The organism is Pseudomonas sp. C9-3 (genome assembly GCF_032392015.1).
Lineage (GTDB): Bacteria > Pseudomonadota > Gammaproteobacteria > Pseudomonadales > Pseudomonadaceae > Pseudomonas > Pseudomonas nitroreducens.
The window spans coordinates 5455395-5511556 of the sequence record NZ_CP135919.1 but is presented as its reverse complement, the minus strand read 5'-3'; the positions used below and the strand labels follow the sequence as shown (position 1 = coordinate 5511556).

Below are 56162 nucleotides of genomic sequence, written 5' to 3'. Positions count from 1 at the left end.
GTGCCTATCACGCCACAGGTGCTGCAGCGCCAGGAGGCCTCGTTTGCCGCCAGGCCCGGTGTGCCTGCGGAACTGCTGAACTACCGCCCGCCGCAACAGGACTACGTGATCGGCGGCGGCGACGTGCTGCTGGTGACCGTATGGGACCACCCGGAACTGACCAGCCCCGGCTCGACCCAGCAGATGGAAGCCAATGGCCGCGTGGTCGGCGCCGACGGCAACATCTTCTTCCCCTACGCCGGCGTGGTGCGAGCCGAAGGGCAGACCCCGGCACAATTGCGTTCGAGCCTGGCCCGCCGGCTGGCGAACAAGGGCATCGTCGACCCGCAGGTGGATGTCACCGTGCTGCGCTATGCCAGCCAGCACGTGGTGTTCTCCGGCGCCTTCCAGAACGGCGGCCAGGTCGAGCTGAACAACACGCCCACGACCCTGGTGCAGGCGGTCAGCAAGGCGGGAGTGATTGCCGGCGAGGCGGACCTGTCCGGACTGACGCTCAAGCGTGACGGCCGCGAATACGTGATCGATGTCGACGCGCTGAACCGCTCCGGCTCGACGCTCAGCGGCATCTACCTGAAGAACGGCGACCAGGTCCACCTGCCCTACAACGACCGCAAGAAAGTCTATGTGGTCGGCGAGGTAGAGCGCCCGCAGGTCGTGACCTACCGCACCACTGGTCTGTCGCTGCTGGAAGTGCTGGGCAACGCCGGCGGCCTGGCCCCGGAAACCTCCGATGGCGATTCGGTCTACGTGATCCGCGGCAACCCGCAGCAGGCTGACGGCAAGGGGCAGGGCACCTTCCAGGCGCAGGTCTTCCATCTGGAAGCCAAGCGTCCGACCGCCTACGCCCTGGCCAAGGACTTCGCCATGCAGCCGCAGGACGTGGTGTTCATCGGCCCGGCCAACATCACCCGCTGGAACCGCTTCATCAGCCAGCTGCTGCCGTCGGCCTCGATCGTCGCCACCAGCGCGGCCGTGGGCAACTGACCCCCAGGCCTGACATCAACGGGAAAGCCCAGGCTCCGCCCGCAGCAGTCGCGAATATTCCTACGGCTGCGGGCGGTTCTTTGGAATCGACTCATCAACGCCGGCTGGTCATCATCGCTGCCATCCGGTGCCAAGCCGCACCACTCCAACTGGCGGAAGCGATTCCGCCCCTCTCCTTTGGGGTCTTCCCCTAGCACAAGGCCCCGAACCCGCCAGCGTTGCAGCGTCGGCGGGTTTTTTTTTGCCCGGCGTTTCACGATGTAGGGATTCCTACGCCTGAGTTGCCTTTGGAGGTACCTCCAGCGATGAGCAGTCGAACGCCGTTGAGAGGCGTATCATATATTCCATAAAGAAATTACATATTAAGAATTAATTCTTTTTGGATTTATGACGGTTCTTTTATCGTTGCCCTGCGCTGCCGCGAGCTGTTTCGGACAGAGCGGAAGAGGGTGGCGGTTTACCGCCAGCCAGAGATAGTGGGATGGCGGTTTTCCGCTGATCCGGCCCTGGGGAGTGGCTCGACGAACGAGCTGGAGGCCGGAAAGACGGGGGTGTCGGACAGGGCAGGCCGGTTGGCCTGGGGATTGCCTTGTCAGGTGGCGAATGCCCAGTGCATCGCCACAACAACAAGACACGAGAATCGATCCATGCCCTTCCCATCTTCTGCCGTATCCCTGTCCGCCTGCCTGCGCTTCGCTCCCGCCTAGCGGGGCGTCGAAACAACCAACGAATCCTGCATGCCCGTCGTGCTCGTCACGCCGTGGCCGCTGCCTGCCATTCGGTCGGACTCCCGGGGGAGCCAGTCGTTGTTGCGAATGGCGTGTTTCCAAGATCAATAAAATGGGGAAATTCCAATGAAAAGCCGCACTCTCACGCAATCGAGCCTCGCGCTCGCCATCGCCGCCGCGGGCCTGGCCCAGTCGGCCTTCGCCGGTGGTTTCGTCGAAGACAGCAAGGCCAGCCTGACCCTGCGCAACTTCTACATCAACACGGACAACCGCAACGGCACCGCCGAGCCGAGCAAGCAGGAAGAGTGGGGCCAGGGCTTCCTGCTCAACTACACCTCCGGCTTCACCGAAGGTACCGTGGGCTTCGGCGTCGACGCCCTGGGCCTGCTGGGCGTCCGTCTGGACAGCGGTAAAGGCACACACTACAACCCGACCAGCTCGAACTTTTCCGGTACTGTCTTCCCCACCGATGGTGACGGCCGCGCGGTCGACGATTTCTCCCACCTGGGCGCCACCGGCAAGGTGAAGGTTTCCAACACCCTGCTGCAGTACGGCACCCTGCTGCCCAAGCTGCCGGTGGTGACCTACAACGATGGTCGCCTGCTGCCGCAGACCTTCGAAGGTGGCCAGGTCACCTCCAACGAGTTCAAGGACCTGACCCTGCTCGGTGGCCAGCTCGAGCACATGAAGGGCCGTAGCTCCAGCAACAACGAAGGCCTGTCGATCGCCGGCGCCAATAACGCGCGCACCGGCGAATTCGTCAACAAGTTCTACTACGGCGGCGCCGACTACAAGCTGACCAAGGACCTGACGCTGCAGTACTACTACGGCAACCTGCAGGACTTCTACAAGCAGCACTTCCTCGGCCTGCAGCACAACTGGGCGATCGGCCCGGGCGTGCTGAAGAGCGACCTGCGCTACTTCCACAGCAGCGACGACGGCAAGAACGGCCACGACAAGAACTTCTACACCAGCGGTTACTACGGCAACGGCGTAACCAAGGGTGAAGTCGACAACCGCGCCTGGAGCGGCCTGTTCACCTACACCGTCAGCGGCCACAGCTTCGGTGCCGGCTACCAGCAGCTCAGCGGCGACAGTGACTTCCCGTTCATCAACAACGGCGACGGCGCCACGGCCTACCTGATCACCGACGTGCAGATCGGCAAGTTCCTGCGCGCCGGCGAGCGCACCTGGCAGGTGCGCTACGGCTACGACTTCGCCCAGGCGGGCCTGCCGGGCCTGACCTTCCAGACCCTGTACCTGCACGGCGATAACATCGACACCAAGTACGGCGACAAGAGCGAGTGGGAGCGTGATATCTCCCTGGCTTATGTCATCCCGGACGGCACCCTCAAGGGCCTGGGCTTCACCTGGAAGAACGCTGCCCTGCGCAGTGGCCTGCCAGTCAGCGGCTCGGGCACTGCGACCCAGCGCGACCAGGACGAAAACCGCCTGATCGTCAGCTACACCATCCCGCTGCTGTAATTCTCGTGGGATAACGAAAAAGCCGCCGACCTAGCAAGAGGCGGCGGCTTTTTCATGGGTGCGCACGAGGGCTCGCTCCTACGGACTCATCCCTCTGCCAATGAAAAAGGCCGTCGCTCCGTTAGGGGCGACGGCCTTTTCATTACTCAGCGAATCAGCGCTTCTGCGGCGCCGGCTGCTGCTGGGTGATGCAGTGGATGTTGCCGCCACCCAGGAGGATCTCGCGGCCCGGCACCATCACCACTTCGTGTTCGGGGAAGATGCGCTTAAGGGTGGCCTCGGCCTCGGCATCCGCCGGATCGTCGAAGCGCGGCGCAATGATGCCGCCGTTGACGATCAGGAAGTTGACGTAGGAGCCGGCCAGGCGGATCGACGGATCGCGCGGCTGGGTGCCGATCACCAGGTCGATGCCTTCGCACTCGGCTTCGGTCGCATGGATCGGGCCGGGGATGACGATCTTGTGCACGGTGAGCTGGCGGCCCTTGGCGTCGCGGGCGGTTTCCAGCACGCGCATGGCGGCCTGGCAGCGCTCGTAGTTCGGGTCGTTCTGATCGTCGGTCCAGGCCAGCAGGACTTCGCCGGGGCGCACGTAGCAGCAGAAGTTATCGACGTGGCCGTCGGTCTCGTCGTTGAACAGACCGTCCGGCAGCCAGATCACGGTGTCGATGGCCAGGTGCTCGCGCAGCACAGCCTCGATCTCTTCGCGGCTCATGTGCGGGTTGCGGTTGTGGTTGAGCAGGCACTCTTCGGTGGTGATCACCGTGCCTTCGCCGTCCACATGGATCGAGCCGCCTTCCAGCACGAAGCCTTCGGTGCGGTAGCCGTCACTGCGCTCGATGCCGAGGATCTTGCTTGCCACCTGGTCGTCGCGGTGCCACGGGAAGTACAGGCCGCCTTCCAGGCCGCCCCAGGCATTGAAGGTCCAGTCCACACCGCGTACTTCGCCGTCGTTATTGGTGACGAAGGTCGGGCCGGTGTCGCGCACCCAGGCGTCGTCGTTGCTGATTTCCACCACGCGGATGTTGGCCGCGTCGGCCAACTGCGCGCGGGCGTTTTCGTACTGGCCGGCGGAGACCCCGATGGTCACCGCCTCGAAGCGGGCGATGGCGCGGGCCACGGCGCTGAAGGCGGCCTGCGCCGGCTTGCCGCCCAGGCGCCAGTTGTCCGGCCGCTCGGGCCAGACCATCCAGGTCTGGGTGTGGGGTTCCCATTCCGCCGGCATGCGGAAGCCATCGGCGCGGGGAGTGCTGGTCAACGTAGTCATGGGGCGATCCTGGGGGCTGCTCAGTCGGGGGACTTAGGGCGCTATGCGCGTCGCCCCATCCTGCACTTTGGGTTGTGTCATTCGAGAGTGCGTCACGAGCGGCCAGTATAGGTCGCCGCGGGCAGTGTCTGATTTTATATCCGATAAAAATCGATTTATGAAGTGAATTATTCTCAGGAAATGCCCGTATATCCGGATATTAATCGGATATAAATCGATTTATTTAAAGGGTGAGGGGCGCTTCGGCAGGCAGGGCGGCAGGTACAGCGAGAGGTAGGCATCGATCACCCGCATGCCTTCTTCGGCCAGGCGTTCGGTAATCAGCCCGTGACGCTGCACGGAGAGGGCGTAAACGCGATCACCCAGTTCGATGGCGAGGCTGAATACCTCGATATCCTGCGGCAACGGTGGCAGCTCGAAATGCCGCTCGAACAGGGCGCGCATGGCCTGGCCGAGTTGCACGTCATGCTGGCTGTCGGCCTGGGTGACTTCGGCAAGGCCGTGGCTGGCGAGGATAAGCTGGCGTGCGGCGGCGTCTTCGGCGTACACGGCCAGGGTACGTTGTTCGACCAGTCGGGCGAGGTCGCGCCAGTCGCGCAGGGCAGCGTGATCGACGGGTTGTTCCAGGCAGGCGCGGAAGGCGGCGTGGACGTCATTGGTCAGGCCCTGCAGCAACGCCGGGACGCTGGGGAAAAAGTGATAGACGGAAGAGGGGGGAATGTCCGCGCGTTCGGCCACCGCGTAGATCGACAGCCCCGCTGCGCCGCTTTCGGCCAGCAGGGCGCGGGCCGCGTCGAGGATCACGGCGATTCTTGCCTGGCTGCTGGCGCGAGGTTTGCGGGTGGGAGCGGGCATGACTGTCTCCGGAGCTGGGCGGCTATTGGACGCCAGCTCCGGTGCGCTCGGCAAGTCAGCTGCCGCCGTCGCGCAGCTTGGCCCAGACTTCGGTTATCACCGGGGCGGTCTTCTCCGGCGCGGTTTCCAGGGCAAACAGACGGCGCTTGGTTTCCTGGTCCGGGTACAGGCCCGGCTGGTCGCGCAGGGCGGCATCGAGGAACTGCGCGGAGTCCTTGTTGCCGTTGGGGTAGAGGGTGGCGGCGGTGATCTGCGCGGCGACCTTGGGTTGCATCAGGTAGTCGATGAACTTCAGGGCCAGGTCCGGATGCTCGGAGGCGCTGGGGATCACCAGGTTGTCGATGAACAGCACCGAGCCTTCCTGCGGCACCACGAAGCGCACCGGCTGGCCGGCGTTGGCGGCGCCCAGGGCATCGCCGACCCAGGCCATGGCGACGCACAGCTTGCCGGCGTTGAGGTCCTGGATGTAGCGCTCGCTGTCGATGTAGCGCAGGTTCGGGCGCAGCTGTGCGAGCACCTCGCCGGCACGGCGGATCTGCGACGGCGCGCTGCGGGCGAAGTTGCGGCCCTGGTAGTTCATCAGCACCGAGAAGGCCTCGTCCGGAGCGTCCAGCAGGCTCATGCCGCAGGCCTTCAGGCGTTGGCTCTGCTGCGGGTCGAACATCACGCTCCAGCTGTCGGGCAGCTTGCCGCCGTAGGCCTTCTCCGCTTCGGGTTCGTTGATTGCCAGGCCCACGGCACCCCACAGATAAGGTATGGCGTGCTGGTTGTTGGGGTCGACGGCGGCCAGCTTGCTCAGCAACTGGGTGTCGAGGTGGCTGCGGTTGGGCAGCTTGCTGAAGTCCAGGGCCTGGATGCGCTTGTCGCGGATCAGCGCCGGCAGGTCGTTGTGCGAAGGCACGGCGACGTCGATCTTCTCACCGCTCTCCAGGGCCTTCTTGACCTCTTCGGCGGTGCTGTAGGTCTTGTAGTCGACACGGATGCCGGTGTCCTTCTCGAAGTCCTTGAGCACTTCGGGAGCGATGTAGTCGTTCCAGTTGTAGACATGGATGACTTGCTCCGCCCAGGCGGAAAGCGGACACAACAGCATCAGAATCAAGGCGTACAGGCGTGGCATTGGCGATCTCCCTGAATGAACCACGTAATCAGCGGATGCGGCATTCGCCGCTCGATAGCGCGACAGCAAAGACACGACAGACGCGATGGCGCCCGGGCGGGCGGATGGAGACATCGCGAGCAGGAAGGAACGACGGATGTGACTCGCCCTGGCGCCCCTCCTCGCCGTTGCGATGTCGCAGTTCCCCGGGTGTGCCAGAGGCACAAGGAAACGCCGGCACGAGGGCCGGCGTTTCGTTTACCACTTATACGGTGTGCAAGTACCAGTTGTACTCGAGATCGGAAATCGAATACTCGAACTCCTGCATCTCATGCTCCTTGCACGCGACGAAGATGTCGATGTACTCGGGGCTGATGTACTTGTTCATCACGTCGCTGTCGTCCAGCTCGCGCAGGGCATCGCGCAAGTTGTTCGGCAGGCTCTGTTCCAGCTGCTCGTAGGCGTTGCCTTCGATCGGCGCGCCCGGTTCGACCTTGTTGGTCAGGCCGTGGTGGACGCCAGCCAGTACAGCCGAGAGCAGCAGGTACGGGTTGGCGTCGGCACCGGCGACGCGATGTTCCAGGCGCACCGCTTCCGGTGCTCCGGTCGGTACGCGCAGGGCGACGGTACGGTTGTCCAGGCCCCAGCTCGGCGCGTTCGGCACGAAGAAGGCCGAACCGAAACGGCGGTACGAGTTGACGTTCGGGCAGAGGAACGCCATCGACGCCGGCAGGGTCTCGAGCACACCGCCGATCGCGTGGCGCAACGCGGCGTTCTGCTCGGGATCCTCGCTGGTGAAGATGTTCCTGCCGTCCTTGTCGAGCAGCGAGACGTGGACGTGCAGACCGTTGCCAGCCTGACCCGGGTAGGGCTTGGCCATGAAGGTCGAGTCCATCTCGTGGTCGTAGGCGACGTTCTTGATCAGGCGCTTGAGCAGGACTGCGTAATCGCAGGCCTTCAGGGCGTCGTCAACGTGGTGCATGTTGACTTCGAACTGCGCCGGGGCGCTTTCCTTGACGATGGCGTCGGCCGGGATGCCCTGGGCGCGGGCGCCGTCGATGATGTCCTGTAGGCAATCGGCGTATTCGTCGAGGTCATCGATGGAGTAGACCTGAACGGACTGCGGACGCTTGCCGGAGATCGGCGAGCGCGGCGGTTGCGGACGGCCGTTCACGTTCTCCTGGTCGATCAGGTAGAACTCGAGTTCGAAGGCCGCGACGATGGTGAGGCCGATATCGGTGAATTTCTGTACGACCTGACGCAGTACTTCACGAGGGTCGGCGAAGAACGGCTGGCGCTCTTCCATTTCGTGCATGGTCATCAGCAGCTGCGCGGTCGGGCGCTTCTGCCAGGGTTCCATGGAGAGAGTGTTGGGGATCGGGAAACAGACGCGGTCCGCGTCGCCAATGTCCAGGCCGAGGCCTGTGCTTTCCACGGTGGAGCCGGTGATGTCGAGAGCGAAGAGAGAGGCGGGGAGGTTGATGCCCTTCTCATAGACTTTGGGCAGGTTGGTGCGTTCGATGCGCTTGCCGCGGACCACACCATTCATGTCTGCAATAAGGAGGTCGACGAACTGGACCTCGGGGTGTTCCTTCAGGAACTCACTCGCTTCTTCGAGCGACACGGCACTCTGGGGTACCGACATGATGTCACACCTTTATTGTTAAAAATTTCAATCATTCGAAAGCTGAGGTGTGAGTCAATCCGAATTGGCAAGGGTTGTCAATGTCGCACCAAAGTGGGGTGCATCAGTCCTGATGGGCCGTTTTTGGGGCGTTTCGAGCCGCTTTTGATTCGCGGAGAGCCTTTGCTGGCGGGCTGTTCAGTGGGGCGTGTTTGATTTTTTACATGGCTATTGTGTAAAAAAATGAACAAGGCTAAGCTCGGCCTCAAGCCCATAACACTTACAAACACGGGTGTCCCATGTCTCGCCTGCCGTTAATCGGCGTGTCCGCCTGCATCAAGCAGATCGGTTCCAAACCCTACCATGTTGCTGGCGACAAATACCTCAGAGCGCTGATCTCCGGGGCCTCGGGCATTCCTTTGATCATTCCCTCCCTGGGCGATGCCATCGACCAGGAAGACATGTTGACCGCGTTCGACGGCCTGCTCTTCACAGGCTCGGCGTCGAACGTCGAGCCCCATCATTATAGTGGCTCCGCCAGCATTGCAGGCACCCCTCATGATCCCGAGCGCGACAGTACGACGCTGCCGCTGATCCGCCGCGCCGTCGCGGCCGGGATTCCGGTGCTGGGCATCTGCCGCGGCTTCCAGGAAATGAACGTCGCCTTCGGCGGTTCGCTGCACCAGAAGGTGCACGAGGCCCCGGGCTTCATGGATCACCGCGAACCTGCCGGTGAGCCGATCGAAATCCAATATGGTCTGCGGCACGTCGTCGACGTGCAGCCGGGCGGCGTTTTCGCCGGTATCGGGCTACCCTCGCAGTTCCAGGTCAACTCTATTCACGGCCAGGGCGTTGATCGTCTGGCGCCCGGCCTTCGTGTAGAAGCTCTGGCGCCTGACGGGTTGGTTGAAGCCTTCTCCGTCGAAGGTGCGGCCTTCGCCGTCGGGGTGCAGTGGCACCCGGAATGGCAGGTCGAAACGAACCCCAACTATCTCGCTATCTTCCAGGCATTCGGCAAAGCCTGCAGCAAGAGGGCGGGGAACCGCTGAGTCCGGCGTTGGGGCCGGGCTCTCAAACCCTGAGGTCTTTATGACTAGCAAGTTAGACCAGCTCAGTGGCTGGTTGAAGGAACGCAAGATCACTGAAGTGGAATGCATGATCGCCGACCTGACCGGGATCGCCCGGGGCAAGATCGCGCCGACTGCGAAATTCCTCAACGAGAAGGGCATGCGCCTGCCGGAGAGCGTTCTCCTGCAGACCGTGACCGGTGACTACGTCGAGGATGACATCTATTACGACCTGCTGGACCCGGCTGACATCGATATGGTCTGCCGCCCGGACGAGAATGCCGTGTTCCTCGTCCCCTGGGCCATCGAGCCGACCGCGATGGTCATCCACGATACCTACGACAAGCTGGGCAACCCCATCGAGCTGTCGCCGCGCAACGTCCTCAAGCGCGTCCTCCAGCTTTACGCCGAAAAGGGCTGGAGGCCGATCGTGGCCCCGGAGATGGAGTTCTACCTGACCAAGCGCAGCGACGACCCCGACTACCCGCTGCAGGCTCCGGTGGGCCGTTCCGGCCGCCAGGAGACAGGTCGCCAGTCCTTCTCCATCGACGCGGCGAACGAATTCGACCCGCTGTTCGAAGATATGTACGACTGGTGCGAACTGCAGGGCCTGGATCTGGACACCCTGATCCATGAAGAAGGCACCGCGCAGATGGAGATCAACTTCCGTCACGGCGATGCCCTGGACCTGGCCGACCAGATCGTGGTGTTCAAGCGCACCATGCGCGAGGCCGCCCTCAAGCACAACGTGGCCGCGACCTTCATGGCCAAGCCGATGACCGGCGAGCCGGGCAGTGCCATGCACCTGCACCAGAGCATCGTCGACATCAAGACCGGCAAGAACATCTTCTCCAACGCCGACGGCAGCATGAGCGAGCTGTTCCTGCACCACATCGGCGGCCTGCAGAAGCTGATCCCCGAGGCGCTGCCGCTGTTCGCGCCGAACGTCAACTCGTTCCGCCGCTTCCTGCCCGACACCTCGGCGCCGGTGAACGTGGAATGGGGCGAAGAGAACCGCACCGTGGGCCTGCGCGTACCGGATTCCACCCCGGACAACCGTCGCGTGGAAAACCGCCTGGCCGGCGCCGATGCCAACCCCTACCTGGCCCTCGCCGCCAGCCTGCTGTGTGGCTACATCGGCATGGTCGAAGGCCTCAAACCCAGTGCGCAGGTCAAGGGCCGCGGCTATGAACGGCGTAACCTGCGCCTGCCGCTGACCATCGAGGCTGCACTGGAGTGCATGGAAGGCAGTAAGACCCTGGAGAAATACCTGGGTGACAAGTTCATTCGAGGCTACGTCGCGGTGAAGCGCGCCGAGCACGAGAACTTCAAGCGAGTAATCAGTTCCTGGGAGCGCGAGTTCCTCCTGCTTTCTGTCTGATCGGCGTGGGGTCCGGCGCGTGGCCGGGCCCCGTGTTTCTTAGAGAAGAGGTTTTATCAAGATGACTAACCAGACCAGCGCCAACACCCAACACTGGCAGGCGCTCAGCCGCGATCACCACCTGGCTCCGTTCACCGATTACAAGCAGCTGAACGAGAAGGGTGCGCGCATCATCACCAAGGCCGAAGGCGTGTACCTGTGGGACAGCGAGGGCAACAAGATCCTCGACGGCATGGCTGGCCTGTGGTGCGTGAACGTCGGTTACGGTCGCAAGGAACTTGCTGAAGCCGCCTACAAGCAGATGCAGGAACTGCCCTACTACAACCTGTTCTTCCAGACCGCACACCCGCCGGTACTGGAGCTGTCCAAGGCCATCGCCGACATCGCTCCCGAAGGCATGAACCACGTGTTCTTCACCGGCTCGGGCTCGGAGTCCAACGACACCGTGCTGCGCATGGTCCGCCACTACTGGTCGATCAAGGGTCAGCCGCAGAAGAAAGTGGTCATCGGCCGCTGGAACGGCTACCACGGCTCCACCGTCGCCGGCGTCAGCCTGGGCGGTATGAAGGCGCTGCACGAGCAGGGTGACCTGCCGATCCCGGGTATCGAGCACATCGCCCAGCCTTACTGGTTCGGCGAAGGCGGCGACATGGACCCGGAAGAGTTCGGCGTCTGGGCTGCCGAGCAGCTGGAGAAGAAGATCCTCGAAGTCGGCGAAGACAAGGTCGCTGCCTTCATCGCCGAGCCCCTGCAGGGCGCGGGTGGCGTGATCGTTCCGCCGAAAACCTACTGGCCGAAGATCCGCGAGATCCTCGCCAAGTACGACATTCTGTTCATCGCTGACGAAGTGATCTGTGGTTTCGGCCGTACCGGCGAATGGTTCGGCAGCCAGTACTTCGGCAACGCCCCGGACCTGATGCCGATCGCCAAGGGCCTGACCAGCGGTTACATCCCCATGGGCGGTGTGATCGTTCGCGACGAGATCGTCCATACCCTGAATGAGGGTGGCGAGTTCTACCACGGCTTCACTTACTCTGGTCACCCGGTAGCCGCTGCGGTGGCGCTGGAAAACATCCGCATCCTGCGCGAAGAGAAGATCGTCGAGCGTGTGAAGAACGAAACGGCACCGTATTTGCAGCAACGCTGGCAAGAGCTGGCCGACCATCCCCTGGTAGGCGAAGCCCGTGGGGTAGGCCTGGTGGCAGCACTGGAGCTGGTGAAAAACAAGAAGACCCGCGAGCGCTTCGAAGGCAAGGGTGTCGGGATGCTGTGCCGCGAGCACTGCTTCCGCAACGGTCTGATCATGCGCGCGGTGGGAGACACTATGATTATCTCGCCGCCGCTGGTGATCGAGAAATCGCAGATCGATGACCTGATCACCCTGGCGCGCAAGTGCCTCGATCAAACCGCCGCAGCCGTTCTGTCTTGAGTCTTTCACCAGACCTTTGACAGACTGCGCCTGTGCGTTGGCCAGGCTCACCGGGTGGTGACGGAAGGAGATGTCCACGCCACCCGGAACATCAAAAAAACAAACGGAGCTACCCGCATGTTCAAGACCTTCGGCAAATCCCTGCTCGCTGTAACGCTGGCAGGCGCTGTGGCTGGTATGGCGCAGGCTGATGACAAGGTGCTGCACGTCTACAACTGGTCGGACTACATCGCGCCGGATACGGTCGACAAGTTCACCAAGGAAACCGGTATCAAGGTCGTCTACGACGTCTACGACAGCAACGAAGTGCTGGAAGCCAAGCTGCTGGCCGGCAAGTCGGGCTACGACATCGTGGTGCCGTCCAACTCCTTCCTGGCCAAGCAGATCAAGGCGGGCGTCTACCAGCCGCTGGACAAGTCCAAGCTGCCGAACTGGAAGAACCTGAATCCGGACATCATGAAGACCCTGGAGATCAGCGACCCGGGCAACCAGTACGCGATCCCCTACATGTGGGGCACCATCGGCATCGGCTACAACCCGGACAAGGTCAAGGCCGCGCTGGGCGACAACGCCCCGGTGGACTCCTGGGACCTGGTGTTCAAGCCGGAAAACATCCAGAAGCTGAAGGCCTGCGGCGTGAGCTTCCTCGACTCGCCGACCGAAATGCTCCCGGCGGCCCTGCACTACCTGGGCTACAAGCCGGATAGCCAGGACCCGAAAGAGCTGAAGGAAGCCGAAGCGCTGTTCCTGAAGATTCGTCCGTACATCTCCTACTTCCACTCCTCCAAGTACATTTCCGATATCGCCAACGGCAACATCTGCGTGGCCATCGGTTACTCGGGTGACGTGTACCAGGCCAAGTCCCGCGCTGAAGAAGCCAAGAACAAGGTCACTGTGAAGTACAACATTCCGAAGGAAGGTGCTGGCGCGTTCTTCGACACCGTCGCCATTCCGAAGGATGCCGAGAACCAGGAAGCCGCGCTGAAGTGGATCAACTTCCTGCTTGAGCCGGCGGTCATGTCCGAGATCACCAACGTCGTGCAGTTCCCGAACGGCAACGCCGCGGCCACTCCGATGGTGAACGATGCGATCCGCAACGACCCGGGCGTGTATCCGACTCCGGAAACCATGAAGAAGCTGTACGCCTTCCCGGATCTGCCGGCGAAGACCCAGCGTCTGATGACCCGCAGCTGGACCACCATCAAGTCCGGCAAGTAATCGGGTAGTCGCTGCCGCCTGAAGCGGCAGCGGATGGTCCGGGACTGCGGCGGGGGAGTGCCCTCCCTCGCCGCTACCGGCAGCAACAAACAGCTTCCATCGGTGGAATGGCTGCGCAAGCCCTGGCGCTCTCGTGCTGATGAAGGGTTCGGCGCTACCCACGGACCGGCCGTCGAAACCCCGGCAGCAACCGACTGAAGTAGTAAAAAACAACGAGAGGACTCACGTGTGCGCATTCCCTTCCGCAGAACCCTGATCGCTGCAGTCTCCCTCCTCGGCCTGACTTCGCTGGCCCAGGCGGAACAGACCGTCCACATCTACAACTGGTCGGACTACATCGGTGAAACCACCCTCGCCGATTTCGAGAAGGAAACCGGTATCAAGCCGGTGTACGACGTCTTCGACTCCAACGAAACCCTGGAAGGCAAACTCCTGGCCGGTCGCACCGGTTATGACGTGGTCGTGCCCTCCAACCACTTCCTCGGTCGCCAGATCAAGGCCGGTGCGTTCCAGAAGCTGGACAAGAGCCAGTTGCCGAACTGGTCGAACCTCGACCCGCACCTGATGAAACAGCTCGAGGCCAACGACCCGGGCAACGAGTACGGCGTGCCGTACCTGTGGGGCACCAACGGCATCGGCTACAACGTCGACAAGGTCAAGGCCGTGCTGGGTGTCGACAAGATCGATTCGTGGGCCATGCTGTTCGAGCCCGAGAACATGAAGAAGCTCAGCCAGTGTGGCGTCGCCTTCCTCGATTCGGGCGACGAGATGATGCCGGCTGTGCTCAAGTACATGGGGCTGGACCCCAACAGCACCAACCCGGACGACTACAAGAAGGTGGAAGAGAAGCTGATGGCGGTGCGTCCGTACGTCACCTACTTCCACTCCTCCAAGTACATTTCCGACCTGGCCAACGGCAACATCTGCGTCGCGGCCGGTTTCTCCGGTGACGTATTCCAGGCCGCCAACCGCGCCAAGGAAGCCGGCAAGGGCGTGAACATCGCCTACGCCATTCCCAAGGAAGGCGCCAACCTCTGGTTCGACATCCTCGCCATTCCGAAGGATGCCTCCAACCCGAAGGCGGCCCACGCGTTCATCAACTACCTGCTCAAACCCGAAGTGATCGCCAAGGTCAGCGATTACGTCGGCTACGCCAACCCGAACCCCAAGGCTGGCGAATTCATGGATGAGTCCGTGCGCAACAATCCTGAGGTGTACCCATCCCAGGAGGTTCTCGACAAACTCTTCGTGCAGCATGAGCTGCCGCCGAAGATCCTGCGCCTCATGACCCGTTCCTGGACCAAGATCAAGTCGGGCAAGTAAAACGGTTCCTACGGAATTCGTCCGCGCGGGCACGGAGCGTCGGAGGGCCTCTCGAAAGGTTTTCCGACGCACGTAAACTGCGCCAGCCCTGAGTAATACCAAGCATGCCCGGCCGCGGGGGCCGGGCCTCTATGATTTGGGAGTTGTGGTAATGGCAATAGCCTCCGGTGCCTACAAGAAAGCCTTGAGTGGCGACCAGAAACCCAAAGAGGTTCTGGTAAAAATCGACCGGGTCAGCAAGCAGTTCGATGAAACGCTGGCTGTGGACAGCGTGTCCCTGGACATCAAGAAGGGTGAGATCTTCGCCCTGCTGGGTGGCTCGGGTTCGGGCAAGTCGACCCTGCTGCGTATGCTGGCTGGTTTCGAGCGTCCCACTGAAGGTCGCATCTTCCTCGATGGCCAGGACATTACCGACCTGCCGCCCTATGAGCGGCCGATCAACATGATGTTCCAGTCGTACGCCCTGTTCCCCCATATGAGCGTGGCGCAGAACATCGCTTTCGGCCTCAAGCAGGACGGCCTGCCCAAGGCAGAGATCGACAAGATCGTCGACGAGATGCTCAAGCTCGTACAGATGACCCAGTACGCCAAGCGCAAGCCGCACCAGCTCTCCGGTGGCCAGCGCCAGCGCGTGGCCTTGGCCCGCTCCCTGGCCAAGCGTCCGAAGCTGCTGCTGCTCGACGAGCCCATGGGCGCGCTGGACAAGAAGCTGCGTTCGCAGATGCAGCTGGAACTGGTGGAGATCATCGAGCGCGTGGGCGTGACCTGCGTGATGGTGACCCACGACCAGGAAGAGGCCATGACCATGGCCCAGCGCATCGCCATCATGCACCTGGGCTGCATCGAGCAGATCGGCAGCCCGATGGACATCTACGAGACCCCGGCCAGCCGCCTGATCTGCGAGTTCATCGGCAACGTCAACATGTTTGATGGCGAGCTGGTAGAGGACCTGCAGGATCACGCCGTGATCGCCTGCCCGCACCTGGAAAACCCGATCTACATCGGCCACGGCATCAGTACCCGTGCCGAGAACAAGCGCATCACCTATGCGCTGCGTCCGGAAAAGGTCATGGTCAGCGCGCAGAAGCCGGAAAACCTCGAGCACGAAGGCTTCAACGTTGCCCAGGGCACCGTGCATGACATCGCCTACCTGGGCGGCCACTCGGTGTACTACATCAAGCTGGCTTCGGGCTTCATCGTCCAGGCCTTCATGGCCAACGCCGAGCGCCACGTGGCGCGCCCGACCTGGGACCAGCCGGTTTACATCAGCTGGTACGACGACAGCGGTGTGGTACTGCAATCATGAACATCAGCAAATCGCTCATGAAACGCCTGCCGAACGGCCGGCATGCCGTGATCGGTGTGCCGTTCTTCTGGCTGTTCCTGTTCTTCCTGCTGCCCTTCGCCATCGTGCTGAAGATCAGTCTGGCGGCAGCGGACGTGGCCATTCCGCCGTACACCGAAGTATTCCAGTACGCCGACCAGACCCTTCAGGTCGTGCTGAACCTGGGCAACTACCTGATGCTGACGGACGACCCGCTCTACATCGACGCCTACCTGGGCTCGCTGAAGATGGCGGCGATCAGCACGTTCCTCTGCCTTGTGATCGGTTATCCGATGGCCTACGCCATCGCCCGCGCCAGCAAGGAAATGCAGACCGTCCTGCTGCTGCTGATCATGATGCCGACCTGGACGGCGATCCTGATCCGCGTGTACGCCTGGATGGGCATCCTGTCCAACAACGGCCTGCTCAACAGCTTCCTGATGTGGCTGGGCATCATCAACGAGCCGCTGACGATCCTGAACACCAACTTCGCGGTGTACATCGGCATCGTCTACTCGTACCTGCCCTTCATGGTCATGCCGCTCTACGCCAACCTGGTGAAGCACGACATGAGCCTGCTCGAAGCCGCGTCCGACCTCGGCGCGCGCAGCTTCACCAGCTTCTGGAAGATCACCGTGCCGCTGTCCAAGAACGGCATCATCGCCGGCTGCATGCTGGTGTTCATCCCGGCGGTGGGCGAATTCGTGATCCCGGAACTGCTGGGCGGCCCCGAGACGCTGATGATCGGCAAGGTGCTGTGGCAGGAGTTCTTCAACAACCGTGACTGGCCGGTGGCTTCCGCCCTCGCCGTCGTGATGCTGGCGATCCTGATCATTCCCATCATCCTCTTTAACAAGAACCAGGCTAAAGAGCTGGAGGGCAAGGTATGAACAAGCGTTGGTCGTTCTCCAACATCATGCTGGTGTTGGGCCTGCTCTTCATCTACGTGCCGATGATCATCCTGGTCATCTACTCGTTCAACGGCTCCAAGCTGGTGACCGTGTGGGGTGGCTGGTCGGTGAAGTGGTACGTCGGCCTGCTGGACAACCAGCAGCTCGTTGGCTCGGTGTTCCGCTCGCTGGAGATCGCCTGCTACACCGCGATCTCCTCGGTAGCCCTGGGTACCCTGGCCGCCTTCGTGCTGACCCGCATCCCGCGCTTCCGTGGCCGTACGCTGTTCGGCGGCATGGTCACTGCGCCGCTGGTCATGCCCGAGGTAATCACCGGTCTGTCGCTGCTGCTGCTGTTCGTTGCCATGGCCCAGCTGATCGGCTGGCCACAGGAACGCGGCATCGTGACCATCTGGATCGCCCACACCAGCTTCTGCTCGTCCTACGTAGCGGTCGTGGTGTCGGCGCGCCTGCGCGAGCTGGACCTGTCCATCGAGGAAGCGGCCATGGACCTGGGCGCCAAGCCCTGGAAAGTGTTCATGCTGATCACCATCCCGATGATCGCGCCGTCGCTGGCGGCGGGCGGCATGATGTCCTTCGCCTTGTCGCTGGATGACCTGGTACTGGCCAGCTTCGTGTCCGGCCCTGGCTCCACCACCCTGCCGATGGAAGTGTTCTCCGCCGTGCGCCTGGGCGTGAAGCCGGAGATCAACGCCGTAGCCAGCCTGATCCTGCTGACCGTTTCGCTGTTCACCTTCTTCGCCTGGTACTTCACCCGCCAGGCCGAGGAGCGTCGCAAGCGCGCGATCCAGGAAGCCATGGAGTCCAACGCGACCGATTGGCAGAAGGGTTCGACAGCCACCGCCTGACGCCGTCTTGTCGGCCGGTAGTATCCGGCGATTGTCGAACCACGGGCCACCTTCGGGTGGCCCGTGTTTTTTTGCTCACACGTTATTCCGAAGTGCTTGGAAAATCGGGATTTATCGGAAAAATCCGTGGGTCGCAAAGGCTCGCTCCCGGCCGATTGCCAACTACGCTTGAAGTGTTCGGATGCGTTGTCCGGTCACCCCCCGAACCAGGACCGGGCCGCGTAGCCGGCAAACTTCCAGTGACGCCTTATGGCACTCCGTGCGGGAGACGGCGCCCAATACAACACCCCGATCGTTATCCCTTGGGGAAATAACGCGCCAGGGAGCTTCGGCATCTCCCGCAACACTCTCTACCATGCACCCATGAAAAACCCCGCAGGAGCGGGGTTTTTCATTTCCGGCAGGGCTATTCAGCGACGGACGGGGATCAGCCGCAGAATGCCCTTGGTGTTGGCCTTCACCTCGTTGTCATCGTAGTGCTGCGGCAGGTACTGGCCTTCGATGTAGGCTTCGGCCTGGTCGTCGTAGTGCTTGTCGAAGGGCACGCCGCTCTGGCCCACCGGGTTGATGCCCAGGCTGTGGGCGGGGTCGGCGAAGTCGATCAGGCGGCGCGTGGACGGGCCGTAGACCACCTGCCACGGCGCAGGGCCGACGCGAGCGGAGAGGTTGTTCGGCACTTCGTGGCCGCCGGGCGCGGCGAACGGGCCGACGTTGAAGATGCGGTCCAGCGGCTTCTGCATACCCAGCGGGTGGCCGTGTGTCAGGGTGTGCACCTTGCCCCACTGCCATTGCTTCGAGTCCTGGCCGAGGATGGCGCGCAGGTGTGCCAGGCTGTCCTTCCAGGCCGCCTTGACGATATCCGCGCGGGTTTCCTTCTGCGGCGTCTTGCGATTGTCCCACCAGGGCGAGTTCTCGTCGGCGGCCAGGCGTGGCAGGGCCACGTCGAGCACACGGGTGGACAGCAGGTTGTCGAAGAAGGCGTCGCCCATCTCGTCGCGCATGGCGCCGTCTGCCACCTGGTAGATCAGCTGGTTGAATACCGTGGCTGTCACCGAATCCAGCGGATGGTCGCCCTGCCAGTTGGCCAGGTTTTCCACCAGTGCCTTTTCTTCGTCGGTTGCGGCGGCTTCGCGCAGGATTGGCAGCAACGGCTTGAGGAAGCGTGGGCCGTAGCCGGTGGCGGTATCCAGTTGCAGCGCCTGGCTGTTCTGCAGGTCCCATTTCACCGAATCGTCGGACAGGCGCTTGTTCAGTTGCTGACCGCGATCGGGCAGGTTGTAGTAGCCCGGCACCGGGCGACCGTTGGTCGGCACCGGCTGGAAGTTGGCGGAGACGATGTAGCCGCGCGCCGGGTTTTCTTCCTGCGGGTTCTCGCTGAAGGGGTAGAAGCCGGTCTTGTCGGCCTGGCCGCTGGCGCCGTCGAGCAGGAAGTTCGGGTTGACCCCGTCCGGGCGTACCGGCAATTGCGCCGAGGCCCACCAGCCGATGTCGCCGCGGGCGTTGGCCCATACCACGTTGAGGCCCGGCGACTGGATCTTCGAAGCCGCGGTGCGCGCCTTGGCCAGGGTGTCGGCGCGGTTCAGCTCGTAGAAGGCATCGAGGATCGGGTTCTGGGTTTCCAGGAAGGCCCACCACATGGCCACGGGCGTCTTGCCCGCGGCGGTGCCCAGCGCGTCGTTGACCAGCGGACCGTGGGGCGAGCTGCGCAGGGTGATCTTCACCGGCGCCTCGCCCTTCACGGCGATGCTCTGCTCCTCGTTCTTCAGGTCCACCCACTGGCCGTGGTACCAGACCTGGTTGGGGTTGTCCGGGTTGACCTTTTCGGCGACCAGATCGACGTCGTCGTTCTGGAACATGGTCAGGCTCCAGCCGAACTGCAGGTTGTGGCCCAGCGAGGCGAACGGGTTGAGCGCCTGGTAGTGGCCGTACAGCTCGAAGCCCGGCGCGCTGGCCTGCATCTCGTACCACACTGCCGGCACGGCGAAGCGGATGTGCGGGTCACCCGCCAGCAGCGGCTTGCCGCTCTTGGTGCGGCTGCCGGAAACGGCCCAGGCGTTGCTGCCTTCGAACTGCGGCAGGCCGGCCTTCTCCAGGGCCGCGTGGCTGAGCTGGGCGATGGCGCTCATGTCCTGCCAGTCGGCGGCGGCCAACGGGGACGGCGTGAGTACGCCGTTGGGGTGCCAGTCGAGGTCGAAGACTTTCAGGTAATCCGTGCCCAGTTGGTCGCGCACGTAGGTCAGCACCGGTTCGGTACGGAAGGCGGCGGCGAAGCTGTAGGCCATGTAGCCGGCGACGCTGACGGTGTCCTCGGGCGTGAAGGGGCGCTTGGGTATGCCGAGGATGTCGAATTCCACTGGGCGCGGGTGGCTGTCCTGGAACTGGTTGACGCCATCGAGGTAGGCGACCAGGGCCTTCCAGGCCGGGGAATTCTTGTCCTGCGTCTTCACATACTCCGCCGCGTGGTCGCGGATGCGCAGGCTGCGGAACATGCGGTCGGTGTCCACCAGCTTGGGCCCGAGCACTTCGGCCAGCTCGCCGCGGGACAGGCGCCGGAGCATTTCCATCTGGAACAGCCGGTCCTGGGCATGCACGTAACCGATCGCCCGGTACATATCCTCCTCGCTGCCGGCCTTGATGTGCGGCACGCCACGCTCGTCGTAGCGAACCGTGACTTCGCTGGCGAGGCCGGCCAGCGGCAGTTGTCCGTCGCGTACCGGCTGCTTGCCGTGCAGGTACCAGCCAGCGCCCGCCGAGGCAGCGGCGACAACGACAGCGAGGACAGTCAAAGTGCGTTTCATGGGGCAACTCCTTGTTGTTATGCGGCGATTCTGCAAAGGAAGTTGCGTTGCGTTCATTGACCAAATACCTCATGGCTGGAACTCTTTGGTCAATTCCAGGAGGAAGCATGTCCGCCCCAGAGCTGAATTTCCCGGCAGCGCCAGCCATGACCCAGTCCGCCACCTTGCGCCGCCAGTTGTACGAGGCGCTGTCCGTGCTGGGCTTCGACCCGACCGACATCTATCGCCAGGCCTTGCAGAAGGTCCGCCTGCCGCCGCCGGCGCAGAGTGGCCGGCTGGTACATGACGATGCCCCGCTGTTCTGGACGACCCTCGACGACATCACCGGCGATCCCGACATCGGCCTGCACCTGGGGGAGGCGATGAAGCCGCGTCTGCTCGATGTGGTCGGCTACCTGCAGATGGCCAGCAGCGACCTGCGCGAGGCGCTGCACAGCTTCCTGCGTTTCCAGCACATCCTCTCCGGTGGCTTCGCCGCACAGATGCATGAAGAAGGCGACCGGGTACGGCTGATCCTCGACCTCAACTACCTGGGTATCAGCAACCTGCGGCAGCAGATGGAATGCCTGATGCTGCTGTTTCTCAAGCAGCTGGCGCTGATCACCGACGATGAGTTCCGCGTCCAGGCCGTGGAGTTCCGCCACCCCCAGCCGCGCCGCCTGAGCGAGCACCGGCGGCTGTTCGGTCTGACGCCCAGCTTCGGCAAGCCCAATGACGCACTGCTCTTCGACCGGGCCCTGCTGGCGAGGCCATCGCGTACCGGCAACCCGGTGCTGCACCGCCTGCTCACCGAGCATGCGCGCGAACAACTGGGCACTCTGGACGAGAACGACCTGCTCAATCGCCTGCGCTACCTGATCGGCATCCGCCTGGGGGAGGGGGAGTGCACACTGCAAAGTTGTGCTCGCGAACTGGGCGTGCGCGCAGGGCTGCTGCAACGCAACCTGGCGAGCCGGGCGCAGACGTTCAGGGAGGTGCGAGAGGAGGTGCGTCGGCAGCGTGCGGCGCAGTTGCTGGAGCAGGGCGTGGCGATTCGCGAGGTGGCGCGGGCCTGTGGGTTTGCCGAGGTGTCGCCGTTCTATCGTGCCTTCAGGCGCTGGTATTCGGTGCCGCCCGAGCGCTATCGCCAGCGCCTGCGAGGCGGCACCGAAGGCTGAAGGCTACTCGGCCAGCGGGATTTCGCGGCTGACTTCCAGCAGCGCCATGGCGTCCAACTGGTCTTCGATCTGCAGGAAGCGCAGCGCGCGCTGCGGCGAGACTTCCTTGGCGATGCGCTTGAGGTATTTCTCCTTGAGATCCTGGCGGTCGTCCTGCAGCTCCAGCACCTGTTTCTGCAGTTTCGCTGCCTCGTCGTTGCTCACCGAGCCGGTGTTATAGCTGTTGGCGTAGTCGATGATGATCGCCAGCGTCTGCTTGCTCAGCTTGTCCGCCTCGGTGCGGTAGCTGTTGTAGATCGGCCAGAACTTCTCGGTCTCCTGCGGGGTGAGCTTCATGTTGGCTTCGACGATGCGCTTGCGCTTGTAGTCGATGTCGGCGATGCGGTTGTTGATGGCCTGCTTGTGTTGCTCCATGACCTGGCTGCTGCTGGGGGTATCTTCGGCGTGGGCGGCCAGGGGCAGGACGAACCCGGTGGAGAGAGCGGCGCAGAAGGCGAGGGCGGAATGAAGACGCATGCGAAAAGCTCCTTGGTGACGATCAGCCCTTCATGGGCCGGCGAACCAAGTGTAGTCACGGATTGGCCATCGTCTTCGTTGATGCGGCTCAGTGCTTCGTTTCGTCCCACGGGCAATAGCAACCCACGGCCAGGGTGTGGGTCGCATTCACCTGGCGCCCCTGCACCAGCGCGTCGAGGATCGGCTCGATGAAGCTGTTGCCCGAGGTACACACTGCACCCTCGCTGTAGGGGCCGAAGTAGGCCAGCTTGCCCTGGGCGTTCCAGATCGCCACGGCAGGGCTCGCCGGCAATTGCCCGGCGCCGGGCAGTGAGTCCAGCGCGCGCATGGCGCTGAGCGTGTCGGGCAGGTGGCCGCGGGTGCCGGGCTTCTGCACGGCGAAGAACTCCACGCCCTGCGGGCCGAAGCGCTGGATCAGCTCGGCGAGGTGCTGCTGGTTGCCGACGTTACAGGGGCAGGCCGGGTCCCAGAAATGCACCAGGCGGATCTTCCCGGGACCGGCCAGTTGCGCGGGCAGCATCAAGTGGTCGCCGGAGAACAGCTGCGGCTGATGGCTGAATGGGCGGATGAAGCGGTTCTCGTACCACCAGTAGGTGGCGAGCAGCGCGCCCAGGCAGAGCGCGGCAATCAGCCAGGTGAGCAGCGACTTTTGGCGTGAGGACATGGCAGCGACCAGTGACAGAGTCGGTAAGATAGCCGACAAGCTTGCCACGGGGGCGGGCGCGGCAGAATATCCCGCTGCTCCGTGCGCTCCTTCCGTTACCTGCCTGCCAGAAGCGAAACGCCCATGCCTGAAGCCTTCCAGCCCGATCTGCTGCGTACCCTGCTGCGACCACTGACCGCAGAGGCGAACGAGGTCGGCATCGCGCTGTACCAGCATTTCTATGGCCTGGACCTGCATGGGCGCCACCCGGGGCTGCAGAGCCGCCTGGGCACCTTCGAGGCCGGGGGCTACCAGATCGCCGCGCAGTACTGGCGGCCGGTGCTGGCGCGCGGGACGGTGGTGCTGCTGCATGGCTATTACGATCACATGGGGCTGTACCGCCATGTGATCGACTGGGCGCTGGGCATGGGTTTCGCAGTGCTGGCCTGCGACCTGCCGGGCCACGGCCTGTCCGGCGGCGCCGCTGCCAGCATCGGCGACTTCGCTGAGTACCAGATAGTGCTGGGCGCACTGCTCAATCAGGCGCAGGCGCTGGACCTGCCGCAACCCTGGCACCTCTGTGGGCAGAGCACCGGCGGGGCGATCCTGCTGGATTACCTGCTCACTGGCGCGCCCCGTCCGGAGCTCGGACGAACCATCCTGCTGGCGCCACTGGTGCGGCCACGGGCCTGGGGCTGGTCGAAATTCAGCTATCAGTTGCTGCGACCGTTCGTGGACTCGATTCCGCGACGGTTCAGCGAGAACTCCAGCGACGCCGAATTCCTCGCCTTCCTGCGTGATCGCGACCCGCTGCAGCCGAAGATCCTGCCGACGGCCTGGGTGGGCGCACTGTCGCGCTGGATTCCACGCATCGAGGCCGCCGGCCACGGCGCGCAGAGCTTGCTGGTGGTGCAGGGCGACGCCGACGAGACGGTGGACTGGCGCTACAACCTGAAGGTACTGGAGGAGAAGTTCGAGAAGATCGAATGCCTGCTGTTGACCGGCGCGCGCCACCATCTGGCGAACGAGAGCGAGGCGCTGCGCAGACGTTACTTCGATTTTCTCAGTGAGCGGATGGCATAGCAGGGGGGGATGCGGGGATGGGAGCCGCTGTAGTCGAGGGTGTGTCCTTCACTCCATGCGCCATGATCCTCAGGCGCCACCCTCTGTACAGCGGGCGCAATTCTAGGGTGAGGGTCTCTCGGAGTGGTCCGCTAGGACGGTAAGGTTATTCCTATCATTGCCCGCTGGAGGAAACACTTAATCCGGCTTTAAGGGCGGCCAGCGCGGCGCGGTAATAATCGCGCCCGGCTGGCGACTCGCTGAAATCGGCGAACTGGCCCAGCTCGGCATCGCTCAGGCCGCGATAGACGTACAGCAGAGTGTTGTCGAGATCGGCGCCGATCTGTCCCATCAGCTTCTGTCGCTGGCCTTCGAGCATGCCTTGGGTAGTGCCGCCGCCGAGCAGGCCGGGGAGCATCTGGCTGAGGCTGTCGGCGGCGACGCTGGCCAGCGCCAGGCTCACTTCGGCGCCGGCTTCGCGGGCCGGCAGCACCTGGCTCAGGCGATGGACGATCTGCTTGCGCGCATCGCTGGCCTGCTGGCGCGGCAGGCCGTTGGCGTATTTCTGCAACTGGTCGCTGCGGGTAGCCAGGGTCTCGGCGCCGGCCACCTTGCGGCCCAGCGGGGATTCGAAGAAGTTCACCGCCGCCGCGCTGTTCGGCAGGTTCTGGCGCAGGCCATTCAGGGCGCGCTGGTCGATATCGGCAGGGGCGAAGCGCTGGTTGCTGTTGTCGACCAGCGTCTGGTACAGCGCCGGCGGCAGATTGCCCTGGTAGCGCTTCTGCGCGGCGTGCAGGGCGTCATTGAAGTGCGCTCGCTGCTCCGGCCAGCCCGCAGCCTGGTACAGGCGCTGGTAGTCGTCGGCCAGGGCAGGCATGCCCAGTACAAGAAGGGTGAGGGCCAGCAGTACGCGCATTGCAACTCCTTTTGGGCGGCAGGGTTCGCTCGCCGGGGGCTATTGTCGGCAAGGCTTGCCCTGCTTGTCGAGACACTGGCGCCGGACGTTACAATACGCCATGCATTTCGACGCCCCTTCGCCATTCATGCAAGGCCCCCTTCTGCAAAGCATCGTTGACGGCCTCGCCGACAAGGGCTGGTCGCAGCAGGACGCCTTCCTTCCCGATGCCCTGATCGCCCAGCTGGCGGCGGAATGCCGTTCCCGTGACGCGGCCGGCAAGCTGGCCGCCGCGGCCATCGGGCGGCGAGAGGGGCAGGCCGTGCGCGAAGCTATCCGCGGCGACCGCATCCAGTGGCTCGAGCCCGGCCAGTCCGAGGCCTGCGACCTGTACCTGGGCGCGTTGGATGCGCTGCGCCGGCAGATCAACCGCGCGCTTTTCCTCGGTCTGGAAGACTTCGAAGGGCACTTCGCGCTCTACCCGCCAGGGGCTTTCTACCAGAAACACCTGGACCGCTTCCGCGACGATGATCGCCGCACCGTCTCGGTGGTTTTCTACCTCAATCGCGACTGGCCAGTGGCGCAGGGCGGCGAACTACGGATGTACTTCCCCGACGAACGGACACTGGACCTGCCGCCGCTGGCCGGCCGGCTGGTGGTGTTCCTCTCCGGCGACTTCCCTCACGAAGTGCTGCCGGCCAGCCACGAGCGCCTGTCGCTCACCGGCTGGTTCCGCCGCCGTGGTGACGCGCTGCTCTGAGCCCGTAAGGCGTCAATGCCCCCAGATCTTCAGGGTGCCGCTGATGTCCTGAATGTCACGCACTTCGATGCTCCCCAGTTTTCCGCCGCCCACGTAGAGATCGCCGGCCACGCGCAGGCGGATGGTCTGCGACGGCAGCCCGCTGGCGTTCAGCTGCTGGTTGATGGTGGTGAGGTCGGGCAGGGTCAGCGCCAATTGCTGCTGGCCGCCGGCGCCTTGCACCACATCCACCTGCAGGGTCGGCTGCTCGACGCCGAAGATCGGCAGGCTCAGGCCCAGCTGCGCGGCCCCGTACGGCAGGCTGCCGCCGCGGCCATCGGGGCAGTCGCCGGCATTCACGCAACCGTTGTCGATGAACACGTTGCGCAGCGAGACGCTGCCGCCGTCGTCCTTCCACGCCACGCTGTCCATGTGCGCCAGCACGTCGGCGCGGATGCTGATGCCGTCCTGGCCGGTGACGGCGCCCAGGTGTTCATTATCCAGCGCCTGGAGCTCGGCGAAGGCCAAGGGCAGGTAGGACAGCGCGGCGAAGGTGGCGGTGCAGAGCAAGAGGCGAGGCATGAGGGAGGCTCCATGGCGATTGGCCGATGCGCGAGTCTGGGCGGCGCCCTGCCGGGCAGCCAGTGCCGGGCGGCTGTTCCCGTCGAAGGTTGTGTTTCAGCGCTGTGCCGACGGCCGGCGAGCCGCTCAAGGACCCGACTTTCGGCGGGGCGGAAACCTGTTGCGACATACGGCCCGATGAAAGTTGCGTTACCCGGCGTGACCGCCAAACGGCGAGCGGCTAGTCTGTCCCCTTCCAAAAGGGAGTGATTCGCCCATGCAGAAGGTTCTCGTCAGCCGCTGCCTGCTTGGCCATCGCGTCCGCTACGACGGCGGCGCGCACGGGCCGTTCGACCTGCTATCGCGCTGGCTGGACCAGGGGCGGGTGGTGGCGCTGTGCCCGGAAGTCGCCGGCGGCCTGCCGACGCCCCGTGCCCCGGCGGAGATCCCTGGAGGCCAGGGCATGGCCGTGCTGGAGCGGGTGCGCCCAGTGATGACGGTGGAAGGCGAGGACGTCAGTGACGCCTTCCTGCTCGGCGCCGAGGAAGCCATGGCGCTGGTGCGTCGCCACGATATCCGCCTGGCGGTGCTCAAGGCGCGCAGCCCTTCCTGTGGCAACCGCGAGAACTACGACGGCAGCTTCAGCGGGCAGAAGGTCGCCGGCGAAGGTGTGACCGCCGCCGCGCTCAAGCGCATGGGCGTGCTGGTGTTCAGCGAGGAAGAACTGGATGCCGCGGCCGTCTGCCTGGCCGGGCTGGAAGCCGGAGGCTAGAGCGCCCGGCGACACTCGAAGACGCACTATTTTCCTTGAGCCTCGCGCCTGGGCGCCTATGCTTGTGCGTTCCATGCGGGAGGCGAAGGCGGCCTGAGCGGTCCTTCGCCTTTTCGTCATCCAAGTAGAAGGAGAAGAACATGAGAACCCTGCTGTCTTGCCTGGGCCTTGCCGCGCTGCTCGCCGGCACTTCCGCAGTCGCCGCCGATATCCCGCGCACCCCGGCTCCGGAAGGTGCCAAGGTGTACTTCATCGAGCCGGCCGACGGCGCCACGGTGGACAAGACCTTCACCGTCAAATTCGGCCTCAAGGGCATGGGCGTCGCGCCCGCTGGTGTGGACTCGCCGGCCACCGGCCACCACCATCTGCTGATCGACCTCAAGGAGCAGCCGGCGATGAACCTGCCGCTGCCCATGACCGACAACATCAAGCACTTCGGCAAGGGCCAGACCGAAACCCAGGTGACCCTGCCACCGGGCAAGCACACCCTGCAACTGCTGGTGGGCGACAAGAACCACGTGCCGTTCGACCCGCCGGTGGAGTCGCAGCAGATCACCGTCAATGTGAAGTGATGGCTGGGCTCGGGCGTGGGGGCTTGCCCTCACCCTAACCCTCTTCCGGGGGGAGAGGGGACTGTCCCGAGTGCGCTGATTGTTTGGAGCTTGCCGGCTAACGCTGAACTCATTCCCATGCTCCAATCGGCCCCCTCTCCCTCTGGGAGAGGGCTGGGGTGAGGGGCATTCAGCCGCGCCGATATTCCAAACCGCAGAAACAAAAAAGGAGGCCCGAAGGCCTCCTTTTTCTTTACCGCAATCAGCGCTTAGAACAGAACGCGGCTGCGGATGGTGCCGTTGACGTGCTGCAGCTTCTCCAGCGCCAGGTCCGAGTACTCGGCGTCGACGTCGATCACCACGTAGCCGACCTTGTCGTTGGTCTGCAGGTACTGGCCGGAGATGTTGATGCCGTTGTCGGCGAACACCTTGTTGATCTCGCTCATCACACCCGGAATGTTCTCGTGGATGTGCAGCAGGCGGTGCTTGCCCGGGTGCGACGGCAGGGCGACTTCCGGGAAGTTGACGGAAGATACCGAGGTACCGTTGTCGCTGTATTTGACCAGCTTCTCGGCCACTTCCAGGCCGATGTTGGCCTGGGCTTCGGCGGTGGAACCGCCGATGTGCGGGGTCAGGATCACGCGATCCAGGCCGCGCAGCGGGCTTTCGAACTCGTCGTCGTTGGACTTGGGTTCGACCGGGAACACGTCGATGGCGGCGCCGATCAGGTGCTCGTCCTTGATCGCGGCGGCCAGGTGGTCCAGCTCGACCACGGTGCCACGGGCGGCGTTGATCAGGATGCCGCCTTTCTTGATGGCGCGGATTTCCTTCTCGCCGATCATCCACTGGGTGGACGGCAGCTCCGGCACGTGCAGCGAGACGATGTCGGACATGCCGAGCAGCTCGTGCAGGTTGCCCACCTGCTGGGCGTTACCCAGCGGCAGCTTGGTCACGGTGTCGTAGAAGAACACCTGCATGCCCAGGGCTTCGGCCAGGACCGAGAGCTGGGTGCCGATCGAGCCGTAGCCGACGATGCCCAGCTTCTTGCCGCGGATCTCGAAGGAGTTGGCTGCGGACTTGATCCAGCCGCCACGGTGGCAGGAGGCGTTCTTCTCCGGAATGCCGCGCAGCAGCAGGATGGCTTCGGCCAGCACCAGTTCGGCGACCGAGCGGGTGTTGGAGTAGGGCGCGTTGAACACTGCGATGCCGCGCTCGCGGGCTGCGTTCAGGTCGACCTGGTTGGTGCCGATGCAGAAGCAGCCAACGGCGATCAGCTTCTTGGCAGCGTCGAAGACTTCTTCGGTCAGCTGGGTGCGGGAGCGGATACCGATGAAGTGTGCATCGGCAATCTTTTCCTTCAGCTCGTCACCGGACAGTGCGGTCTTGAGGTACTCGATGTTGGAGTAGCCGGCCGCCTTGAGGGTGTCGACGGCGTTCTGGTGCACGCCTTCAAGGAGAAGGAATTTGATCTTGCTCTTGTCGAGAGAAGTCTTGCTCATCTGCTTTGAACCTGTAGTCCCGGGATGTGGCGAGAAATTGAACAGCTCAGGCCGGACCGGCCGGTGCCAAGCTTGGCGCCAGGTGGCGATCTGCGTGGGGTGCGTATGCTAGCATGTTCTCCCTTTTCCTTGCCCGGTTGCGACCTGAGCTGTTCTCAGGACGACCATGAACCATTTGAGAGTTCCTCCAATGACCCGCGACGCCCTGATCGAATCGCTCAAGCCCCTGCTGGATGCCGGGAAGCTGCTGACAGACGCCGATTCCCTCGACACCTATGGCAAGGACTGGACCAAGCATTTCGCCCCGGCACCCCTGGCGATCGCCTTCCCCAAGAGCACCGAGCAGGTCCAGGCCGTCGTCCGCTGGGCTAACGAGCACAAGGTCGCGCTGGTCCCCTCGGGCGGCCGTACCGGGCTCTCCGCCGCCGCCGTCGCCGCCAATGGCGAAGTGGTCGTGGCCTTCGACTACATGAACAAGATCGTCGAGTTCAACGAATTCGACCGTACCGCGGTCTGCCAGCCGGGCGTGATCACCAAGCAGCTGCAGACCTTCGCCGAAGAGCATGGCCTCTATTACCCGGTGGACTTCGCTTCGTCGGGTTCCAGCCAGATCGGCGGCAACATCGGCACCAATGCCGGCGGGATCAAGGTCATTCGCTACGGCATGACCCGCAACTGGGTGGCCGGCATGAAGGTCGTCACCGGCAAGGGCGACCTGCTGGAGCTGAACAAGGACCTGATCAAGAACGCCACCGGCTACGACCTTCGCCAGCTGTTCATCGGCGCCGAAGGCACCCTGGGCTTCGTGGTCGAGGCCACCATGCGCCTGGAGCGCCAGCCGAAGAACCTCACCGCGATGGTCCTCGGCACCCCGGACTTCGATTCGATCATGCCGGTGCTGCATGCCTTCCAGAGCAAGCTGGACCTGACCGCCTTCGAGTTCTTCTCCGACAAGGCCCTGGCCAAGATCATGGCCCGCGGCGACGTGCCGCCGGCCTTCGAGACCGATTGCCCGTTCTACGCGCTGCTGGAATTCGAAGCGACTACCGAGGAAGTGGCCAACGAGGCGCTGGCGACTTTCGAACATTGTGTAGAGCAGGGCTGGGTGCTGGACGGCGTGATGAGCCAGAGCGAGCAGCAGCTGCAGAACCTGTGGAAGCTGCGCGAGTACATCTCCGAGACCATCTCCCACTGGACGCCATACAAGAACGATATCTCGGTCACCGTGAGCAAGGTCCCGGCATTCCTCAAGGACATCGATACCATCGTCGAAGCCAACTACCCCGACTTCGAAGTGGTGTGGTTCGGCCACATCGGCGACGGCAATCTGCACCTGAACATCCTCAAGCCCGAGAACCTGAGCAAGGACGAGTTCTTCGCCAAGTGCGCGACCGTCAACAAGTGGGTGTTCGAGACCGTGCAGAAGTACAACGGCTCGATCTCGGCCGAACACGGCGTGGGCATGACCAAGCGCGATTACCTGGGTTACTCTCGCTCCGAGGCTGAAATCGGCTACATGAAGGCGGTCAAGGCGGTGTTCGACCCGAACGGGATCATGAACCCCGGCAAGATCTTCGCCGAATAAGCTGCGGTATCCAGAAGGGCCGGTTCTTTGGGATAGAGGGGCCGGCCCTTTGCACGTCAGCGTCACGGGAAGTGGCGCGTACGCCGGCAGGATGCGGGCAACTGTGCGGGATCACGAGCCCCGCGCGGATCATCTCTTCCATCCGTTGCAGGAGTCGGTCATGAGTTACCAGCATCAGTATGTCGATGGCACCCCGATCCATTTCACCCTGGGCAAGGTGGTGTGCGTCGGCCGCAATTACGCGGAGCACGCCAAGGAGCTGAACAACCCGGTGCCGACCGAGCCGCTGCTGTTCATCAAGCCCGGTTCCTGCACGGTTTCCCAGGCTGGCGGTTTCTCCATTCCCGAAGATCGCGGCTCGGTGCATTACGAGGCAGAAATCGCCGTGCTGATCGGCAAGCCGCTATCGCGCAAGCCGAGTGCCGAGGAAGTGCTGGACGCCATTTCCGGCTACGCTCCGGCCCTGGACCTGACCCTGCGCGACGTGCAGGCGAAGCTGAAGGAAAAGGGCCTGCCGTGGGAACTGGCCAAGTCCTTCGACGGCGCCTTCGTGCTGGCGCCCTTCGTCAGCGCTGACCACTTCCCGGACCCGGCCGACATCGGCATCCGCCTGACCATCGACGGCGAAGTCCGCCAGGATGGCAACAGCCGCGACATGCTCAACCCCATCGTGCCGCTGATCCAGCACATCTGCGGGCATTTCTCGCTGCAGCCGGGCGACGTGGTGTCCACCGGCACGCCGGTCGGCGTCGGTCCGCTCACGAGCGGTAGCGAGGTGGTGCTGGAACTTCCCGGTGCCAGTCGCTTCGAAAGCCGCGTGCTTTAACACCGTTGTCCCGCCGAAGGCCGCCGATTGTGCGGCCTTCGCTTGTTGCGGGATGCCTTGCCCGTGCTGATCAACAAGAGTCGCCATGACCATGTCCGTCCTTCGTCCTCGCTGGCTGCTGCTGGCCTTGCTGTTTATCCTGATTGTGCTCGGCTACCTGACATCCCGCTTCCACTGGGATGACCGTGCGCGTCTCTGGTTGCGCGAGCAGGACACCAGCACTCAGGCGCGCTCGGAAAGCATCTGGTTGCCCGGTTACCGGGCGGTCATCCAGGCCAAGCCGCTCAAGGGCGGCATCGAGGGGCAGGAGACCTCCGACCTGGCCTACAACCCGGTGACCCGCACCCTGTTCACCGTGACCGGCAAGAAGCCGCTGCTGGCCGAACTGTCGCTCACCGGCGATGTGCTGCGGGTGATTCCGTTGCTGGGCATGTCGAACCCGGAAGGCGTGGCGGTGCTGGAGAACGGCAATATTGCCGTGACTGACGAGCGCAAGAATTCCCTGACTATCTTCCACGTCGATCCGCAAACCCGCGAGCTGAGCACCGCGAAGCTGTCCAGCTTCGACCTCGGGCCGCGCGGCAAGAAGAACAAGGGCATCGAGGGCATCGCCTGGGATCCCCGCCAGCATCGCCTGGTGCTGGGGCAGGAGCGTGACCCGATGGCGCTGTTCAGCCTGGCCAGCGATGGCGGGGCGAGCCTGAGTGGCGCACTCCAGCCCATGTCCAGCGACCTTCTGATGACCAACGTCTCGGCACTGAGCATCGACCCGCGCACCGGTCATACCCTGGTGTTGTCGGCGGAGTCTCACCTGCTGCTGGAACTGGACGAGAAGGGCGAGCCGGTCAGCTTCATCAGCCTGCTCGGTGGCCTGAACGGCTTGCACGACCGGATTCCGCGCGCCGAAGGCGTGGCCATCGACGAGCAGGGCACCATCTACATGGTCAGCGAGCCGGACCTGTTCTACGTGTTCAAGCGTGAGGCGCAGCCGGCCAAGGATTGATTCAGCTCGGAGTAAATGGCGGTTCTGGGGTCTTAAGCTTGGGTTAAGTCCTGATTCAGGCTGGTTTCAGCCGTGGACACTAAGCTGAATCCATCGAAAACGCCCAAGGAGGCACTTCCATGAAACTCCGTCATCTCCCCCTGATCGCTGCTGTTGGCCTGTTCTCCACCGTTACCCTGGCTGCTGGTGGCTACACCGGCCCGGGCAGCGATGCCCAACCCGCCGCCGCTGCCGGCCAGATCACTACGGTGAAGCAGGCCCAGGCCGCCGCCGATGACACCAAGGTCGTGCTTGAAGGCACCATCACCAAGCGCATCAGCAGCGAGCACTACGAGTTCAAGGACGCCACCGGCAGCATCCAGGTCGAGATCGACCACGACGATTGGCCGGCGGGTACTTCGGTCTCCGAGAACACCAAAGTGCGCCTGACCGGTGAGGTTGACCACCACAAGCAGAAGCCCACGGACATCGATGTGGATCGCGTGGAAATCCTCCAGTAATCCACTCTCGATAAAAAAGCCGCGCCGGGAACCCCATCCCCGGCGCGGCTTTTTTGTGGCTCTACTGTAGGAGCGAGCTTGCTCGCGAACCCTGGCGTTTCGCCGATTTTCCCGGCGTGCTCGGTCGGATTTTCGCGAGCAAGCTCGCTCCTACAGAACAGCCCTCAACCGATGCTTTCGAAGCCCTGCAGCACGTTGATCGCATTGATGCCGATTTCTTCCACCGCGTAACCCCCTTCCATGACGAACAGGGTCGGCAGGCCGAGCTTGCCGATGGCCTCGCCCATGCGCAGGTAGTCCGGGCTGTCCAGCTTGAACTGGGAGATCGGGTCTTCCTTGTAGGTGTCCACGCCCAGCGACACGATCAGCACGTCCGGCTTGTACGCCGAGATCTGCCGGATCGCCGCCTGTAGCGCCAGGCTCCACACCGACCAGTCGCTGCCCGAGGCCAGCGGGTAGTTGAAGTTGAAGCCTTCGCCCACACCCTGGCCCTTCTCGTCGGCGTAGCCGAGGAAGTAGGGATACTCGAAGCGCGGGTCGCCGTGGATCGAGGTGAACAGCACGTCGGCACGGTCGTAGAAGATGTCCTGGGTACCGTTGCCGTGGTGGTAGTCGACGTCGAGGATGGCCACGCGGTTGGCGCCCTGGTCGAGGATCGACTGGGCAGCAATGGCCGCGTTGTTGAAGAAGCAGTAGCCACCCATGAAGTCCGCCGAGGCGTGGTGGCCTGGCGGACGGCAGAGCGAGAACACCGAGCGCGCGCCCTTGGCCAGTTCGGCCTGGCCAGTCATCGCCACGTTCACCGAGCTGAGTACCGCCTGCCAGGTGCCGGCGGTGATCGGTGCGCCCGCGTCCAGGCTGTAGTAGCCCAGGCGGCCGTCGATGCTGTCCGGCTCCTTCTGCCGCAGGCGGCGGGTCGGCCAGCAGATCGGTAGCATGTCGTGGGTCCGGCCGGTGGCCAGCCAGTCACGCCAGGCGTGTTGCAGGAACCGCACGAAGCCTTCGCTGTGCACCCTCAGGATGGGGTCCAGGCCGAAATCACGCGGGGCCTGGATATCGCCCAGTTTCACCGCCTTGGCCCGGTCCAGCACCATGTCGGCGCGGCTGGGCTTTTCGAAGCAGGGGGTGAACTGGCCGCCGATCAGCTCGTGCTGACCGTGGTGCAAGCGATGGTCGTCGGTGTAGATCGTCAACATCACGCGCTCCTGAGGGCGCACAAGGCGCCCGGTTAGGTTCCGGTTATCTCAGCCTGTCTACGGTCTGCTGCGCGTCGGCATAACTGCGTTGAAATCGGTCTCGGGATGCTCATTTACTGCGTGTAAATTCCGCTCCCTCGACCGATTTCGCCTTGTTCTGCTCTAGCTCGCGAGATCGTCAACGGGCTTTCAGGCGTTTTCCTCGAAATTCACACTCGGTGCCTTGCGGCGGAAGCCGCCGGTATGCACCGCCAGGTAGGCGAAGCCGACGGCAAACCAGCTCAGGCCCACGATCAGGGTCATCTGCGACAGGCTGGTCCACAGCCACAGCGTCAGGCACAGGCCGATGAAGGGGATGGCGCCGTACAGCAGGACGTTCTTCGCGCCGCGGCGGCGCTCCACGCCCAGGTAGGTGCGGATCACCGCCAGGTTGACCACGGAGAAGGCCACCAGCGCACCGAAGCTGATCATCGAGGCGAGGGTGGTCAGGTCCAGCACCACTGCCAGCAGGGAGATCGCCGACACCACGAGGATTGCCACCACCGGGGTCTGGAAGCGCGCGTGCAGAGTGCCGAACAGGCTGCGCGGCAGGATGCCGTCGCGGCCCATGGTGAAGATGATGCGCGACACCGAGGCCTGGGACGCCAGCGCCGAGCCGATGCAGCCGGCGATGTAGGCGGAGGTGAAGAAGTTGCCGAGGAACTGGCCGCCGGCCTTGAGCATCACTTCGTTGGCCGCCGAGTCGGCGTTCTGGAACACGCTGCCGGGGAACACCAACTGGCTGATGATTGCCAGCAGGGTGAACATCAGGCCGGCGATGACGGTGGTGATGATGATCGCGCGGGGGATGTCGCGGCGGGCGTCGCGGGTTTCCTCGGCCATGGTCGAGACCGCGTCGAAGCCCAGGAACGACAGGCACAACACCGCGGCGCCGGCCATCAGCGGGGCGAACCCTGGCTGGGTGCCGTCACCGACGAAGGGCAGGCTGAAGTCGATCGCCGCGCCGCCGGCCAGTGTCTTGATCGACATGATCACGAACACCACGATGAACACCAATTGCGCGCCGACGATGACGTTGCTCATGCCGGCCACCTGGCTGATGCCGACCACGTTGAGCACGGTCACCAGGGCGATGGAGGCGACCACGAACACCCAGGCCGGGATTTCCGGGAAGGCGATGTTCATGAACAGGCCGATGAGCAGGTAGTTGATCATCGGCAGGAACAGGTAGTCGAGCAGCAGCGACCAGCCGGACAGGAAGCCGACCACCGGGCCGAAGCTCAGGCTGGTGTAGGAATACGCAGAACCCGAGATCGGATACTTGCGCACCATGAAGCTGTACGAAGCGGCGGTGAACAGCATCGCCAGCAGGGTGATCAGGTAGGCGCTGGCAGTACGGCCGCCGGTCATCTCGGTGACCACGCCGTAGGTTGTGAACATGGTCAGCGGGACCATGTAGACCAGGCCGAAGAAGACCAGGGCGGGCAGGCCTAGGACGCGTTTCAGGCGGGCGTCGGCGTTGGCCGGGGTGCCCTGTTGGGTGTGAGCTGTGCTGGCGCTGTGTTGGCTGGCCATGGGGGAATCCTCGCGATTGTTGTTGTCTTGCGGGCGGGCGGGCGGCGTTCGGTGGCCGTCCTGACGTCATCGGTTTACGGCTCAGCCGCAGCGATGACGACGCGCGAGGAATGAGGGTGTTTGCTGCAGGGTGACGCAAAAGCTGGTCATGGGCGTTCTCGGGGCATTTGTTCTTGTGGATAACGCGCTCGCGTTCCCTCGGGAAATCCCTGCGCCATCAGCGATGGCACCGGGGCTGGCCGCCTTTCCAGCCGCTCCCTGCGCGAGCCGCCCGACTCTAGCAACCGAGGTCACCGGGCAGAACCCTGCAAAGGGTCAAAAAGGGATCGAAATGGCCAAAATGGCTGTCAGTATCACCCGGCGCGCACCGCCGCGCCGGGTGACCTGTGGGTCATTTCTTCAGCTTGGTCCAGACCTTGGAGCGCAGTTGCAGCGCTTTCGGCGAGCAGAGCTTGAAGGGTTTCAGGCGATCCAGCTTGTCTGCCGGGGTGTTGATCGCCGGGTCATCGAACAGTTCCTTGTCCATGAACTTGTCCGAGCCCTCGATCGCGTTGTTGTACTTGGCGAAGTTGGAGGCCAGGGCAATGTTCTCAGGCTGCATCATCCAGTTCAGGAAGGCGTGGGCCTCCTTGATGTTGGTGGCGTCCTTGGGAATGGTCAGGTTGTCGATGAACAGGCGCACGCCTTCCTTCGGATAGACGTAGACCAGGCTGGCGCGCTGGGCGTGGGCGCGGTGGAACGCGCCGTTCCATTGCTGGTGCATGGAGACTTCGCCGGCGGCCATGCGCTCGATGGTGCCGTCGCTGTTGTACATGGCCAGCATGGGTTTCTGCTTGAGCAGCAGGTCCTGGATCTTCGCCGCCTCTTTCGGGTCCTCGGTGCACTCGTCGATCCCCAGGTAGTAGGACGCGGGGGCGTAGAGTTCCTCGATGGAGTTGAGCGCCACGACCTTGCCTTTGAGCTCCGCTGGCGGCTCGAAGAACGGCTTCCAGCTCTCATCCAGCTTGCCACCGGGCACCTTGGCGCTGTCGTAGCTGTAGCCGGTGGTGCCCCACAGGTAGGGCACGGAGTAGTCGTGGCCCGGGTCGTAGGTCAGGGTCTTGAACTTGTCCTTGAGGTTGGCCAGGTTCGGCAGCTGCGACTTGTCGAGCTTCTGCAGCAGGCCTTCCTTGACGAAGATCTCGATGAAACTGTCCGACGGCACGACCACGTCGTAGGCGCCGCCGCCGGCCTTCAGCTTGGCCAACAGGGTTTCGTTGCTGTCGTAGGAATCCAGGGTGGCGTGGATGCCGGTGTCCTTCTCGAACTTCTTCAACAGTTCCGGCGGGAAGTAGTCGGACCAGTTGGCGAAGTGCAGGGTGCCGTCGGCATGGGCGCTGCCGGCCAGCAGCAGGCTGGCGGCGACGAGCGTGCGGGCGATGGGGGTACGGCGGAATTTCATCGGTGAAGCTCCTTGCAATGTTGTTTTGATTGGCGGCAGGAGGTCAGCGGCGACGCTGGCCGACGTAGTACGACAACGCAACGAACGCGATGGAAATCAACAGTATTATTGAAGATATGGCGTTGATCTTCGGGGAAATCCCCATTCGGATGGAGCTGAAGATGTACACCGGCAGGGTGGTGGCCCCGGCACCGGCGACGAAGTAGGTGATGACGAAGTCGTCCATCGAGATGATGAACGCCAGCATCGCCCCGGACACGATCCCCGGCGTCAGCAGCGGGAAGGTCACCTTCCAGAAGGTCTTCCACGGCGAGGCATACAGGTCCGCCGCCGCTTCCGCCAGCCGTGGGTCCATGCCTTCGAGACGGGCGCGGATCGGCAGGTAGGCGAAGGGAATGCAGAACACGATGTGCGCCAGCAGGATGGTGAACAGCGACAGCTTCAGGCCGATGAAGGCGAAGAACATCAGCGTCGCCACGGCGGTAACGATCTCCGGCACCAGCAGTGGCAGGCCCAGCACGCCGCTCATCAGCGTCTGCCCGCGGAACGAGCGACCGCGCATGCCCAGCGCGGCGAGAGTGGCCAGCGTGGTGGCGACGACGGTGGCCAGGGTTGCGACGATCAGCGAGTTCTTCGCTGCGCGGAGGATTTCCGGGTCATCCGCCACCACCGAATACCACTTCAGGCTGAAGCTTTCCCACAGCGTGGCCGACTGGCCGCTGTTGAAGCTCAACACAACCAGCACGAAGATCGGGATGTAGAGGAAGGCGAAGAACAACCAGGCGGCGGGCCGGACCCCGGTGAACCGCCAGAGCGGGTTGGCCGACTTCATGGATGACCTCCCGCCGCGCCCTGTTTGAACCGCATGCTGTAAATCATCATCGCCAGCAGCACGAAGGCCAGCAGGGCGAAGGACAGCGCTGCGCCGAACGGCCAGTTGTGCGCCGTGCCGAACTGCAGCTGGATCAGGTTGCCGATCATCAGCGACTTACCGCCCCCCAGCAGCTCGGGAATGATGTAGCTGCCCAGCGAGGGAATGAACACCAGGATGCAGCCGGCGACGATGCCGGGCATGGCCAGCGGGATGATGATCCGCTTCAGCGCCTTCCAGCGGTTGGCGCCCAGGTCGAAGGCCGCTTCTACTAGGCGCCAGTCCATTTTCTCAAGGCTGGTGTAGATGGGCAGGACCATGAACGGCAGGTAGGTGTAGAGCAGCCCGATGATCACCGCGTTGTCGGTGTAGAGGATGCCCAGCGACGCGTCGGAGAAGCCCAGCCCGTGCAGGCCTTCGTCGATCAGCCCGCCGTTGCGCAGCAGCAGCATCCAGGCATAGACGCGCACCAGCAGGTTGGTCCAGAACGGCACCGTGACCAGGAACAGCAGCAGGTTGCGCCGGCGTTCGTCCTGCAGCGCCAGGTACAGCGCGGTGGGGAAGCCGATCAGCACGCAGCCCAGGGTGGTCAGGATCGACAGCCAGAACGAGCGCTGGAAGATGCCCAGGTAGTCGGCGTTGAACGACAGGCTGTCGTCCAGGTCGCGCTCCCAGAGGAAGTTGATGTAGGCCTCGACGGTGTGCTGGCCCCATTTGACGCCGCCGTAGTCCCCCGGTGCCTGGACCGACACGGCGAACATGATGCCCAGCGGCAGGACGAGGAACACTATCAGCATGATCATCGCCGGGCTGGTCAGGGCCAGGCGCTTGAACAGCGATTTGCGTTCCGCTTGTGCGCGCAGTGTACTCATTCGGCCAGCACCCGGATGGCGGTAGCGGGAATGCGGACCCGCACCCGCGCGCCGGGCGCGTGGGTGGAAAGAGCGCCGTCGCGGTTCTGCTGACGTACGCGGAAGCCGCCCTGACCGGCGACATTGAGGTGGTACACGGTATCGGTGCCGACGTAGACGATGTTCTCCACCACGCCTTCGAGCTGGCCGTCCTGCGCCAGCTCGGTGCGTTCCGGGCGGATCGCCAGGGTCACCTTGCCGGGCAGGGTGGTGGCGGCCGGGAGCATCTGGCCATCGGCCAGGCGCACGCTGTCGCCGCTGGATTCGCCTTCGAGGAAATTGGTCTCGCCGATGAAGTCGGCGACCAGGCGGTTGACCGGCGCCTCGTAGATCTCGGTGGGCGTGCCGATCTGCATGACCTTGCCGCGGCTCATTACCGCGATGCGGTCGGACATGGTCAGCGCTTCTTCCTGGTCGTGGGTGACGAAGATGAAGGTGATGCCGGTCTCGTGCTGCAGGCGCTTGAGCTCGATCTGCATTTCCTTGCGCAGCTTCAAGTCGAGTGCCGAGAGGGATTCGTCGAGCAGCAGCACCTTGGGCCTGCTGGCCAGTGCGCGGGCCAGGGCGATGCGCTGTTGCTGGCCGCCGGAGAGCTGGTCGGCGCGGCGCTTGCCGACGTCGGGCAGGCGCACCAGGTCGAGCATCTTCTGCACGGTGGCATCGATGTCGCTGCGCTGCTTGCCCTGCATTTCCAGGCCAAAGGCGATGTTCTCCGCCACGGTCATGTGCGGGAACAGGGCGTAGCTCTGGAAGACGGTGTTGACCGGGCGGCGGAAGGGCGGAAGGCCTTCCATCGCGTCGCCGTAAAGGCGAATGCTGCCGGAGGAGGGTTGTTCGAAGCCGGCGATCAGTCGCAGCAAGGTGGTCTTGCCGCAGCCCGACGGGCCGAGGAGGGTGAAGAACTCGTTGGCGCGGATTTCCAGTGACACGTCGTCCAGGGCCTTGAGGCCTTGTCCGGGTGTACCGAACTCCATGCATATCCGCTCGATGGTGATCGCGCTGGTCATGCTTGTACCATGCAGTTAAGCAGTTGTTATTGTTGAGGTTTTACGGTTTCTAGGACCGTTTCACCTAGCTGCGGATTGATAATGACCAAGCGCCGGGATGCGCAGAACGATAGATCAGGCCAATAAGGGATAAATCAGGCCAAGTTGAAAATGCGCCCTGCAATGCTGGATTTCGGGCGTCAGCGGGATGCCGATTTTGTAGGAGCGAGCTTGCTCGCGAACGGGAGCGAAATCGCCGTTCCATCCATCTCTGCCGGTGCTGTGGGTGACAGCTGAAGCCTGGGTTCGAGTTCGCACCGCCCCATGCTGTAGGGGCTGGGCTGATGGGTATCGCTTCGCTCCACGCCATCCTACAAAGAGCGACTGGGCATCAGCCTCGATACAAGCTCGGACTCGCCCCGCTCCAGCGCTGGAAGGCATGCCGGAAGCTGGCCGTTTCGCTGTAGCCCAACTGCTCGGCAATCAGATAGATCGGCAGGTCGGTGTCCTTGAGCAACTGCCGCGCACGGTCGAAGCGCACTTCATCGAGCACCTGTTGATAACTGGTGTTCTGCTGCTGCAGGTGGCGGCGCAGGGTGCGGGTGGAGCGGTGCAGGTGGCGCGCCACGGTGTCCAGGCTGGCGGTGTCGTGCAGGTGGCTGGCCAGGTGCTCGCGCAACTGGTCGATCATGTCGCCGCGGCTGCTGAGCGTCGCGCTCATCCGCAGGCATTGCTGCACGCCGTTGTGGCAGCTGACCGGGTCGGCCAGTGGCAGCGGGCGATCCAGCAGGGCGGGACTGAAGCACAGGGCGCTGGTTGGCGCGCCGAAATCCACCGGGCAGCCGAGGCGCTCGGTGTAGGTCTCCGCGTGCAGCGGCGGGCGGTAGGCGAGCAGCAACCGGCGCGGGCGCACCGATTCGCCGAGCAGGTCGCGGATCACCGTCAGCAGCGAGGTCAGGCACAACTCGGTGTTGAACACCGTCAGCTCAGGGGCATAGCGGTAGCCGTCGGCGGTCAGGTGCACCTCGTCGCCCTGCGGCGTCAGCGCCAGGCGGAAGTAGGTGCCCAGCAGCTCGGGAAAGGACAGCGCCAGTTGCAGCGCATCGCGCAGGGTGCGGCTGGCGAGCATGCTGTAACCCAGGATTCCGTAAGCCGAGACATGCATGCGCAGGCCCAGGTAGAGGCCCAGCGCCGGGTCGTGGTGGCAGTTCAGGGCGTTGGCGAAGACGCGCAGCTCCTGGGCGTGGGTGATCAGCTTTTCCGGCGTCAGCAGGTCTGCCTCGCCGATACCGCTGCCTTCCAGCAGCTTCGGGCGCGGCACGCCGGCGTGGTGCAGCACCTCGGTCGCCAGCACCACGGTGTGCAGGGTCGCCTGCTGGCGTTGTTCGGGGAGCAGATGCTGGGCCATTGATACGCCTCTTGCAGCCTCTTGCAAAAGAATCACAGGACAGACTTGCGCTAACCTGACTCTAGCCTGCCCGCAAGCTCTGGTGGCCTTTAAGTTTGGCTTCAGGCGCTGCTGCCAATCTGCCACGCCAACCCCACCCCGAGTCCTCCATGCGTCGTTTGCTCAAGCCCCGTCGTCTGTTCCTGCTGCTGGCGCTGCTCGCCTTGGCCTTGCTGCTCGCGCTGGGGCAGAGCTTCCGCGTCTACGAGCGCGCCTGGTTCAAGTTCAACGAGTGGCGCCATGCTGCGCTGTGGCAGGACAAGTCCATCTGGCTGCCCGACTACCGCGTCGTACTGGAAGCGCAGCCGATCGAGGGGCTGGAGGAAAATGTCTCGGCGCTGACCTACGACCCGGACCGGCAGACCCTCTTCACCGTCACCAACAAGCAGAACGAGCTCGTCGAGCTGTCACTCGAAGGCAAAGTGCTGCGCAAGATCGAGCTGCACGGTTTCGGCGACACTGAGGCCATCGAATACATCAGCCGCAACGTCTATGTGATCACCGACGAAACCCACCAGCGCCTGATCCGCGTCGAACTCGGCGACGACACCAGGGAGTTGCGCATCGAAGACGCCCAGCAACTCGCCCTGGCCCTGGGGCGCGGCGGCAACAGTGGCTTCGAGGGGCTGGCCTACGACTCGGGCGGCAAGCGGCTGTTCGTCGCCAAGGAGCGCAAGCCTGTGCATATCTATGAAGTGCGCGGCTTCCCTTACGAGCAGTCCGAGCAGCCCATCGCCGTCCACGTGGTGGAAGACCTCCAGCACAATCGCAACCTGTTCGTCCGCGATCTTTCCAGCCTGCAGTACGACGAGCGCAGCGGCCACCTGCTGGCGCTGTCCGACGAGTCCCGGCTGGTACTGGAGCTGAGCGCCGATGGTGAGCCGATCAGTTCGCTGTCGCTGCTGCGCGGCATGAGCGGCCTGCGTCGCAGCGTGCCGCAGGCCGAAGGTATCGCCATGGATGACCAGGGCACGCTGTACCTGGTGAGCGAGCCCAATCTCTTCTACGTATTCAAGAAACGCGAGGCGCACTGAAGGCGCCTCGCTGTCCCGCGATCAGAACTGCCACTGCACGCCGAGGGAATAGGACGCCTGGCTGCCCTCGCTGTGGGCGAAGCGCGAGTTGGCCTCGGCGAACACGCCCAACTGCTCGGTGACCGCCAGCAGGGCGCCGGCCTGGGCGCGGCCGAAGTTCTTGTCCACGCCGCCCAGGTCGGCGACGCGAGTGCGGCCATCGCCCAGGGCGGTCAGCGCGATGTCGTCCAGGCGGCCGTCGGCCAACTCCTTCACCCAGCGCACGCTGGCGTACGGCTGCACGGCCATGCGGTTACCCAGCGGCAGCTCGCCGCGCAGGCCCCAGCCAAGGCTGGCTTCGACCGAGTCATAGTCCTGCTTCTCGTAGCCCAGCGCGGTGCGCAGATCGTCTTCCTCGTTGAAGTCGTCGATCTTGTAGTGCACATAGTCCAGGCCGCCTTGTGGCCCGGTCTTGATGCCGGCGATGTCGAAGTCGTAACCGCCGTCGACCCTCGCGCCCCAGAACCAGGCGTTGGTGTCGCCGTCGATGCGCTGGTCGAGCAGCGCCGGGCCGTTCTTTGCCTTCAGGTACACCGCGCGCTTGCTGTCGAAGTCCGCGTAGCCGGCGCTCAGCTCGCCGCCCAGCCAGGCCGGGCCGCCGTCGTTGAACAGGCCGTAGAGGCCGAGCTGCCAGGTTTCCGCTTCCAGTCGTGCACTGTGGTCGAGGTTGTCGCGGCTGCGCTGGAAGCTCAGGCTGCCGCCAACGGTCAGTGCCTCGCTGGCGCGATAATCCCCCAGCAGGTTCACCCCGGCGCGGTGCGAGCGCGGGTCGCCGGGCATATCGAAGCCGCTCTCGGGGGTGGTTTCACCTTCCACGCCAACGGCGCCGTCGAAGCTGCCGACCGGGCGCGAGCTGCCCAGCAGGCTCAGCCAGCGGCGGTCATGCAGACGGGTGAGGGCCAGGTGCTGGCGCTGCAGCTGGTCTTCCATCTGCCGCGCCATGGCGCCGCCGGAGGCGGTGGAGGCGAGCAGGTCGGCGTTGGTCAATTCCAGCACCAGGCGCGTGAGCAGGCGCGAGAAATCACGCAGGCGCTGGTCGATGCGCTCCTGGCCGAAGGCGCCAGTGAGTACCTGCTCGTTGTCCAGCGCCGGATTGTGCCAGGTGGCGCCGCCGGGGATGGCGGGGTTGTCGGTCTGTTCGTAGCCGTCCAGGTCGCCCAGTTCCCAGTTGGTGGCTTCGATGAACAGCACCGGGACGTTCAGGCCCTCGAAGCTTTCGCCGTCGCTGCAGCAACCGGTACCCGCGGGGTACTCCTCGTTCAGGCCAGGGTTGGTGAACAGTGGGATCTTCAGCTCCTGGGCGATACGCAGCAACTGATCGCGGTAGGCGCCCAGCGCGGGGTTGTCGACGCTGTTGAAGCCGGCGTGGGCGTACATCTTGTCGCCGGTGATCAGGCTGTCGAGGTTGATCATGCCCAGCAGGTTGCTGCGCTGTTCGTCAGTGAGCGAGGCGACGTAGGCGCGCGAGCCGCGCAGGCCTTCTTCCTCGGCGCCGAAGCCGACCACCTCCAGGCCGTTCTCCAGTTCGATGCCGCCCAGGTTGCGGGCGATCTCCGTCAGTACGGCTGCGCCTGAGCCGTTGTCATCCAGGCCCTGCAGGGTGGGGCGGCCGTAGTAGGTGTCGTAGTGGGCGCCCAGCACCACGTACTGGCCGCTGCTGCCTGGGGCACTGGCGATGACGTTCTGCGAGCTGCGGTTGCCGGCCCAGGTGAAGTCCTGGATCTGCGTCTGGTAGCCGAAGCCCAGGCGCGACTGCATGAGCGCGGTGGCGCCGGCGAAGCTGGCGGTGCCACGGTAACGGCCGGGGTAATCGTTGATCAGGGTGTCGAGGGTGTCCTCGGCGTAATCCCCGTACTCATAGGCGCTGGCGTCGATCGAAAACGCGGCGCACCCCAGGCTGACCGCAACGGCTAAAGGTTTGAACACGGCACTTTCCTCTGTGTCGATTGGAATCGCATCGGTCTTCGATGCGTGCGCCGGAGGAAAGCAGGATGCAGGCCGGTTCGCTGGAGATGGGCGGAATTTGACGCGTCAGTGACCGAGGGTGTCGCGCCACTGTAACAATGTTGATACACGGCCGGCGACTGTGCCGGCCGTGCAAGGCGGCTGGGTGAAGACGCTCACCGAAACGGTGCGCAATCAGGTGTCGTCACTGATCGGCGCATCCCCCGCGTAACGCTTGACCGCCGCCACGCCGGCATCGGCGGTGGCCTTGCTGGCGTACATCTGGCTCTGCCCGACGACCTGGCCGTTGGTGGCCTTGAGCACGAAGTAGTGCTTGCCGTTGGCGGCGACCTTGACCTCGAAGGCGCCTTCGCGCTGCGAGTTCTTGCGCACCGATTGGATGCCGTCCATGGCCGAGGTCTTGGCCTTGTACAGCTCGCTGGTCAGGACGATTTCGCCGTTGCTGGCGTGCAGATTGAAGTGGAACTGGCCATCGCTGGCCTTCTTCAGATGGTATTTGGCGGCCATGCTGCGTCTCCGTTGGGGCTTAAGGTCATCCCAGCGTAGACGGCAGCAGAGGCTCTGAAAGGCGCCATCCGGCGGATGGCGCCTGAGGGTGTCAAACCTTGAGGGTCTTCACGCCTTCGGCGGTTCCCAGCAGCAGCAGGTCGGCCGGGCGGGCGGCGAACAGGCCGTTGGTGACCACGCCGACGATGTTGTTGATCGCCTCTTCCAGTTGCACCGGGCTGTCGATGCGCAGGTTGTGCACGTCGAGGATGATGTTGCCGTTGTCGGTCAGCACGCCCTCGCGGTACACCGGGTCGCCGCCCAGCTTCACCAGTTGGCGGGCGACGTGGCTGCGGGCCATGGGGATGACTTCCACCGGCAGCGGGAACTCGCCGAGGATCGGCACCAGCTTGCTGCCGTCGGCGATGCAGATGAACTTGCGGGCCACTGCAGCGACGATCTTCTCGCGGGTCAGCGCCGCGCCGCCGCCCTTGATCAGTTCCAGGCGCTCGTTGGTCTCGTCGGCGCCGTCCACGTAGAACTCCAGCTCGCTGACCGTGTTTAGGTCGTAGACCGGGATGCCGTGGCCCTTCAGGCGCTGGGCGGTGGCTTCGGAGCTGGCCACGGCGCCGTCGAACTCGGCCCTGTGCTGGGCCAGCAGGTCGATGAAAAAGTTGGCGGTGGAGCCGGTGCCGACGCCAACGATGCTCTTGCTGTCGAGGTGCGGAAGAATGTGGTCGACGGCGGCCTGGGCCACAGCCTGCTTGAGCTGATCCTGGTTCATGGCGAAGGGTCTTCTTACCTGGAAGGGCGCAAGGGCGCCGGAGAAAGTTCGAGTGGGCGGATTATAGCGGCCGATGACGCGCCGGTGTTGCGCCGCCGGGCAACTGTTATGGTCGTTTCCGCGCGGATTGTTCGGTGGCCCGCGCCGCGCCGGCTGGAGTAGACTCGCGGTTCCTCGAAAAGCCGCCGATATAGCCCTTCCGATGCTCGAACACTACGTCAAGAAGATCCTCACCTCGCGTGTCTACGACGTTGCCGTGGAAACGCCCCTGCAGCCCGCCCGCCAGCTCTCCGAGCGCCTGGGCAACCAGATTCTGCTCAAGCGCGAAGACCTGCAGCCGGTGTTCTCCTTCAAGATTCGCGGCGCCTACAACAAGCTGGCGCAGCTGAGCCCGGAAGAACTCGCCCGCGGCGTCGTCACCGCCTCCGCCGGCAACCACGCCCAGGGCGTGGCGCTGGCCGCCCGCGAGCTGGGCATCAAGGCGACCATCGTGATGCCGCGCACCACGCCGGAGCTGAAGGTTCAGGGCGTACGCGCCCGCGGCGGCAAGGCCGTGCTGCACGGCGATGCCTTCCCCGATGCGCTGGCGCATTCGCTCAAGCTGGTGGAAGAGAAGGGCTACGTCTACATCCATCCCTACGACGATCCGGACGTGATCGCCGGCCAGGGCACCGTGGCCATGGAAATCCTCCGCCAGAACCCGGGCCGTATCGACGCGATCTTCGTGCCCGTCGGCGGCGGCGGCCTGATCGCCGGCATCGCCGCCTACGTCAAATACCTGCGCCCGGAGATCAAGGTCATCGGCGTCGAGCCGGACGACTCCAATTGCCTGCAGGCTGCCATGGCCGCCGGCGAGCGCGTGGTGCTCGGCCAGGTCGGGCTATTCGCCGACGGCGTCGCCGTGGCGCAGATCGGCAAGCACAACTTCGAGCTGTGCAAGGACTACGTCGATGAAGTGATCACCGTCAGCACCGACGAGATCTGCGCGGCGATCAAGGACATCTACGACGACACCCGTTCCATCACCGAGCCGGCCGGCGCGCTGGCGGTGGCCGGGATCAAGAGGTACGTCGAGCGCGAAGGCGTGAAGGGCGAGACCCTGGTCGCCATCGACTCGGGCGCCAACATCAACTTCGACCGCCTGCGCCACGTGGCCGAGCGCGCCGAACTGGGCGAGAAGCGCGAAGCGATCATCGCCGTGACCATCCCGGAGCGCCCGGGCAGCTTCAAGGCCTTCTGCGAGGCCATCGGCAAGCGCCAGATCACCGAGTTCAACTACCGCTACAACACCGACAGCGAAGCGCACATCTTCGTCGGCGTGCAGACGCACCCAGAGAACGACCCGCGCGCGGCGCTGGTGCAGCAACTGCAGGATCAGGGCTTCCCGGTGCTGGACCTGACCGACAACGAACTGGCCAAGCTGCACATCCGCCATATGGTCGGCGGCCATTCGCCGCGGGTTTCGGGCGAGCAGGTGTTCCGCTTCGAATTCCCCGAGCGTCCCGGCGCGCTGTTCAACTTCCTCAACCGCCTGGGTGGCCGCTGGAACATCACCCTGTTCCACTACCGCAACCACGGCGCCGCCGACGGTCGCGTGGTGGCGGGCCTGCAGGTGCCGGAAGACGAACGCCACCTGGTGTCGGCCGCGCTGGAAGAGATCGGTTACCCCTACTGGGACGAAACGGACAACCCGGCCTATCGCCTGTTCCTCGGCTGAGGTCAGGCAGAGGCGGCGCGACTGCTGCTAGGCTTGTCGTAAAGCCGCATCGATCACAGGGACTTGAAATGGAAAGCCTGCAGACCTTCCGCATCCTCCACGGCATCGCCGCGGTGCTGCCGTTCCTGGCCATCATCGGCTTGGCCTGGTACGGCTGGCGCAGCTGGCGGAGCGGCGACGCCGGGTTGATCGCCAAGGCGCTGCAGCGCATCGGCCTGATCGGCTGGGTGCTGGTCGCCGGCAGCGTCGCCAGCCTGCCGGTCACCGGTTATCGCATGGTGCAGACCATTGGCTGGCCGCTGGGGCAGACCTGGCTGCTGGGCAGTGTCTGCCTGCTGATCGTCGCCACGATCTTCTGGCTATTGTTCACCACCCGCCTGTGGCGGATCCGCGACCTGGCACTGGCGGCACAGGGCAGCGGCGAGCCAATCGCCGCCAGCGCGGCACGGCAGTGGAAGTTCGGTCTGGCCTTCTTTGCACTGGCGCTGCTGTGCGTGGTCGCCATCCTGGTGCTGATGATCAGCAAGCCGGTGTGATGCCCGCTGCGTGAACCTCTACCTGCTGCTCAAGACCCTGCACATCCTGTCCTCCACACTGCTGTTCGGCACCGGGCTGGGCTCGGCCTACTACAGCTGGCGCGCGTGGCGCAGCGGCAATCTGCAAGCGATCCGCATCACCTTCCGCCATCTGGTCACGGCGGATTGGCTGTTCATCGCCACCACGGCGGTCTTCCAGCCGCTGAGCGGCATAGCCATGGCGCATATGGCCGGCTGGCCGCTGGGTTCGGGCTGGCTGCTGTGGAGCCTTGGGCTGTATGTGTTTGCCGGTGCCTGCTGGCTGCCGGTGGTCTGGCTGCAGATCCGCGTACGCGACATGGCCGAAGCGGCGCATCGGGAAGGCACGGCGCTGCCGCCACAAGCCTTCCTCTATATGCGCTGGTGGTTCGCCCTCGGCTGGCCGGCGTTCCTGGCCTTCCTGGCGATCTTCCACCTGATGGTCAACAAGGGCTTCTGAGGGCTCAGCCGCGCAGGCTGATCACCGGCCAGCCGCGCTCGATGGCGGTGGCGCGCAGGGTGTCGTCCGGGTCGACGGCCACCGGGTTGGCGACCTGCTCGAGCAGCGGCAGGTCGTTGCGCGAGTCGCTGTAGAAGTACGCGTCGTCCAGTGTCAGGCCGGTTTCTTCCAGCCAGCGGTTCAGGCGCGTCACCTTGCCGCCCTGGAAGCAGGGGACGTCGCAGGTACGGCCGGTGTAGAGACCATCCTGCATTTCGCATTCGGTGGCGATCAGCGTCTCGACGCCGAGGCGCTCGGCGATGGGGCCGGTGATGAAACGGTTGGTGGCGGTAATGATCACCAGCTTGTCACCGGCAGCGCGGTGTTCGGCCAGCAGCGCTTCACCCTTGGCCAGGACGATGGGCTCGATCACCTCTTCCATGAACTGGCGATGCCAGATGGCCAGCTGCGCCAGGTCGGTGCGGCCGAGAATGGCCTGGGTGAACGCCTGGTAGGCGAACACGTCGAGGGTGCCGGCGACGTAGTCGGCATAAAAGGCGTCGTTGCGCGCCTGGTACTCGCCAGCGTCCACCAGTCCGCGCTGGCACAGCCATTCGCCCCAGCTATGGTCGCTGTCGCCGGCCAGGAGGGTGTTGTCGAGATCGAAGAGAGCCAGTCGCACGTTGGATTACCGTCAGTTGCCAATACCGAAAAGTCGCCTAGAGTAACGGCTTTTGCCCACCCAGCACAGGACGCCGCAGCCCGCGTTGCCGCTGTCACAAGCTTTGTGGAACAATGCGGGCACACGCGATTTCGAGGATGTACCGCCGTGATCGATCCCGATGGTTTTCGCCCCAATGTCGGCATCATCCTTTGCAACGATGTCGGACAGGTCCTGTGGGCACGGCGCATCAACCAGGAAGCCTGGCAATTTCCCCAGGGTGGTATCAACGCCCGCGAAACCCCTGAGGAAGCGCTGTACCGCGAACTGAACGAAGAAGTCGGCCTGGAAGAGCAGGACGTCAAGATCCTCGCCTGTACCCGGGGCTGGCTGCGTTACCGCCTGCCGCAACGCCTGGTGCGTACCAACAGCCAGCCGTTGTGCATCGGGCAGAAACAGAAGTGGTTCCTGCTGCGCCTGACCGGCGAGGAAAGCCGGGTACGCATGGACGTGACCGGCAAGCCCGAATTCGACGGCTGGAAATGGGTGAGCTACTGGTACCCGCTGGGCCAGGTCGTGACCTTCAAACGCGAGGTCTACCGCCGGGCTCTGAAGGAATTGGCACCGCGCCTGCTGGCGCGCGACTAGCACGAAGTTCAAGGAGTTAGACCCCGAGCCATGCTCAACACGCTGCGTAAGATCGTCCAGGAAGTGAACTCCGCCAAGGACCTCAAGGCGGCGCTGGGCATCATCGTGCAGCGCGTGAAGGAGGCGATGGGCACCCAGGTGTGCTCGGTCTACCTGCTGGACCCGGAGAGCAACCGCTTCGTGCTGATGGCCACCGAAGGCCTGAACAAGCGCTCCATCGGCAAGGTCAGCATGGCGCCCAATGAGGGCCTGGTCGGCCTGGTCGGCACCCGCGAGGAGCCGCTGAACCTCGAGAACGCCTCCGAACACCCCCGCTACCGCTACTTCGCCGAGACCGGCGAGGAGCGCTACGCCTCCTTCCTCGGCGCACCGATCATCCACCACCGTCGGGTGATGGGCGTTCTGGTCGTGCAGCAGAAGGAAAAGCGCCAGTTCGACGAAGGCGAGGAAGCCTTCCTCGTCACCATGAGTGCGCAGCTCGCCGGCGTCATCGCCCACGCCGAGGCCACCGGTTCGATCCGCGGCCTGGGCAAGATGGGCAAGGGCATCAGCGAAGCCAAGTTCGTCGGCGTTCCCGGCGCTCCCGGCGTGGCCGTGGGCAAGGCCGTGGTGGTGCTGCCGCCGGCCGACCTGGAAGTCGTCCCGGACAAACCCATCGACGACGTCGAGGCCGAAATCGAGCGCTTCAAGCAGGCGCTGGAATCGGTCCGCGAAGACATGCGCAACCTCTCCAGCAAGCTGGCCACCCAGCTGCGCAAGGAAGAGCGCGCGCTGTTCGACGTCTACCTGATGATGCTCGACGACGCCTCCATCGGCCTCGAAGTCAAACGCATCATCCGCACCGGCCAATGGGCCCAGGGCGCCCTGCGCCAGGTGGTCATGGAGCACGTGCAGCGCTTCGAGCTGATGGACGACGCCTACCTGCGCGAGCGTGCCTCCGACGTCAAGGACATCGGCCGCCGCATCCTCGCTTACCTGCAGGAAGAGCGTAAGCAGACACTGACCTATCCGGACCAGACCATCATCGTCAGCGAAGAACTGTCGCCGGCGATGCTTGGCGAAGTGCCTGAAGGCAAGCTGGTGGGCCTGATCTCGGTACTCGGCTCGGGCAACTCCCACGTGGCCATTCTCGCTCGTGCCATGGGCATTCCCACGGTCATGGGCGCGGTCGACCTGCCGTACTCCAAGGTCGACGGCATCGACCTGATCGTCGACGGCTACCACGGCGAGATCTACACCAACCCGTCGCCGCAGCTGGTCAAGCAGTACGGCGAAGTGGTCGCCGAAGAAAAGGAACTGAGCAAGGGCCTGGCCGCACTGCGCGAGCTGCCCTGCGAGACGCTGGATGGCCATCGCATGCCGCTGTGGGTCAACACCGGCCTGCTGGCGGACGTGGCGCGCGCCCAGGAGCGCGGTGCCGAAGGTGTCGGCCTGTACCGCACCGAAGTGCCGTTCATGATCAACGACCGCTTCCCCAGCGAGAAGGAACAGCTCGCCATCTACCGCGAGCAGCTCTCCGCCTTCCATCCGCTGCCGGTGACCATGCGCACCCTGGACATCGGCGGCGACAAGGCGCTGTCCTACTTCCCGATCAAGGAAGACAACCCCTTCCTCGGCTGGCGCGGCATCCGCGTCACCCTCGACCACCCGGAAATCTTCCTGGTGCAGACCCGCGCCATGCTCAAGGCCAGTGAGGGCCTGGACAACCTGCGCATCCTGCTGCCGATGATCTCCGGCACCCATGAGCTGGAAGAGGCGCTGCACCTGATCCACCGCGCCTGGGGCGAAGTGCGCGACGAAGGCGTGGATATCCCCATGCCGCCGATCGGCATGATGATTGAGATTCCAGCTGCGGTGTACCAGATACGTGAGCTGGCGCGTCAGGTGGACTTCGTTTCGGTCGGTTCCAACGACCTGACCCAGTACCTGCTGGCGGTCGACCGCAACAACCCACGGGTCGCCGATCTCTACGACTACCTGCACCCGGCCGTGCTGCAAGCACTGCGGATCGTGGTCAACGGCGCGCACGACGAAGGCAAGCCGGTGAGCATCTGCGGCGAAATGGCCGGCGATCCGGCGGCTGCCGTACTGCTGATGGCCATGGGCTTCGATTCGCTGTCGATGAACGCCACCAACCTGCCCAAGGTGAAATGGCTGCTGCGCCAGATGACCCTGTCCAAGGCCCGCGAGCTGCTCGGCCAACTGATGACCTTCGACAACCCTCAGGTCATCCACAGCTCGCTGCACCTGGCCCTGCGCAATCTCGGCCTGGGCCGCGTGATCAATCCGGCGGCAACCATCCAGGCCTGACGCCAGCGAAAGCCGCCTTCCGGAGCCGTGCATTTCCGGAAGGTCAGACGATGACACGGTCGGCACGCCGGCCAGGACGAAGCTTATGGAAGAGCTCGACGTCACGCCTTGCACGGAGGCCGATAGCAGCGCCCGCACCCTGCGCTATGCCCTGAGCATCGTCAGCGACGGCATCTGGGACTGGGACATCCGCAGCAACCACGTCACCCGCAGCCCGAGCTGGTACGCCATGCTCGGCTACGACCCCGACAGCCTCCCGGAAAACGTCGCTACCTGGCACGAGATCATCCATCCCGAGGATTTCGGCCGGGTCATGTTCGCCTTCGATGCCTACGTGCAGGGTCGCAGCGGCGTCTACCGTGAGGAGTATCGCTGCCGCTGCCTGGACGGCAGCTACCTGTGGGTCAGCGATCACGGGCGCTTCTTCGAGTTCGACGGGGACGGCAAGCCAACGCGGATGATCGGCGCACACCGAAACATCCATGAACGCAAGCTGGCGGAGCTGGCGCTGCAGGAAAAGAACCACGAACTGCACCAGCTCAACCTGAGCCTGGAGTTCCTGGTACAGACCCGCACCGAGGCCTTGCGCCAGGCCAACCAGGCACTGGCCGAGCAGGCCGCGGTGGCGCTGCGCCTTTCCGAGATCGACCCGCTGACCCAGATCGCCAACCGGCGGCGCTTCGAGCAACAGTTGCACGCCGAATGGCAGCGCTTGCAGCGCCATGGCCACGGCTGTTCGCTGATGATGTTCGATCTCGACCACTTCAAGCGCATCAACGACAGCCTCGGCCACCAGGCCGGGGATCGCGTGCTCGTCGCGGTCGCCGAGGTGGTGCGGCGGCGCCTGCGTGAAGAGGATTGCTTTGCCCGCTGGGGTGGCGAGGAGTTCATCGTGCTGCTGCCCGAGACCGATGCCGAGGCCGCACGGGAGCTGGCCGAGCGCCTGCGCTTGAGCCTGCGCCGGGCGGATGTTTCGTTGCCGACCCAGCTCACCGCCAGCTTCGCCGTGACCCAGATGCAGCCCGGCGAGGACCTGATGGCGATGCTGCGCCGACTGGATGACGCGCTCTACCGCGCCAAGCGTCAGCGCGACTGTATCGTCGTCTGCTAGACGATGAGGGAAACCTCGCCCAGGCGTGCGCCACTGGGACCAAAGCTGTGTTCGAGCAGCTCGCGACGGCCGTCCGCGTGGACGATCAGCGCGGTGCTGGCACGGGTGCCGTAGTTCGGGCTGGCGATGAACACGCTGGACAGCAGGCGCTCGGTGGCCAGGCCGACGCCGGTATCCGGCAACTCGGCTTCACTGGGCTGTCGATTGTCCGTCAGTAGCGCGACCAGGGAGCCGGTATCAGGCTTCTCCAGCGCTGCCTCCAGACCCTCACGCGCGGTAAGGAGCTTGGGCCAGGGCGTGTCCAGCGCTGCATTGGACAGTCCGTGCACCCCCGGAGCCACCGCCACAGGCGGGCCGACGCGGGGATTGAAGTAGCACAGTTGCGCACCGTCGCCGACCAGCAGGTTGAAGCCGCTGTAGTCCGAAGCGCGGCGGGCAACCTGCTGCAGGTATTCCAGCGGCGACTGCCCGCCTTGCAGGAAAGCCGCTACCAGCTCGCCACGGGAACGCGGGCCGATCGGCTGGCCGGGATCGCGCACGTTGGTCAGGGCGGCGAATCGCCCACCCGCGGCCACTCCCATCCAGGTGCCGCCGGCCTCCAGGTCGCGGCCGGCATACACGCCGGGATACTCCTCCCAGGCCGCCAGCGGCAGGGTCGGGCGGGCATAGAATTCATCGCGGTTGGCCGCGACGATCAGGGGCGTGGCGTGCTCGGGGCGCCAGGCGAAGACGATCAGGCACATGGGTCGAACTCCGTAGTGTGCCGGCAGTCTATCAACATCCGCCGATGTCCCGGAGTGGCTGGAGCGCCCGGGAGCCTTCGGCTACCATGCCCGCTTTGTTGCCCGAGGTTGCCCATGGAGTTCGTGCTCTACCTGGTGCTTGGCGCCTGTGCTGGCGTGCTCGCCGGCCTGTTCGGCGTCGGCGGCGGGTTGATCATCGTTCCGGCCCTGGTGTTCAGCTTCACTGCCCACGGCTTCTCGCCCGATGTGCTGACCCAGATGGCGGTCGGGACTTCGCTGGCGACCATCATCTTCACGTCGATCAATTCGATTCTCGAACACCACCGCCGTGGCGCCGTGCGCTGGCGGGTGTTCGCCTGGATGACCGTCGGTATCCTGGTCGGCAGCGCGCTGGGCGCGTTGACCGCGTCGAAGATCCAGGGGCCGGTGCTGCAGAAGATCATCGGTACCTTCGCCATCCTGGTGTCGATCCAGATGGCCCTCGGGCTCCAGCCCAAGGGCGAGCGCGACCTGCCGGGCCGCTTCGGCCTTGGCGTGGCGGGCGGCGTGGTGGGCTGGGCTTCGGCGATCTTCGGCATCGGCGGCGGTTCGCTGACTGTGCCGTTTCTGTCCTGGCGTGGCGTCTCCATGCAACAGGCGGTTGCGACTTCTTCGGCGTGCGGCCTGCCGATCGCCATCGCTGGCGCGATATCCTTCATCGCCGTCGGCTGGCACAACGACAAGCTGCCGGAGCTGAGCCTGGGCTTCGTCTACCTGCCGGCGCTGCTGGGCATCGCCGTTACCAGTATGTTCTTTGCCCGCATCGGGGCGCGGCTGGCGCATCGCCTGCCGGCCAAGGTCCTGAAGCGTTTGTTTGCCCTGCTGCTGTTCAGCGTGGGTTTGAGTTTTCTGATCTGAGTTCCTGCTAGGAGAAGCGGATGCTGCCTTATCCACAGATCGACCCGGTTGCCGTAGCGCTCGGGCCGCTGAAAATCCACTGGTACGGCCTGATGTACCTGATCGGCATCGGCGGCGCCTGGCTGCTGGCCTCGCGCAAACTGAAGGAGTTCGACCCGACCTGGACCAAGGAGAAGCTCTCCGACCTGGTGTTCTGGGTGGCGTGCGGCGTGGTCCTGGGCGGTCGCCTGGGCTACGTGCTGTTCTACAACCTAGACGAGTACATCGCCAACCCGACGCTGATCTTCGAGGTGTGGAAGGGTGGCATGTCGTTCCACGGCGGGCTGATCGGCGTGATGCTGGCCACCTGGTGGTTCGGCAAGCGCAACAACAAGAGCTTCTTCCAGCTGATGGACCTGATCGCGCCGCTGGTGCCGATCGGCCTGGGCGCCGGGCGCATCGGCAACTTCATCAACGGTGAGCTGTGGGGCAAGGTGACCGACGTGCCCTGGGCGATGGTCTTCCCCACTGGCGGCCCGGAACCGCGCCACCCGTCGCAGCTGTACCAGTTCGCGCTGGAAGGCGTGGCGCTGTTCGTCGTGCTCTGGCTGTTCACCCGCAAGCCGCGCCCGACTGCCTCGGTGTCTGGCCTGTTCGTGCTGTGCTACGGCATCTTCCGCTTCATCGTCGAGTTCGTCCGCGTGCCGGATGCCCAGTTGGGCTACCTGGCGTGGGGCTGGCTGACCATGGGCCAGGTGCTGTGCGTACCGATGGTCCTGGGCGGCATCGCGCTGATGGTCTGGGCCTATCGCCGCGCCCCGGCGCAGCCGGCCGCGAGCTGAGCATTGCCTGAATAAAAAAGCCCGCCGATTGGCGGGCTTTTTTATTGGCTTTGTAGGAGCGAGCTTGCTCGCGAACAGACTCCGCTGCGGGGTTTGGTTCGCGAGCAAGCTCGCTCCTACAGGTACTGGCTCAGACGGGTTCCACCAGCAACAGAACACCATCCTGCCCAGTCACGCGCACCTGCGCGCCAACGGGCAGGTCTGGCCCGCTGACCAGCCAGACGCTGTCGCCGACGCGGACCTTGCCGCGCCCGCCGACGATGGCGTCATGCAGGGCGAACTGCCGGCCCACCAGTTCGCTGCCGCGACGGTTCAGGCTGGACGGTTCGGCCGTGCGCTTGTTGATGCGCTGGTGGTTCCACCAGTACAGCGCGGTGAGGATCGCCAGCACGCCGAAAGCCAGGCACTGCCAGACCCAGTCGAGCCCCGGTACAAGGAAGGACAGCACGCCGGTGAGCGCGGCGGCGATGCCGATCCACAGCAGGTAGCCGCCGGCGCCGAAGATTTCCAGGATCAGCAGGACGATGCCCAGGCCCAGCCAGTCCCAGAAACCGAGGTTCTGGAGAAAGGCGGCCATCAGCTACGGCCCTTGGTGTCGCCGAAGGTGGCCTTGACGATCTCGCCGATGCCGGCGACCGAGCCGATCACCTGGCTGGCTTCCAGCGGCATCAGCACGATCTTGCTGTTGTTCGAGCTGGCCAGCTTGCCCAGCGCGTCGACGTACTTCTGCGCGACGAAGTAGTTGATCGCCTGCACGTTGCCGGTGGCGATGGCCTCGGAAACCACCTGGGTCGCCTTGGCTTCGGCCTCGGCCTGGCGCTCGCGGGCCTCGGCTTCGAGGAAGGCTGCCTGGCGCTGGCCTTCGGCCTTGAGGATCTGCGC

52 protein-coding genes (2 of these 52 cut by a window edge) are annotated in these 56162 nt (G+C 64.2%); 28 read left to right on the top strand and 24 right to left on the bottom strand.

Annotated elements, in window-relative coordinates:
* Together RS899_RS25225 and RS899_RS25220 are read left to right on the top strand one after the other, a co-directional pair.
* On the top strand, nt 1-984 hold the 3' portion of the coding sequence (locus RS899_RS25225; RefSeq protein ID WP_024762136.1) for a polysaccharide biosynthesis/export family protein. It extends 135 nt beyond the left edge of the window; only the last 984 of its 1119 coding nucleotides appear in the window; its start codon lies off the left edge, out of view; it ends in the stop codon at nt 982-984.
* An 854-nt stretch (nt 985-1838) separates the two neighbouring features.
* Nucleotides 1839-3197, top strand: coding sequence for an OprD family porin (locus tag RS899_RS25220; RefSeq protein WP_315808343.1), 1359 nt, complete (start codon nt 1839-1841; stop codon nt 3195-3197).
* Between the two features lie 154 nt (nt 3198-3351).
* On the opposite strand, the gene aguA is transcribed toward RS899_RS25220, so the two are convergent.
* From aguA to RS899_RS25200, 4 genes are all read right to left on the bottom strand, one after another.
* Complete coding sequence (gene aguA / locus RS899_RS25215) at nt 3352-4461, bottom strand: agmatine deiminase (RefSeq protein ID WP_315808342.1); 1110 nt, start codon at nt 4459-4461, stop codon at nt 3352-3354.
* 219 nt (nt 4462-4680) lie between these two features.
* A complete protein-coding gene (locus RS899_RS25210; RefSeq protein ID WP_315808341.1) occupies nt 4681-5316 on the bottom strand; it encodes a TetR/AcrR family transcriptional regulator in 636 nt (211 codons plus the stop codon).
* A 55-nt stretch (nt 5317-5371) separates the two neighbouring features.
* Complete coding sequence (locus RS899_RS25205; RefSeq protein WP_024762138.1) at nt 5372-6433, bottom strand: polyamine ABC transporter substrate-binding protein; 1062 nt, start codon at nt 6431-6433, stop codon at nt 5372-5374.
* A 244-nt stretch (nt 6434-6677) separates the two neighbouring features.
* Nucleotides 6678-8057: a glutamine synthetase family protein gene (locus RS899_RS25200; protein WP_054908138.1), complete on the bottom strand. Its 1380-nt coding sequence runs from the start codon at nt 8055-8057 to the stop codon at nt 6678-6680.
* Nucleotides 8058-8335: 278 nt separating this feature from the next.
* On the opposite strand from RS899_RS25200, the gene RS899_RS25195 reads away from it, so the two are divergent.
* From RS899_RS25195 to RS899_RS25160, 8 genes are all read left to right on the top strand, one after another.
* Nucleotides 8336-9085: a gamma-glutamyl-gamma-aminobutyrate hydrolase family protein gene (locus RS899_RS25195; RefSeq protein WP_315808340.1), complete on the top strand. Its 750-nt coding sequence runs from the start codon at nt 8336-8338 to the stop codon at nt 9083-9085.
* 40 nt (nt 9086-9125) lie between these two features.
* The gene (locus tag RS899_RS25190; protein ID WP_024762141.1) at nt 9126-10484 is read left to right on the top strand and encodes a glutamine synthetase family protein; all 1359 of its coding nucleotides are present in this window, start codon (nt 9126-9128) and stop codon (nt 10482-10484) included.
* 61 nt (nt 10485-10545) lie between these two features.
* Nucleotides 10546-11913, top strand: coding sequence for an aspartate aminotransferase family protein (locus tag RS899_RS25185; protein WP_233297530.1), 1368 nt, complete (start codon nt 10546-10548; stop codon nt 11911-11913).
* Between the two features lie 117 nt (nt 11914-12030).
* The gene (locus RS899_RS25180) at nt 12031-13131 is read left to right on the top strand and encodes a polyamine ABC transporter substrate-binding protein (RefSeq protein ID WP_054908135.1); all 1101 of its coding nucleotides are present in this window, start codon (nt 12031-12033) and stop codon (nt 13129-13131) included.
* A 255-nt stretch (nt 13132-13386) separates the two neighbouring features.
* Nucleotides 13387-14454 (top strand): polyamine ABC transporter substrate-binding protein, encoded by a 1068-nt coding sequence (locus tag RS899_RS25175; protein ID WP_139092897.1) that lies wholly within the window; start codon nt 13387-13389, stop codon nt 14452-14454.
* 151 nt (nt 14455-14605) lie between these two features.
* Entirely contained in the window at nt 14606-15760 is a 1155-nt protein-coding gene (locus tag RS899_RS25170) for an ABC transporter ATP-binding protein (protein ID WP_054908133.1), read from the top strand.
* Nucleotides 15761-15786: 26 nt separating this feature from the next.
* Nucleotides 15787-16668, top strand: a complete 882-nt coding sequence (locus RS899_RS25165) for an ABC transporter permease subunit (RefSeq protein ID WP_139092896.1) — start codon at nt 15787-15789, stop codon at nt 16666-16668.
* Entirely contained in the window at nt 16665-17537 is an 873-nt protein-coding gene (locus RS899_RS25160; RefSeq protein ID WP_024762146.1) for an ABC transporter permease subunit, read from the top strand. The genes RS899_RS25165 and RS899_RS25160 overlap by 4 nt, the downstream gene beginning before the upstream one ends.
* Before the next feature lie 410 nt (nt 17538-17947).
* Here the strand turns inward: RS899_RS25160 and RS899_RS25155 are convergent, their stop codons facing one another.
* Nucleotides 17948-20335: a penicillin acylase family protein gene (locus tag RS899_RS25155; RefSeq protein ID WP_315808339.1), complete on the bottom strand. Its 2388-nt coding sequence runs from the start codon at nt 20333-20335 to the stop codon at nt 17948-17950.
* 107 nt (nt 20336-20442) lie between these two features.
* Here RS899_RS25155 and RS899_RS25150 point away from each other — a divergent pair, with 107 nt between their 5' ends.
* Complete coding sequence (locus RS899_RS25150) at nt 20443-21492, top strand: AraC family transcriptional regulator (protein WP_054908130.1); 1050 nt, start codon at nt 20443-20445, stop codon at nt 21490-21492.
* 3 nt (nt 21493-21495) lie between these two features.
* On the opposite strand, the gene RS899_RS25145 is transcribed toward RS899_RS25150, so the two are convergent.
* Together RS899_RS25145 and RS899_RS25140 are read right to left on the bottom strand one after the other, a co-directional pair.
* A complete protein-coding gene (locus tag RS899_RS25145) occupies nt 21496-22008 on the bottom strand; it encodes a transcriptional regulator (protein ID WP_024762149.1) in 513 nt (170 codons plus the stop codon).
* Nucleotides 22009-22096: 88 nt separating this feature from the next.
* Nucleotides 22097-22672, bottom strand: a complete 576-nt coding sequence (locus tag RS899_RS25140) for a DUF6436 domain-containing protein (protein ID WP_315808338.1) — start codon at nt 22670-22672, stop codon at nt 22097-22099.
* 123 nt (nt 22673-22795) lie between these two features.
* On the opposite strand from RS899_RS25140, the gene RS899_RS25135 reads away from it, so the two are divergent.
* Nucleotides 22796-23734 (top strand): alpha/beta hydrolase, encoded by a 939-nt coding sequence (locus RS899_RS25135; RefSeq protein WP_054908128.1) that lies wholly within the window; start codon nt 22796-22798, stop codon nt 23732-23734.
* 154 nt (nt 23735-23888) lie between these two features.
* Here RS899_RS25135 and RS899_RS25130 read toward each other — a convergent pair whose 3' ends face one another.
* On the bottom strand, nt 23889-24629 hold the full coding sequence (locus RS899_RS25130; protein ID WP_315808337.1) for a hypothetical protein: 741 nt from the start codon (nt 24627-24629) through the stop codon (nt 23889-23891).
* Between the two features lie 127 nt (nt 24630-24756).
* Between RS899_RS25130 and RS899_RS25125 the strand changes: the two genes are divergently transcribed.
* Nucleotides 24757-25368 (top strand): 2OG-Fe(II) oxygenase, encoded by a 612-nt coding sequence (locus tag RS899_RS25125; protein ID WP_409978033.1) that lies wholly within the window; start codon nt 24757-24759, stop codon nt 25366-25368.
* Between the two features lie 12 nt (nt 25369-25380).
* On the opposite strand, the gene RS899_RS25120 is transcribed toward RS899_RS25125, so the two are convergent.
* Entirely contained in the window at nt 25381-25929 is a 549-nt protein-coding gene (locus tag RS899_RS25120; RefSeq protein ID WP_054908125.1) for a DUF6160 family protein, read from the bottom strand.
* A gap of 256 nt (nt 25930-26185) precedes the next feature.
* Between RS899_RS25120 and RS899_RS25115 the strand changes: the two genes are divergently transcribed.
* Both RS899_RS25115 and RS899_RS25110 read left to right on the top strand, forming a co-directional pair.
* The gene (locus RS899_RS25115; RefSeq protein WP_315808335.1) at nt 26186-26680 is read left to right on the top strand and encodes a DUF523 domain-containing protein; all 495 of its coding nucleotides are present in this window, start codon (nt 26186-26188) and stop codon (nt 26678-26680) included.
* A gap of 140 nt (nt 26681-26820) precedes the next feature.
* Nucleotides 26821-27252: a DUF4399 domain-containing protein gene (locus RS899_RS25110; protein ID WP_315808334.1), complete on the top strand. Its 432-nt coding sequence runs from the start codon at nt 26821-26823 to the stop codon at nt 27250-27252.
* A gap of 248 nt (nt 27253-27500) precedes the next feature.
* On the opposite strand, the gene serA is transcribed toward RS899_RS25110, so the two are convergent.
* On the bottom strand, nt 27501-28730 hold the full coding sequence (gene serA / locus RS899_RS25105) for a phosphoglycerate dehydrogenase (RefSeq protein ID WP_045215566.1): 1230 nt from the start codon (nt 28728-28730) through the stop codon (nt 27501-27503).
* 190 nt (nt 28731-28920) lie between these two features.
* Here serA and RS899_RS25100 point away from each other — a divergent pair, with 190 nt between their 5' ends.
* The 4 genes from RS899_RS25100 to RS899_RS25085 all read left to right on the top strand — a co-directional run bounded on the left by RS899_RS25100 (nt 28921) and on the right by RS899_RS25085 (nt 32644).
* Nucleotides 28921-30315 (top strand): FAD-binding oxidoreductase, encoded by a 1395-nt coding sequence (locus RS899_RS25100; protein ID WP_139092891.1) that lies wholly within the window; start codon nt 28921-28923, stop codon nt 30313-30315.
* Nucleotides 30316-30475: 160 nt separating this feature from the next.
* Nucleotides 30476-31141: a fumarylacetoacetate hydrolase family protein gene (locus tag RS899_RS25095; RefSeq protein WP_315808333.1), complete on the top strand. Its 666-nt coding sequence runs from the start codon at nt 30476-30478 to the stop codon at nt 31139-31141.
* Between the two features lie 85 nt (nt 31142-31226).
* A complete protein-coding gene (locus tag RS899_RS25090) occupies nt 31227-32144 on the top strand; it encodes an SdiA-regulated domain-containing protein (protein ID WP_233297521.1) in 918 nt (305 codons plus the stop codon).
* A 119-nt stretch (nt 32145-32263) separates the two neighbouring features.
* Nucleotides 32264-32644, top strand: a complete 381-nt coding sequence (locus RS899_RS25085) for a NirD/YgiW/YdeI family stress tolerance protein (protein ID WP_054908120.1) — start codon at nt 32264-32266, stop codon at nt 32642-32644.
* Between the two features lie 164 nt (nt 32645-32808).
* Here RS899_RS25085 and RS899_RS25080 read toward each other — a convergent pair whose 3' ends face one another.
* From RS899_RS25080 to RS899_RS25050, 7 genes are all read right to left on the bottom strand, one after another.
* On the bottom strand, nt 32809-33840 hold the full coding sequence (locus RS899_RS25080) for a histone deacetylase family protein (RefSeq protein ID WP_045215578.1): 1032 nt from the start codon (nt 33838-33840) through the stop codon (nt 32809-32811).
* A 189-nt stretch (nt 33841-34029) separates the two neighbouring features.
* Nucleotides 34030-35415 (bottom strand): APC family permease, encoded by a 1386-nt coding sequence (locus RS899_RS25075; RefSeq protein WP_169935663.1) that lies wholly within the window; start codon nt 35413-35415, stop codon nt 34030-34032.
* 391 nt (nt 35416-35806) lie between these two features.
* Nucleotides 35807-36856, bottom strand: a complete 1050-nt coding sequence (locus RS899_RS25070) for an extracellular solute-binding protein (protein ID WP_054908118.1) — start codon at nt 36854-36856, stop codon at nt 35807-35809.
* 43 nt (nt 36857-36899) lie between these two features.
* On the bottom strand, nt 36900-37688 hold the full coding sequence (locus tag RS899_RS25065) for an ABC transporter permease (protein WP_045215587.1): 789 nt from the start codon (nt 37686-37688) through the stop codon (nt 36900-36902).
* A complete protein-coding gene (locus RS899_RS25060) occupies nt 37685-38599 on the bottom strand; it encodes an ABC transporter permease (RefSeq protein WP_315808332.1) in 915 nt (304 codons plus the stop codon). Before RS899_RS25060 ends, RS899_RS25065 begins: the two co-directional genes overlap by 4 nt.
* Nucleotides 38596-39645 carry an ABC transporter ATP-binding protein gene (locus RS899_RS25055; protein WP_054908116.1) on the bottom strand — a complete coding sequence of 350 codons (1050 nt, stop codon included), beginning with the start codon at nt 39643-39645 and terminating at the stop codon, nt 38596-38598. Before RS899_RS25055 ends, RS899_RS25060 begins: the two co-directional genes overlap by 4 nt.
* 370 nt (nt 39646-40015) lie before the next feature.
* On the bottom strand, nt 40016-41032 hold the full coding sequence (locus RS899_RS25050) for an AraC family transcriptional regulator (protein WP_054908115.1): 1017 nt from the start codon (nt 41030-41032) through the stop codon (nt 40016-40018).
* Between the two features lie 149 nt (nt 41033-41181).
* Here RS899_RS25050 and RS899_RS25045 point away from each other — a divergent pair, with 149 nt between their 5' ends.
* Nucleotides 41182-42105 carry an SdiA-regulated domain-containing protein gene (locus tag RS899_RS25045; RefSeq protein WP_315808331.1) on the top strand — a complete coding sequence of 308 codons (924 nt, stop codon included), beginning with the start codon at nt 41182-41184 and terminating at the stop codon, nt 42103-42105.
* A gap of 21 nt (nt 42106-42126) precedes the next feature.
* Here the strand turns inward: RS899_RS25045 and RS899_RS25040 are convergent, their stop codons facing one another.
* The 3 genes from RS899_RS25040 to rpiA form a co-directional block, all read right to left on the bottom strand.
* A complete protein-coding gene (locus tag RS899_RS25040; protein ID WP_315808330.1) occupies nt 42127-44070 on the bottom strand; it encodes an autotransporter outer membrane beta-barrel domain-containing protein in 1944 nt (647 codons plus the stop codon).
* Nucleotides 44071-44283: 213 nt separating this feature from the next.
* Entirely contained in the window at nt 44284-44616 is a 333-nt protein-coding gene (locus tag RS899_RS25035; RefSeq protein WP_315808329.1) for a YegP family protein, read from the bottom strand.
* A 91-nt stretch (nt 44617-44707) separates the two neighbouring features.
* Nucleotides 44708-45379, bottom strand: a complete 672-nt coding sequence (rpiA, locus tag RS899_RS25030) for a ribose-5-phosphate isomerase RpiA (RefSeq protein WP_315808328.1) — start codon at nt 45377-45379, stop codon at nt 44708-44710.
* Nucleotides 45380-45581: 202 nt separating this feature from the next.
* Here rpiA and ilvA point away from each other — a divergent pair, with 202 nt between their 5' ends.
* The 3 genes from ilvA to RS899_RS25015 all read left to right on the top strand — a co-directional run bounded on the left by ilvA (nt 45582) and on the right by RS899_RS25015 (nt 48110).
* A complete protein-coding gene (gene ilvA / locus RS899_RS25025; protein WP_315808327.1) occupies nt 45582-47096 on the top strand; it encodes a threonine ammonia-lyase, biosynthetic in 1515 nt (504 codons plus the stop codon).
* 68 nt (nt 47097-47164) lie between these two features.
* Entirely contained in the window at nt 47165-47632 is a 468-nt protein-coding gene (locus tag RS899_RS25020) for a DUF2269 domain-containing protein (protein ID WP_315808326.1), read from the top strand.
* Nucleotides 47633-47642: 10 nt separating this feature from the next.
* On the top strand, nt 47643-48110 hold the full coding sequence (locus RS899_RS25015) for a DUF2269 domain-containing protein (RefSeq protein WP_315808325.1): 468 nt from the start codon (nt 47643-47645) through the stop codon (nt 48108-48110).
* 4 nt (nt 48111-48114) lie between these two features.
* Here the strand turns inward: RS899_RS25015 and RS899_RS25010 are convergent, their stop codons facing one another.
* Nucleotides 48115-48771, bottom strand: a complete 657-nt coding sequence (locus RS899_RS25010; RefSeq protein ID WP_233297514.1) for an HAD family hydrolase — start codon at nt 48769-48771, stop codon at nt 48115-48117.
* Nucleotides 48772-48918: 147 nt separating this feature from the next.
* On the opposite strand from RS899_RS25010, the gene RS899_RS25005 reads away from it, so the two are divergent.
* From RS899_RS25005 to RS899_RS24995, 3 genes are all read left to right on the top strand, one after another.
* A complete protein-coding gene (locus RS899_RS25005; protein ID WP_017520843.1) occupies nt 48919-49398 on the top strand; it encodes an RNA pyrophosphohydrolase in 480 nt (159 codons plus the stop codon).
* Between the two features lie 30 nt (nt 49399-49428).
* Complete coding sequence (gene ptsP, locus RS899_RS25000) at nt 49429-51708, top strand: phosphoenolpyruvate--protein phosphotransferase (RefSeq protein WP_024762172.1); 2280 nt, start codon at nt 49429-49431, stop codon at nt 51706-51708.
* Nucleotides 51709-51793: 85 nt separating this feature from the next.
* Nucleotides 51794-52819, top strand: a complete 1026-nt coding sequence (locus RS899_RS24995; RefSeq protein ID WP_315808324.1) for a sensor domain-containing diguanylate cyclase — start codon at nt 51794-51796, stop codon at nt 52817-52819.
* On the opposite strand, the gene RS899_RS24990 is transcribed toward RS899_RS24995, so the two are convergent.
* A complete protein-coding gene (locus tag RS899_RS24990) occupies nt 52816-53562 on the bottom strand; it encodes an NRDE family protein (protein WP_315808323.1) in 747 nt (248 codons plus the stop codon). The two genes, RS899_RS24995 and RS899_RS24990, sit on opposite strands and share 4 nt — an antisense overlap.
* A 114-nt stretch (nt 53563-53676) precedes the next feature.
* On the opposite strand from RS899_RS24990, the gene RS899_RS24985 reads away from it, so the two are divergent.
* Both RS899_RS24985 and lgt read left to right on the top strand, forming a co-directional pair.
* On the top strand, nt 53677-54459 hold the full coding sequence (locus RS899_RS24985) for a sulfite exporter TauE/SafE family protein (RefSeq protein ID WP_054908104.1): 783 nt from the start codon (nt 53677-53679) through the stop codon (nt 54457-54459).
* Between the two features lie 20 nt (nt 54460-54479).
* On the top strand, nt 54480-55280 hold the full coding sequence (gene lgt, locus RS899_RS24980; RefSeq protein ID WP_054908103.1) for a prolipoprotein diacylglyceryl transferase: 801 nt from the start codon (nt 54480-54482) through the stop codon (nt 55278-55280).
* Between the two features lie 130 nt (nt 55281-55410).
* Here the strand turns inward: lgt and RS899_RS24975 are convergent, their stop codons facing one another.
* Nucleotides 55411-55857 carry an NfeD family protein gene (locus RS899_RS24975; RefSeq protein ID WP_054908102.1) on the bottom strand — a complete coding sequence of 149 codons (447 nt, stop codon included), beginning with the start codon at nt 55855-55857 and terminating at the stop codon, nt 55411-55413.
* Nucleotides 55857-56162 carry the 3' end of an SPFH domain-containing protein gene (locus RS899_RS24970; RefSeq protein ID WP_054908101.1) on the bottom strand. It continues 621 nt past the right edge of the window, so 306 of the gene's 927 nt are visible here — the last part of the coding sequence; the start codon falls outside the window, past its right edge; its stop codon occupies nt 55857-55859. The genes RS899_RS24975 and RS899_RS24970 overlap by 1 nt, the downstream gene beginning before the upstream one ends.

Coding starts and splice junctions, on each gene's coding strand:
- RS899_RS25220 (WP_315808343.1), top strand. CDS start 1,839: ATGAAAAGCCGCACTCTCACGCAATCGAGCCTCGCGCTCGCCATCGCC.
- aguA (WP_315808342.1), bottom strand. CDS start 4,461: ATGACTACGTTGACCAGCACTCCCCGCGCCGATGGCTTCCGCATGCCG.
- RS899_RS25210 (WP_315808341.1), bottom strand. CDS start 5,316: ATGCCCGCTCCCACCCGCAAACCTCGCGCCAGCAGCCAGGCAAGAATC.
- RS899_RS25205 (WP_024762138.1), bottom strand. CDS start 6,433: ATGCCACGCCTGTACGCCTTGATTCTGATGCTGTTGTGTCCGCTTTCC.
- RS899_RS25200 (WP_054908138.1), bottom strand. CDS start 8,057: ATGTCGGTACCCCAGAGTGCCGTGTCGCTCGAAGAAGCGAGTGAGTTC.
- RS899_RS25195 (WP_315808340.1), top strand. CDS start 8,336: ATGTCTCGCCTGCCGTTAATCGGCGTGTCCGCCTGCATCAAGCAGATC.
- RS899_RS25190 (WP_024762141.1), top strand. CDS start 9,126: ATGACTAGCAAGTTAGACCAGCTCAGTGGCTGGTTGAAGGAACGCAAG.
- RS899_RS25185 (WP_233297530.1), top strand. CDS start 10,546: ATGACTAACCAGACCAGCGCCAACACCCAACACTGGCAGGCGCTCAGC.
- RS899_RS25180 (WP_054908135.1), top strand. CDS start 12,031: ATGTTCAAGACCTTCGGCAAATCCCTGCTCGCTGTAACGCTGGCAGGC.
- RS899_RS25170 (WP_054908133.1), top strand. CDS start 14,606: ATGGCAATAGCCTCCGGTGCCTACAAGAAAGCCTTGAGTGGCGACCAG.
- RS899_RS25160 (WP_024762146.1), top strand. CDS start 16,665: ATGAACAAGCGTTGGTCGTTCTCCAACATCATGCTGGTGTTGGGCCTG.
- RS899_RS25155 (WP_315808339.1), bottom strand. CDS start 20,335: ATGAAACGCACTTTGACTGTCCTCGCTGTCGTTGTCGCCGCTGCCTCG.
- RS899_RS25150 (WP_054908130.1), top strand. CDS start 20,443: ATGTCCGCCCCAGAGCTGAATTTCCCGGCAGCGCCAGCCATGACCCAG.
- RS899_RS25145 (WP_024762149.1), bottom strand. CDS start 22,008: ATGCGTCTTCATTCCGCCCTCGCCTTCTGCGCCGCTCTCTCCACCGGG.
- RS899_RS25140 (WP_315808338.1), bottom strand. CDS start 22,672: ATGTCCTCACGCCAAAAGTCGCTGCTCACCTGGCTGATTGCCGCGCTC.
- RS899_RS25135 (WP_054908128.1), top strand. CDS start 22,796: ATGCCTGAAGCCTTCCAGCCCGATCTGCTGCGTACCCTGCTGCGACCA.
- RS899_RS25130 (WP_315808337.1), bottom strand. CDS start 24,629: ATGCGCGTACTGCTGGCCCTCACCCTTCTTGTACTGGGCATGCCTGCC.
- RS899_RS25125 (WP_409978033.1), top strand. CDS start 24,757: ATGCAAGGCCCCCTTCTGCAAAGCATCGTTGACGGCCTCGCCGACAAG.
- RS899_RS25120 (WP_054908125.1), bottom strand. CDS start 25,929: ATGCCTCGCCTCTTGCTCTGCACCGCCACCTTCGCCGCGCTGTCCTAC.
- RS899_RS25115 (WP_315808335.1), top strand. CDS start 26,186: ATGCAGAAGGTTCTCGTCAGCCGCTGCCTGCTTGGCCATCGCGTCCGC.
- RS899_RS25110 (WP_315808334.1), top strand. CDS start 26,821: ATGAGAACCCTGCTGTCTTGCCTGGGCCTTGCCGCGCTGCTCGCCGGC.
- serA (WP_045215566.1), bottom strand. CDS start 28,730: ATGAGCAAGACTTCTCTCGACAAGAGCAAGATCAAATTCCTTCTCCTT.
- RS899_RS25100 (WP_139092891.1), top strand. CDS start 28,921: ATGACCCGCGACGCCCTGATCGAATCGCTCAAGCCCCTGCTGGATGCC.
- RS899_RS25095 (WP_315808333.1), top strand. CDS start 30,476: ATGAGTTACCAGCATCAGTATGTCGATGGCACCCCGATCCATTTCACC.
- RS899_RS25090 (WP_233297521.1), top strand. CDS start 31,227: ATGACCATGTCCGTCCTTCGTCCTCGCTGGCTGCTGCTGGCCTTGCTG.
- RS899_RS25085 (WP_054908120.1), top strand. CDS start 32,264: ATGAAACTCCGTCATCTCCCCCTGATCGCTGCTGTTGGCCTGTTCTCC.
- RS899_RS25080 (WP_045215578.1), bottom strand. CDS start 33,840: ATGTTGACGATCTACACCGACGACCATCGCTTGCACCACGGTCAGCAC.
- RS899_RS25075 (WP_169935663.1), bottom strand. CDS start 35,415: ATGGCCAGCCAACACAGCGCCAGCACAGCTCACACCCAACAGGGCACC.
- RS899_RS25070 (WP_054908118.1), bottom strand. CDS start 36,856: ATGAAATTCCGCCGTACCCCCATCGCCCGCACGCTCGTCGCCGCCAGC.
- RS899_RS25065 (WP_045215587.1), bottom strand. CDS start 37,688: ATGAAGTCGGCCAACCCGCTCTGGCGGTTCACCGGGGTCCGGCCCGCC.
- RS899_RS25060 (WP_315808332.1), bottom strand. CDS start 38,599: ATGAGTACACTGCGCGCACAAGCGGAACGCAAATCGCTGTTCAAGCGC.
- RS899_RS25055 (WP_054908116.1), bottom strand. CDS start 39,645: ATGACCAGCGCGATCACCATCGAGCGGATATGCATGGAGTTCGGTACA.
- RS899_RS25050 (WP_054908115.1), bottom strand. CDS start 41,032: ATGGCCCAGCATCTGCTCCCCGAACAACGCCAGCAGGCGACCCTGCAC.
- RS899_RS25045 (WP_315808331.1), top strand. CDS start 41,182: ATGCGTCGTTTGCTCAAGCCCCGTCGTCTGTTCCTGCTGCTGGCGCTG.
- RS899_RS25035 (WP_315808329.1), bottom strand. CDS start 44,616: ATGGCCGCCAAATACCATCTGAAGAAGGCCAGCGATGGCCAGTTCCAC.
- rpiA (WP_315808328.1), bottom strand. CDS start 45,379: ATGAACCAGGATCAGCTCAAGCAGGCTGTGGCCCAGGCCGCCGTCGAC.
- ilvA (WP_315808327.1), top strand. CDS start 45,582: ATGCTCGAACACTACGTCAAGAAGATCCTCACCTCGCGTGTCTACGAC.
- RS899_RS25020 (WP_315808326.1), top strand. CDS start 47,165: ATGGAAAGCCTGCAGACCTTCCGCATCCTCCACGGCATCGCCGCGGTG.
- ptsP (WP_024762172.1), top strand. CDS start 49,429: ATGCTCAACACGCTGCGTAAGATCGTCCAGGAAGTGAACTCCGCCAAG.
- RS899_RS24995 (WP_315808324.1), top strand. CDS start 51,794: ATGGAAGAGCTCGACGTCACGCCTTGCACGGAGGCCGATAGCAGCGCC.
- RS899_RS24990 (WP_315808323.1), bottom strand. CDS start 53,562: ATGTGCCTGATCGTCTTCGCCTGGCGCCCCGAGCACGCCACGCCCCTG.
- RS899_RS24985 (WP_054908104.1), top strand. CDS start 53,677: ATGGAGTTCGTGCTCTACCTGGTGCTTGGCGCCTGTGCTGGCGTGCTC.
- lgt (WP_054908103.1), top strand. CDS start 54,480: ATGCTGCCTTATCCACAGATCGACCCGGTTGCCGTAGCGCTCGGGCCG.
- RS899_RS24975 (WP_054908102.1), bottom strand. CDS start 55,857: ATGGCCGCCTTTCTCCAGAACCTCGGTTTCTGGGACTGGCTGGGCCTG.